General features: G+C 64.0%; 35 protein-coding genes (2 of these 35 running past the window's edge). 11 read left to right on the plus strand and 24 right to left on the minus strand.

Annotation, left to right across the window (positions count from 1 at the left end; genetic code table 11):
- Together ACR9Y2_RS08690 and ACR9Y2_RS08695 are read left to right on the plus strand one after the other, a co-directional pair.
- Positions 1 to 1,714, plus strand: partial view of a beta strand repeat-containing protein gene (locus tag ACR9Y2_RS08690; RefSeq protein WP_435040714.1) — the 3' portion only. It extends 1,259 nt beyond the left edge of the window; 1,714 of the gene's 2,973 nt are visible here — the last part of the coding sequence; the start codon falls outside the window, past its left edge; its stop codon occupies positions 1,712 to 1,714.
- Positions 1,715 to 1,773: 59 nt separating this feature from the next.
- A complete protein-coding gene (locus ACR9Y2_RS08695; protein ID WP_435040716.1) occupies positions 1,774 to 2,820 on the plus strand; it encodes a hypothetical protein in 1,047 nt (348 codons plus the stop codon).
- On the opposite strand, the gene ACR9Y2_RS08700 is transcribed toward ACR9Y2_RS08695, so the two are convergent.
- The 10 genes from ACR9Y2_RS08700 to ACR9Y2_RS08745 all read right to left on the minus strand — a co-directional run bounded on the left by ACR9Y2_RS08700 (position 2,807) and on the right by ACR9Y2_RS08745 (position 13,942).
- Positions 2,807 to 3,256: a DinB family protein gene (locus ACR9Y2_RS08700; RefSeq protein ID WP_435040717.1), complete on the minus strand. Its 450-nt coding sequence runs from the start codon at positions 3,254 to 3,256 to the stop codon at positions 2,807 to 2,809. The two genes, ACR9Y2_RS08695 and ACR9Y2_RS08700, sit on opposite strands and share 14 nt — an antisense overlap.
- Entirely contained in the window at positions 3,253 to 4,617 is a 1,365-nt protein-coding gene (locus tag ACR9Y2_RS08705) for a pyridoxal phosphate-dependent decarboxylase family protein (protein ID WP_435040718.1), read from the minus strand. Before ACR9Y2_RS08705 ends, ACR9Y2_RS08700 begins: the two co-directional genes overlap by 4 nt.
- Positions 4,618 to 4,686: 69 nt before the next feature.
- A complete protein-coding gene (trxA, locus tag ACR9Y2_RS08710; RefSeq protein ID WP_435040719.1) occupies positions 4,687 to 5,019 on the minus strand; it encodes a thioredoxin in 333 nt (110 codons plus the stop codon).
- A 52-nt stretch (positions 5,020 to 5,071) separates the two neighbouring features.
- Positions 5,072 to 6,496 (minus strand): glycogen synthase GlgA, encoded by a 1,425-nt coding sequence (gene glgA, locus ACR9Y2_RS08715; RefSeq protein WP_435040720.1) that lies wholly within the window; start codon positions 6,494 to 6,496, stop codon positions 5,072 to 5,074.
- Positions 6,497 to 6,610: 114 nt separating this feature from the next.
- On the minus strand, positions 6,611 to 7,867 hold the full coding sequence (locus ACR9Y2_RS08720; protein WP_435040722.1) for a DEAD/DEAH box helicase: 1,257 nt from the start codon (positions 7,865 to 7,867) through the stop codon (positions 6,611 to 6,613).
- Positions 7,868 to 8,167: 300 nt separating this feature from the next.
- Positions 8,168 to 9,385 carry a sensor histidine kinase gene (locus ACR9Y2_RS08725; protein WP_435040723.1) on the minus strand — a complete coding sequence of 406 codons (1,218 nt, stop codon included), beginning with the start codon at positions 9,383 to 9,385 and terminating at the stop codon, positions 8,168 to 8,170.
- Complete coding sequence (locus ACR9Y2_RS08730) at positions 9,382 to 10,080, minus strand: response regulator transcription factor (RefSeq protein ID WP_435040724.1); 699 nt, start codon at positions 10,078 to 10,080, stop codon at positions 9,382 to 9,384. Before ACR9Y2_RS08730 ends, ACR9Y2_RS08725 begins: the two co-directional genes overlap by 4 nt.
- Entirely contained in the window at positions 10,077 to 12,107 is a 2,031-nt protein-coding gene (locus tag ACR9Y2_RS08735) for a hypothetical protein (RefSeq protein WP_435040726.1), read from the minus strand. The genes ACR9Y2_RS08730 and ACR9Y2_RS08735 overlap by 4 nt, the downstream gene beginning before the upstream one ends.
- A gap of 48 nt (positions 12,108 to 12,155) precedes the next feature.
- Positions 12,156 to 13,142 carry a YncE family protein gene (locus ACR9Y2_RS08740; protein WP_435040727.1) on the minus strand — a complete coding sequence of 329 codons (987 nt, stop codon included), beginning with the start codon at positions 13,140 to 13,142 and terminating at the stop codon, positions 12,156 to 12,158.
- 134 nt (positions 13,143 to 13,276) lie between these two features.
- The gene (locus tag ACR9Y2_RS08745; RefSeq protein ID WP_435040729.1) at positions 13,277 to 13,942 is read right to left on the minus strand and encodes a hypothetical protein; all 666 of its coding nucleotides are present in this window, start codon (positions 13,940 to 13,942) and stop codon (positions 13,277 to 13,279) included.
- Here ACR9Y2_RS08745 and ACR9Y2_RS08750 point away from each other — a divergent pair.
- The 3 genes from ACR9Y2_RS08750 (at position 13,941) to ACR9Y2_RS08760 (ending at position 28,337) form a co-directional block, all read left to right on the plus strand.
- Positions 13,941 to 14,267: a hypothetical protein gene (locus ACR9Y2_RS08750; protein WP_435040730.1), complete on the plus strand. Its 327-nt coding sequence runs from the start codon at positions 13,941 to 13,943 to the stop codon at positions 14,265 to 14,267. The two genes, ACR9Y2_RS08745 and ACR9Y2_RS08750, sit on opposite strands and share 2 nt — an antisense overlap.
- Positions 14,268 to 14,332: 65 nt before the next feature.
- Positions 14,333 to 25,831 (plus strand): SBBP repeat-containing protein, encoded by an 11,499-nt coding sequence (locus ACR9Y2_RS08755; protein WP_435040731.1) that lies wholly within the window; start codon positions 14,333 to 14,335, stop codon positions 25,829 to 25,831.
- Between the two features lie 115 nt (positions 25,832 to 25,946).
- Positions 25,947 to 28,337, plus strand: a complete 2,391-nt coding sequence (locus ACR9Y2_RS08760; RefSeq protein ID WP_435040732.1) for a protein kinase domain-containing protein — start codon at positions 25,947 to 25,949, stop codon at positions 28,335 to 28,337.
- Here ACR9Y2_RS08760 and ACR9Y2_RS08765 read toward each other — a convergent pair.
- From ACR9Y2_RS08765 to ACR9Y2_RS08780, 4 genes are all read right to left on the minus strand, one after another.
- Positions 28,314 to 28,835, minus strand: a complete 522-nt coding sequence (locus ACR9Y2_RS08765; protein WP_435040733.1) for an ECF-type sigma factor — start codon at positions 28,833 to 28,835, stop codon at positions 28,314 to 28,316. The genes ACR9Y2_RS08760 and ACR9Y2_RS08765 overlap by 24 nt on opposite strands.
- Before the next feature lie 52 nt (positions 28,836 to 28,887).
- Positions 28,888 to 29,094: a hypothetical protein gene (locus tag ACR9Y2_RS08770; protein WP_435040734.1), complete on the minus strand. Its 207-nt coding sequence runs from the start codon at positions 29,092 to 29,094 to the stop codon at positions 28,888 to 28,890.
- A gap of 82 nt (positions 29,095 to 29,176) precedes the next feature.
- Positions 29,177 to 36,577, minus strand: a complete 7,401-nt coding sequence (locus ACR9Y2_RS08775; protein ID WP_435040735.1) for a putative Ig domain-containing protein — start codon at positions 36,575 to 36,577, stop codon at positions 29,177 to 29,179.
- A 20-nt stretch (positions 36,578 to 36,597) separates the two neighbouring features.
- On the minus strand, positions 36,598 to 37,356 hold the full coding sequence (locus ACR9Y2_RS08780; RefSeq protein WP_435040736.1) for a PEP-CTERM sorting domain-containing protein: 759 nt from the start codon (positions 37,354 to 37,356) through the stop codon (positions 36,598 to 36,600).
- Between the two features lie 144 nt (positions 37,357 to 37,500).
- On the opposite strand from ACR9Y2_RS08780, the gene ACR9Y2_RS08785 reads away from it, so the two are divergent.
- Complete coding sequence (locus tag ACR9Y2_RS08785; protein ID WP_435040737.1) at positions 37,501 to 38,721, plus strand: MFS transporter; 1,221 nt, start codon at positions 37,501 to 37,503, stop codon at positions 38,719 to 38,721.
- 31 nt (positions 38,722 to 38,752) lie between these two features.
- Here ACR9Y2_RS08785 and ACR9Y2_RS08790 read toward each other — a convergent pair whose 3' ends face one another.
- The 3 genes from ACR9Y2_RS08790 to rpsT form a co-directional block, all read right to left on the minus strand.
- Positions 38,753 to 38,953, minus strand: coding sequence for an FmdB family zinc ribbon protein (locus ACR9Y2_RS08790; RefSeq protein ID WP_435040738.1), 201 nt, complete (start codon positions 38,951 to 38,953; stop codon positions 38,753 to 38,755).
- A 49-nt stretch (positions 38,954 to 39,002) separates the two neighbouring features.
- Complete coding sequence (locus ACR9Y2_RS08795) at positions 39,003 to 40,277, minus strand: MFS transporter (protein ID WP_435040739.1); 1,275 nt, start codon at positions 40,275 to 40,277, stop codon at positions 39,003 to 39,005.
- A gap of 113 nt (positions 40,278 to 40,390) precedes the next feature.
- Positions 40,391 to 40,672 (minus strand): 30S ribosomal protein S20, encoded by a 282-nt coding sequence (gene rpsT / locus ACR9Y2_RS08800; RefSeq protein WP_435040740.1) that lies wholly within the window; start codon positions 40,670 to 40,672, stop codon positions 40,391 to 40,393.
- 495 nt (positions 40,673 to 41,167) lie between these two features.
- On the opposite strand from rpsT, the gene ACR9Y2_RS08805 reads away from it, so the two are divergent.
- Genes ACR9Y2_RS08805 through ACR9Y2_RS08815 form a run of 3 tightly spaced genes read left to right on the plus strand, consistent with a single transcriptional unit; the run spans position 41,168 to position 46,665 of the window.
- Positions 41,168 to 42,352: a TolC family protein gene (locus ACR9Y2_RS08805; protein WP_435040741.1), complete on the plus strand. Its 1,185-nt coding sequence runs from the start codon at positions 41,168 to 41,170 to the stop codon at positions 42,350 to 42,352.
- Positions 42,349 to 43,515, plus strand: a complete 1,167-nt coding sequence (locus tag ACR9Y2_RS08810; protein WP_435040742.1) for an efflux RND transporter periplasmic adaptor subunit — start codon at positions 42,349 to 42,351, stop codon at positions 43,513 to 43,515. The genes ACR9Y2_RS08805 and ACR9Y2_RS08810 overlap by 4 nt, the downstream gene beginning before the upstream one ends.
- Positions 43,516 to 43,521: 6 nt before the next feature.
- Positions 43,522 to 46,665, plus strand: a complete 3,144-nt coding sequence (locus ACR9Y2_RS08815) for an efflux RND transporter permease subunit (RefSeq protein WP_435040743.1) — start codon at positions 43,522 to 43,524, stop codon at positions 46,663 to 46,665.
- Between the two features lie 5 nt (positions 46,666 to 46,670).
- Here ACR9Y2_RS08815 and ACR9Y2_RS08820 read toward each other — a convergent pair whose 3' ends face one another.
- From ACR9Y2_RS08820 to ACR9Y2_RS08835, 4 genes are all read right to left on the minus strand, one after another.
- Positions 46,671 to 49,139 (minus strand): ABC transporter permease, encoded by a 2,469-nt coding sequence (locus ACR9Y2_RS08820; RefSeq protein ID WP_435040745.1) that lies wholly within the window; start codon positions 49,137 to 49,139, stop codon positions 46,671 to 46,673.
- A 190-nt stretch (positions 49,140 to 49,329) separates the two neighbouring features.
- Positions 49,330 to 51,219 (minus strand): molybdopterin cofactor-binding domain-containing protein, encoded by a 1,890-nt coding sequence (locus ACR9Y2_RS08825; RefSeq protein WP_435040746.1) that lies wholly within the window; start codon positions 51,217 to 51,219, stop codon positions 49,330 to 49,332.
- Entirely contained in the window at positions 51,212 to 51,688 is a 477-nt protein-coding gene (locus tag ACR9Y2_RS08830) for a (2Fe-2S)-binding protein (RefSeq protein ID WP_435040747.1), read from the minus strand. The genes ACR9Y2_RS08825 and ACR9Y2_RS08830 overlap by 8 nt, the downstream gene beginning before the upstream one ends.
- Before the next feature lie 33 nt (positions 51,689 to 51,721).
- Positions 51,722 to 53,041, minus strand: a complete 1,320-nt coding sequence (locus tag ACR9Y2_RS08835; protein WP_435040748.1) for an alkaline phosphatase family protein — start codon at positions 53,039 to 53,041, stop codon at positions 51,722 to 51,724.
- A gap of 142 nt (positions 53,042 to 53,183) precedes the next feature.
- Between ACR9Y2_RS08835 and ACR9Y2_RS08840 the strand changes: the two genes are divergently transcribed.
- Together ACR9Y2_RS08840 and ACR9Y2_RS08845 are read left to right on the plus strand one after the other, a co-directional pair.
- Positions 53,184 to 54,557: an efflux RND transporter periplasmic adaptor subunit gene (locus ACR9Y2_RS08840; RefSeq protein WP_435040749.1), complete on the plus strand. Its 1,374-nt coding sequence runs from the start codon at positions 53,184 to 53,186 to the stop codon at positions 54,555 to 54,557.
- A 30-nt stretch (positions 54,558 to 54,587) separates the two neighbouring features.
- Positions 54,588 to 55,823 carry an ABC transporter permease gene (locus ACR9Y2_RS08845; RefSeq protein WP_435040750.1) on the plus strand — a complete coding sequence of 412 codons (1,236 nt, stop codon included), beginning with the start codon at positions 54,588 to 54,590 and terminating at the stop codon, positions 55,821 to 55,823.
- A 3-nt stretch (positions 55,824 to 55,826) separates the two neighbouring features.
- On the opposite strand, the gene ACR9Y2_RS08850 is transcribed toward ACR9Y2_RS08845, so the two are convergent.
- The 3 genes from ACR9Y2_RS08850 to ACR9Y2_RS08860 form a co-directional block, all read right to left on the minus strand.
- Positions 55,827 to 56,300: an RrF2 family transcriptional regulator gene (locus ACR9Y2_RS08850; RefSeq protein ID WP_435040751.1), complete on the minus strand. Its 474-nt coding sequence runs from the start codon at positions 56,298 to 56,300 to the stop codon at positions 55,827 to 55,829.
- Positions 56,301 to 56,361: 61 nt separating this feature from the next.
- On the minus strand, positions 56,362 to 57,486 hold the full coding sequence (locus ACR9Y2_RS08855) for a putative sensor domain DACNV-containing protein (RefSeq protein ID WP_435040752.1): 1,125 nt from the start codon (positions 57,484 to 57,486) through the stop codon (positions 56,362 to 56,364).
- A 77-nt stretch (positions 57,487 to 57,563) separates the two neighbouring features.
- Positions 57,564 to 57,671 carry the end of a class D sortase gene (locus tag ACR9Y2_RS08860; protein ID WP_435040753.1) on the minus strand. Its footprint extends 525 nt past the window's final position, so 108 of the gene's 633 nt are visible here — the last part of the coding sequence; the start codon falls outside the window, past its right edge; it ends in the stop codon at positions 57,564 to 57,566.

Here is a 57,671-nt window from a genome sequence, read left to right on the forward strand (position 1 = left end):
GAATGGCGGGCTGCTGCTACCCAGGGGCAGCAGCGGGACGAGTTGCAGTTACGCCGTCTCCTCGGAGTCGAAGAGCTTCACTGCCGCCGGAGGCAGCGGGACGGCGAGTGTGACCACGACCGGCACCTGCACTTGGAGCGCTTCCTCCGATTCCTCCTGGTTGTCCGTCAATTCCGGGGCATCGGGCACGGGCAGCGGTACGGTGGCCTTCACCGTGGCCGCCAACACCACCAGCGCCTCGAGAACGGGCACACTCACCGTTGGCGGACAGACGATCGCCATCACGCAGGAGGCAGGAACCTCCGGCGGTTCGGGCTGTTCCGTGACGCCCGGTACGACTTCCGTTACGGTGGATGCCGGCGCGGCCACGCGCAGCATCGCCCTGACGGCCGTGGCCGGTTGCGGCTGGAGCGCGGCCAGCGACGCCTACTGGCTCACGCTTTCCAGCAGCAGCGGCGCCGGGGCTGGCGCGCTGACCTTCACCGCGGCCGAGAACACGACCGGGGCCAACCGCGTGGGCACACTGACAGTGGGCGGGTCCACCGTGACCGTCACCCAAAGCACTCTCGGTGTCGCACCGCTGGCGTTTGTGCCCATCTCGCCCTGCCGGTTGCTGGATACGAGGACCAACTCCAGTTTCGGCGGCACTCAGATGGCGGCCGGCGAGACACGCACTGTCAGCGTGCCGTCCGGCGACTGTGGGATTCCCGCCAATGCCGCGGCCTACTCGCTCAATGTCACCGTCCTGCCAGTGGAGGCCCTGGCGGCGGTCACCGCTTGGCCGGCGGGCCTGCCGCAGCCGTCCGCTTACACCGCCAGCGCTCCGGATGGCCGAGTCAAAGCGAATGCGGCCCTGGTGGCAGCCGGCACGGATGCGGCGGTCAGCCTGTATTCCACCGAGGCGACCGACCTGGTGCTGGATATCAACGGGTACTTCGTGCCCGCGTCGACGGCGCCCGCTTCCGCACTGGCTTTCTATCCCGTCACCCCCTGCCGCCTGGCGGATACGCGGCTGGCGGCGGGCGACCTGGGCGGCCCCAGCCTGACAGCCGGCGAGGCGCGCACGTTCCCGCTGGCTGGCCAGTGCGGCCTGCCTGCCATGGCGCAGGCGTACTCAGTCAATATCGCGGCCGTGCCGCATTCCACCCTGGGCTCGTTGCAGGCCTGGGCCACTGGTGCCGCCCAAACCGACCTGGCCACCTTGGTGGACGCCTCGGGTACAGTGGCGGCCAATGCGGCGATCGTGGCCGCCGGCACGGCCGGCTCCATCGACCTGCTCAGCAGCGCGGACGCGGATGTCGTCATCGATGTGAACGGCTACTTCGCTCCCGCCGCGAGCAGCGGGCTCTACTTCTACGCGGTCACGCCCTGCCGGGTGGCGGACACACGCAGCGCCGACGGCGAACTGGGTGGGCCGTTGCTCTCTGGCGGCGCAACGCGCGCGTTCCCGTTACGCTCGGCGGCCTGCACGGTTCCTACGTCGGCCCAGGCCTACTCGTTGAATGCGCTGGCCGCGCCCGTCTCGCTGCTGGGCTACCTCACCCTGTGGCCCGCCGATACGGCTCAGCCGCTGGTGGCAACCTTGAACGCCATCGATGGTGTCGCCACGACGAATGCGGCCATCGTGGCGGCCGGCACCCGGGGCGCGATCTCGGCGTTTGTCACCGAGGCGACACACCTGCTGCTGGACATTACGGGGTTCTTCGCGCCGTAGTGCTGCCAAATCTTCACCACCCGTGATTGATTTCTCCGCGGAACTCCGCTCATTCCGGCATGGGCGACCGCAGAATGAACTTCGCCGAGTGCACCGCGTGCACGAAGAGCAACCGGGAGGATGGTGTTCCACCTCCTTGCTTCCGGGCCGCGGAGGCCGCCGCCAGCCGCAACCGTCCGCAGATGGTGGCGGTGAAGGAGACCCGCATCGGCTCACCCTGCCCCATGAATGCCGACTGGGATGACCTGATTGGGATTCTGATGTCCGGCCGGGCCTATGATGTCAATCACGACGGCAAGTCGCGGCTATACACCATCAAGTCGCAACTGGACCGGTACCCGCGCGGCACGCACTTCACCAAGAGCGAGACGAACCGCAAGACCATTTCCGCCGCCGTCGGCTACATCCCGACAAAGGCCCGGGGCAGCGGGGATCTGTGGTTGTCCTACAGCCAGGACTACGGCACGCTGGGCTTCGTCCGCGGCTTGCCTTCCGATCACGTCTGGTCACAGGTGCTGGAGAACTACTATCGCGACGTCGGCATCGATCCGGCCCTGACCTATGTCGGCGGCGCGGTGAAGGTCGCCGCGACGCCGGGCATCTATCCGGAAGGAATGGACGGTGTGGCCGGCGTGGTGATGAACCTGAAGTCGATGAAGAAATTCGCCGTCTCGGCCACGGTGAAGAAAGTGGCGGGCGGCGGAGGCGTATCCACCGCGTTGCAGGTTGTTGTGGCGTCCAACGTGTCGGATCCGGCCAAGTTGAAAGGCATGAAGTTCCAGGGCGGTTTCGACATCAACGTCACCGTGGGCCTGAAGAACTGGGCCAAGGTGGCCGGAGCGGTCAAGGATGCCAAGAAGTTCGGCGTGCTGGTGAAGATCGCCAAGGCGCTCCACGATAGCAAGGGGATCGTGAAGATCGACAGCATGGGCGATGTGATGGCGGCCGTCAAAGCCCTGATCGCCGGCAATGGCGGGCTCACCACCTATCGGTCTGGAAAGCCGGATTTCATCGTGGCCGACTTGCCGCTGCTGCCCAGCGCCGGTTTCGAATTCAGCCTGACGTTCATGTCGGAAACGACCATCAACAGCATCAAGCCGCTGTAATGGTCGAGACGTGATGCTCCAGGTGGCGGATGTAATCGTCGATCCAGGCATCCAGGGGCATGGCAGAACTGCCGCCCAGGATGACGGGCGCGGAAAGACGGTTCTGCGGAATTCGGGCGATGAGGCGTCCCAGCATCCAGTTGCGCTCCTCCCAATGGCGGAGTAGATGAGCCCACGGCATGTCCGCGTAGCCATGCAGATCGACCCATTCGTTCTGGGCATAGGTGGGGCCTTCGTAGCGCCCCTCCAGCGCGGCTATGGCGATGCGCTGATGATTGTTCTGGGCGGAGTCGAGCAGGTGCCCGAGTTCCTGCTTCTTCAGCCAGCCGCCCGGGCGGGAAGCCTGGCTGGCCGTTTCCTCGGAGATCCCACGCAGCCGGCCGGCCGCTGTCTCAATGGCCGCGTGAAATCGAGCCGCTATCTCCTGGCTGTTCATGATTGCAGTGCTCCCTGGTCTCTAGTTTGACGCGCTACCCGGAGAATCGCTTCCAGCGACCGTGTAACGTCGCCCTCGGTGGTCGCCCAGGACGAGACGCTGATGCGCATAGCGGTACGGCCCTGCCATTGGGTGGAGCCGCACCAGCACGTGCCGTCCTCCTGGATGCCGGCGATCACCGCCTTTGTCTGTTCAGAGGAACCGAAGGAGACCAGCACCTGGTTCAGGACCACGTCATTGAGGACTTCGAACTCGCCCTGGGTCAGGCCTTCCGCAAAGCGGGTGGCGTGGCCGCAGCAGCGCTCGACTAGATCCGCTAAGCCTTGTTTTCCTAATGATTTGAGAGCTGCCCAGACGGGTACGCCGCGCGCCCGGCGTGACGATTCCGGTGTGTAGTGCATCGGTTGGCGCTGGGCGCCGTGGCTCAGGTAGGCGGCGGGCACGTCCAGGGCGTCGCGCAACGGAGCCGCGTCCTTCAGTAGCGCAATGCCGCAGTCGTAACCGGCATTGAGCCACTTATGGGCATCGGTGGTCCACGAATCAGCCTGGTCGTAACCGGCCATGAGATGCGCCCGGCCGGGTGCGGCGGCGGCCCACAGGCCGAAAGCTCCATCGATATGAACCCACGAACCGGTGGCCTTGGCCAGGGGGATGAGCTCGACGGCGGGATCGAACGCGCCCGTGTTGACGTTGCCGGCCTGCAGGCAGACGATCGCGGGCTGGTTCAGTGTAGGGAACGAGTCGGGGCGCATGCGGCCCTGCCCGTCGACGGGCACCTGGATCACACGATCCTTGCCGAGTCCGAGAAGGGAAAGCGCCTTGCGCATGGAGGCATGGACCTCTCCGCCCACCACCACGGGGATGGCCGGCGCCCCAAACAAGCCCTGCGACGAGACGTTCCATCCCTGGCGGGCTAGTAATGTTTCGCGAGCCGCAGCCAGGCCGGTGAAATTGGCCATGGTGGCTCCGGTGACCAGGGCTCCGCCGGTGGCGGGCAGGTGCAGCGCTGCCCCAATCCAGCGCAGGGCGATCTCTTCCAGTCGGGCGGCGATGGGCGACATGACATCCATGGCGGCATTCTGGCCCCAGGCCGCGGCCAGCCAGTCGGCGCCGAGCGCGGCGGGTAGCACACCGCCGGTGACGAAGCCGAAATAGCGCCCTCCAGTGGCGGCCATGGTGGCGGGGCTCCCGATTTCATCCAGTTCCGTGAAGATGCTGGCGGGCGTCGAGGGCCCTTCGGGGAACGGCTGCTCCAGCCGCTGCAAAGCAGCCACGGCGTCATACTCCGGCCGAACCAGACGACCGTCCAGGGAAGCCTGGTAGTGCGCCGCGCGCCTGGCCAAATCATCAAAATCGATCATGGATTGTCCCTTGAAATACAAAAAGGGCGGGCCATCCGGCCCGCCCTATGCTCCGCTTTGGGGAGCCGCTTATCCCAGATGCGGCTCCACCATCTTCACGAGCTCGGATTTGCCCACGGCGCCCACGCGTTGATCCACCACCTTGCCGCCCTTGAAGAGCAACAGGGCAGGAATGCCGCGAATCATGAAACGTGCCGCGGTGCCATTGTTGTAATCCACATTTACCTTGCCCACTTTCACCTTGCCGGCATATTCCTCGGCAAAGGCGTCGACGGTCGGCCCGATCATCTTACAGGGGCCGCACCACTCTGCCCAGAAGTCCACCAGGACGGGGACGTCGGCGTTGAGTACGTCCTGATCGAAACTCGCGTCGCTGAATTCCACTGTGTTCTTGCCAGCCATGATCAAAATTCCTTCTCCAGTCGGATCTGATGAGAGCCGGGGCGTTTTAGATTCAACCTCGCCCCAACAACCGTTGATACAAAGCAGAGTACTCGCGGGCAGAGGCTTTCCAGGAGTAGTCCTTCGCCATTCCGCGACGCATGCGGGCCGTCCACGAATCGCGATTCTCGAAAGCGCCTAACGCGGAACGCAACGTGTCGTACAGCGCGCCCACGGAGTACCAACTGAACTTAAAACCGGTATCTTCCTGAATGGTATCATCCAGCCCGCCGGTGGCGCGCACCACGGGGACGGTCCCATAGCGCAGGCTGTAGATCTGATTGAGGCCGCAGGGTTCGTAGAGGCTGGGCATCAGAAAGATGTCGGCGCCGGCCTCGATGCGGTGGGCGAGGCCGTTGTTGTAACCGGTCCACAACCCGACCCGGTGCGGCAGCCAGCGGCGCCAGTCCTGGAAAATCCGTTCGAACCGGGGCTCGCCGCTACCCAGGATCACCAGTTGGACGTCGCGTTCGGCCACCAGGTTGGCGATGCCGGCGATCAGGTCGAAGCCCTTTTGCTCGGCGAACCGGGAGACAATTCCGATGAGCGGGCGGTCCAGGTTGTCCGCGGGCAGGCCGAACTCCTCCAGCAGCGCGCGCTTGCAGATCCGTTTTCCGGAGAGATCCTCGCTGGAGTAGTTGGCGGGCAGGAGTTTGTCGGTTTCCGGGTTCCACTCGTCGTAATCGACGCCATTCAGGATGCCGGAGAGCGCCATGGAGCGGGAGCGGAGGACGCCATCGAGCCCGAAGCCGCCTTCCGGTTGCTGGATCTCGCGCGCATAGGTGGGGCTGACGGTGGTCACCCAATCTGAGGTCTGGATGCCTGCTTTCAACAGGTTGATGTCGCCGAAGTGCTCGAGTTTGTCAGAGGTGAACCAGCCCCAATTCAGGCCCAGGTCAGGGAAGGCCGCTTTGCCGAAGATACCCTGGTAGCCCATGTTGTGGATGGTCATCACGGTCTTGACGTTGGCAAATTGGGGGTTCGAATGCTGTTGATCGGCGAGGTAGACCGGCGTGAGCGCGGCTTGCCAGTCATGACAATGCAGGATGTCGCACTCGAAGACGGTCTGGGCGATCCCGAGGGCGGCTAGTGAAAGGATGGCGAAGCGTTTGTGGTTGTCGGCGTAGTCGCGATTGTTGACGTTATAGATGCCTTCGCGGTCGAAGAAGTAGGGTGCTTCCACGAAGAAGAAGCGCACACCGTTATGGACCTGGGTGCGGATATCCACCCGGTAGGGCGTGGATCCGGCGAAGACCACCATGTTGTCGTAGGCGCTTTCGGTCTCCAGATAAGGGATCTGGCGATAGCGCGGCATGACCACGGCTACTTCGTCGCCTGCCTCCTGCAGGGCGGCCGGCAGGGCGCCGGTGACGTCGGCGAGTCCTCCCGTCTTGGCGAAAGGGGTAGCTTCGGGGCTGACCATCAGGACGCGACTCATGCCAATCATCATGGCATGCCAACCGGCTGGAGTGAGCCGTCCGAAACGCAGAAACGCCGGCAGGCGGCCCGATGGGGCGTTCTGCCGGCGTTTTGAATCTAAACCGGAGCCGAACTAGGCGCGGCGACGGGCCGGAGGGCCGAAGCTTCTACGGCCGCGAGGAGCCGAGCTCTCGGGACGGGCTGATTGGTGATGATGATGGGCCACGGGGATCACAACCACGGGCGCCATCTTCATATTCTGCTCGAATTCGATCTCGGGCCCGACCGGACGGCGCGTGAGCGTGATCTTGATGGTGCGCTCAATGCGGCGGATGTCGGAGCGTTCGTTGCGGGTGCTGAAGGTGGAGGCGACGCCACGGGCACCAGCGCGGCCGGTGCGGCCGACGCGGTGGATGAAGTCCTCCGGCACCTGGGGCAGGTCGTAGTTGACGACGTGGGCGATGCCGTCGACGTGGATGCCGCGAGCGGCGACGTCGGTGGCGACCAGGACACGATAGTGACCCTGCTGGAAGCCCTTCAGCGCTTCATTGCGCTGATTCTGCGTGCGATCGCCGTGGATACGGGCGGTCTTCACGCCGAGGGCGCTGAGCTTGCGGGCCAGGCGGTCTGTACCGTGCTTGGTGCGGGCGAAAACGAGCACTGAGCCGGCTTCGGCTTTGAGCAGCGAGTGCAGCAGGCCGAGCTTGCGGTCCTGCTCCACTTCGTACACGTGGAGGTCCACCATTTCGGCCGGCTTGGTAGCGGAGCCGATGGCGATACGCACGGGGTTCTTCAGGTGCTCATTGATGAGATGCGCCACCGACTGTTCGATGGTGGCGGAGAAGAACAGGGTCTGGCGCTCGGCCGGCATCGCAGCAAGGATCATTTTGAGAGCAGGCATGAAGCCCATGTCCAGCATGCGATCGGCTTCGTCGAGCACGAGGTGCCGGACGGTGCCGAGACGGACGAGACGGCGATCGAGGAAATCACAGAGACGGCCGGGCGTGGCGATGATCACCTGTGCGCCGCGGCGAATATCATGCAGCTGACGCTGCTCGTTCAAGCCGCCAACGACGACGGCGGCGCGCAGGCCGGTGCCGGCGGCAACACGCTGAAACGATTCCTGGATCTGGATGGCGAGCTCGCGAGTGGGGCTCAGGATAAGAGCGCCCACGCCGGACTTAATAGGTGTCCGGAGCAGAGACTCAAGCACAGGCAGAATAAAGGCAAGGGTCTTTCCGGTGCCGGTCTGCGCCGTGGCGACTACATCGCGGCCCTCAAGGGCCGGCGGAATGGCTTCCGCCTGAACCGGAGTCGGTTCGACGAAGCAGTTTTTGACAAGGTTCTCCTTGAGGACAGGAGACAGAGAGAGTTCAGAAAAGTTGTTCATTCAGACTATGTGGGAAGGCAATCGGCAGGTTCCGGCTAGCGGAAAAGAACAGGGGGGTGCAGATTAACTTCTACTCGAGGTTAAGTATAGCACGAAGTTCAAGTATAATTCAGACGGCCAGAGCCGGGCACGGCGTGACAGGGGGTCCAGTCCGCACGGCGTCCTCCGGCCTGGCCAATCGAAACGAGCCAAGATGGCACTCACGATCATTGGTGAGAGGTCTTTTTTGTGGCCCGCATCTGTCTAGACGATACCTTGAGGGCCACGGTTACGCGCGTTAAGTATTGTGAAATCAACTAATCAAAGTGGAAACCGGATGGTTACTTCCAGCCCGGGGTTCGCATTGCGCGCGACGATGTCGCCATGATGAAGCCTGACGGCCCTTTGTGCGATGGCGAGGCCCAGTCCGACGCCGCCTGAATCGCGGGAACGGTGCACTTCCACTCGGAAGAAAGGCCGGAAGAGATCCTCGAGGGTGGTCTCAGGCACGCCGGGCCCGTAGTCGCGGATACGGACCACGGCATGACCGTTCTCCGTCGCGGCACTGAGCGTAGTCTTTTCCCCGGCCGGTGCATAGCGTTGAGCGTTCTGCAGGACGTTTTCCACTGCGCGCCGCAAGAGAGCGGGCCGCCCATGGCCGGTCATGCCTGGCTGGATATCCAAGTTGAGGTCGTAGCTGGCGGCGATCTCGATGAGGAGGTTCGAGAGATCGAAGGGTTCGCGGGCGTGAGCAGCGGGATCGCCTTCGGCGCGCGTCATTTCTGTCAGCTCTCCGATGAGTGCGGACATGCGCGCGATCTCCTGCTTGGACTGGTCGGGGCGTCCGAGCTGAACGGCCAACGAAAGCCGGGAGAGGGGAGTTCGCAGTTCATGCGACACATCCTGGAGCAGCCGGCGTTCCGCGGTGAGCAGGGTTTCGATGCGATCGGCCATGGCGTCGAAGTCGCGGGCGAGATCGCCGAGTTCATCGCGGCGGGTGGAGCGGGCGCGCATGGTGAGATCGCCGTCGCCGAAGTGCCTGACAGTCTCCCTTAGGGCGCGCAGCGGCTGGCCAAAGTGGCGGGCAAAGGCCCAGGCCATGAGCGCAACCAGGAGGGCGATCCAGAAGTAGTAAGGCAGGAACGACATGAGGTCGGGCCGCGGCATCAGGGCGGCCAGCATCGTGAAGTGCTTGTCGCTGGTGCTGTGCGCAATCATGCTCATGCCGGGGCCGGAATTGGCGACTTCCGCGGAAAGATCCCTGCCTGTGAGCAGGTCATGTCCAGTTTCATCCAGCAGGTAGTGCGAGCCGGGGAACAGGCTGTCCACGCGGTGCATGTAGCGGGCGAGCTCCGGTTTGCCGCCGCGCTGGTAGGCATCGACCGCGGACTCGAGCTGCAGGCGGTGGGTGGAGCGGAACATCCGTCCTGGTTCGAAGACACGCGGGGTGAAGTAACGGTTCGTGATGAAGAAGGCGAGCAGGGATAATGCCAGGGTGGCCAGGAACCAGAGCGTCAGTTTGGCGAAGATGGACCTCATTCGGCTGCCTCCCCGGCCTTGTCCAGGGCAAACAGATAGCCGGCTCCGCGAATGGTGCGAATCATGGCGCCACTCTCGCCGAGCTTGCGGCGGATGTGGCTGAGATGGACATCGATGGAGCGATCAAAAGGCGAGGCCTCGCGCTGGTACAGCCGCAGGGAGATCTCGTCGCGGGAGACGGGCCGGCCGGCGGCGCGCATGAGCTGTTCGAGGATCTCGTACTCGGCGGCGGTGAGGTCTACCGGATGGTCGTTGCTGGTGACGGCGCGGGCTGAAGGGTTCAGCCGGACACCGGCAATCTCGATAACGGGCGAGGATTCGCGGACGGTGACGCCGGTGACGCGGCGCAGGATGGCCTGGATGCGGGCCAGGAGTTCATCCGGATCGAAGGGTTTGGGTAGATAGTCGTCCGCGCCGAGGCGCAGGCCCGCGATGCGGTCGGCTGGTTCGCCGCGGGCGGTGAGCATGACCACCGGCGTATCGCTGAAGCGGCGCAGCTCCGCCAGGACGGCGAAACCATCCATGCCGGGCATCATGACGTCGAGGAGGATCAGGTCGTAGCGGCGGATGCCGGCCGCGCGCAGGCAGGCCGGGCCATCGTGGGCCATCTCGACAGCGAGGCCATTGCTGGTGAGAAAGTCGCTGATGAGAGAGCAGAGGTCCCGGTCGTCGTCGACCAAGAGCAGTTGGGTCATCGAACATCCTTCCAGCCGGGCAGAGAAACCGTCGTCCTATAGTTGGACTCATTGAAGTCGGGATTGCGTTTCGGCGCGTAGAGGCGCATGCCGGTGAAGGGACGGTCCTGGGTATAGATCCAGATGGAGGACTGGTCCCAGAGCAGGATCTCGTCGCGGGCGTCGCCAGTGAGATCGGCCACCATGGCGGCGAGGTCGGGGTGGCCGTCGTCGGGGAACATGACCGCGCGGCGGAGATGTCCATCGATGAGGCCGCCTTCGCGGACGTTGCCGGAGAGCAGGGCGAGTTCCTGGCCATCGCCGCGCCAGTTCACAGGCAGCAGCGGGCTGCCGGAGTGGATGGGCTCCTCCTGTGCCAGGATGTTGCCCTGGGCATCGAACAAGGTAATGATGCCGGGGTTGCGCCAGTAGTTGATCGTCATCAACTGGAGCCCGGGCACGTCGTCGCGGTATCTGGCGACGCTGGGGCTCTGGGCATGGCCAATGAGCAGGTGCTTGAGGATGCGGCCTTCGCGATCGAACAGGATGAAGCCTTCGTCGCTGCCGCACGCATACACCATGGGTTGGGCCTTGGGGTCTCCGGAGAAGTTACCCATGGCGATGCCGTCGGCGTGATCCTTCAACTCCGCGTCGCGGGACCACAGCTTGCGGCCGTCGTGCGACCAGAGGCTGTAGCCGAGCATGAACTCTTCCCTGCCGTCGCCATCCGTATCGTAGGCATAGGGATAGTGGCCGGTCTGGCCATCGCCGCTCCAGAGCAGTTTGAGCTCGTTGTCGTAGACCCAGAAGTGGGCGTAACGGTCCTTGACGAGGATCTCGCGGGGCTCCTTGTGCCCGGAGAGATTCAGGAAGGCGAGGGCGTCGCCGGAGTTGAGCTCATAGGGGCGCTCTTTCATGTCGTCGCCCATGCGCGGCATCCAGACGGAGCGCTTCTGCTGGCCAGTGCGGCCGTCGAGGATCTGGAGTTGGAAGTCGCGGACGAGGACGACTTCGTTGCGGCCGTCGCCATCGACGTCGTGGATCTGGAACGGAGTGTCATTGGTGAGCAGGCCGTTGCGCGCATCGGGCCGGCCCTGCTGCCACAGCACTTTGCCTTCGAGGGTGATGGCGGTGAGGCAGGAGAGGTGGTCGAAGGCGTCGCCGCGGACGCGCGGGATGTTCTGGCCGATCAGGATGTCGGTCTTGCCGTCACCATCGAGATCGCCGAGGCGGATGTTGCGCCCTGCTCCGTAGGCGGGGGTGGGGATCTTCTTCCACAGGACCGGCTTCGGGTTGGAGGCCTGGAGGGTGGCGAGTTCCTGGTTGCGTCTGCCGATCTGAGTGCGGATTGACTGGATCTGGGCATCGGCGGCGGTGACGGCGAAGTCTGTGAAGCGGGCCGGGCGATTGGCGGTGATGCCTGCCTTGCCGGAGAGGATCTCCGGGTCATCGGCTTCGAGCACCAGTTGACCGTCGATGTAAGCCCGCATGTGCGGACCCTGATTTTCAACTTTCAGGGTGTAGTAGCGGCGGGTGTCGTAGCTGAACTTGAAGGCGGCCAGGTCCCGCCAGGCGGCGGTGCGGAGCTTCTCATCCATAGGGAGACGGAGGCGGAGGACGGCCTTGTCGCCATCACGGAGACCGAAGACGTAATAGTGGCGGTTGGTGTGATAGCGGAAGACGACGCCGGCCACGTCACCGAAGGAGAGCGGCTTCACGCGGGCTTCGACGGTGTAGTTCTTCCATTCGGGCTCACCGGTGACGAGCATGGCGTTGAACCATGCGGGGCGATCGGTGAGACCCTGCTGCTCGACGTAGGACTTACCGTTCTCGTCGCTGGCGATCCAGGCGTCCTGATGGACGATGGGGTTGAACCACGGCTCCAGCGGCACGCCGCGGTGGGGCAGGTAGTGATACTCCTGGATGGCCGCGTTCAACTGTCCGACGGGCTGGGAGAGCCAGCCGGGCGGGAAGCGCGAGAAGTCGTCGCGAATGAGGTCGCCGGCCAGCAGGGGCAGGCAGAGCGCGAGCAAAGCAGGAGTGCGCATGCGCGCCCATTTTACAGGGCCGGGCGAGTGAGTTGTAGAGGCGGGCGGTTATTCGCCGCCGCTGACGGCGAGGCCGACGGGCACGAAGTAGACCTTCTGTGAAGCGGTGTCGAGCACCTGGGCGGGCTGTTCGCCGGCGATGCCGTTGCGCAGCAGGAACAGCGAGTTGGAGCCCATGCGGTCGAGGCCGCTGGGGACGAAGTCGAGGTCGAGGGCGCCCTTCAGTGAGTTGGAGCCGAGGTCGTAGGCGAGAATCTGGCGGGACTCGGCATTCGCCACATACAGCAGTTTGCCGTCCTGGGAGAGGGCGACGCCGACGGGGTCAGCCACCCCGCTGCCGGCTGAGGCCACACTGGCCAGATTGGGGTTTTGGGCCCAATTGGTAACGCGGGTGACGGTGCTGAGGCCGCGGTCGGCCACATAGAGAGCATTGCCGGTGAGGAGCAGCGCGCCTGCCTGGGTGAGCGGCATGAGCATGCGGGGTTCGGCGCCGGCGGTGAGGAGATAGAGCGTACCGGAGGATTCACCCTGCGTGGCGGCGAAGGCGAAAGCCGCGTTCTTATCCAGAGCGAGGGAGACGATGCGCTCGGTGATGCCGGACAGGCTGATGGAGCCGGCGAGTTTGGGCTCGGAGGCAAGGCCAGACCAGAGGTCCAGTTGGGTCGCATCCGCGTTGAGGAGCCCCGCGGACTCGGCGCCATCGCTCCAGACGACGCGTGAGGGGACGGCTGCGTCTTTGGCGAACTCACGCCAGACGGGTGCGCCGCCGTCGAGCCGCCGCACCAAATAAAGAGACTGATCCTTGGCAACCAAGGCATTGCGGCCATCGGGCGCGGTGGACGCGAAGTCGAACGAACGCACGAGGGGAGAGCCAGCGTAGGCGGAGCCGGGCATGCCGATGATGGGCCGCACGGAGCGGGATTGTTCATCGATCAACAGGCCGGAGACCGGACCGCTGAGGGCAGATTCCTGAGCCGCGGCGGAGCCTGCGGCCAGAGCCAAACAGAGAACAGCGCGTGTGGCTTTTTTCAACATAAATCGGCCTCCAGAATGTCCCAGTGATCTAACTCTTATAGCAGATTCGCCTTGCGGCAGAAAGGTTGCGCAATCCTTTAGGAAATCGGAGACGGGCCAGGCGGGGGCGATTGGGTTTGTTTCGGCGGCGGGGTTCAGCCGGCGAACTGGTCCAGGGGTTTGCCGGAGTCGGCGTGCTGGACAAAGCGGTTAGAGATGGCCTGGCTGTACTCAATAGCCGTGGGGATGCCGGATTCAAACCTCAGTTTGGCGAGGACCTGTTCGTACAAGGGACCCGAGAAGCGCCCGTTGACGAGCGGCTGGAGGCGGGTGACGTCGGTGAGGGGCGCATTCTCGGCGAAGGACTGGATGGCGGGGGCGCTTTGAAGGAGGAGGGCGGAGCGTTCGGTCTGGAGTTTGCGGAGTTCGTTCAGGGCGCGATAGAGAGAGCGTTCGAGGTCGCGGCGATAGCGGGCGTAGCGTTCGAGGTTGGCGGCTTCGGGCCCGGGTTCGGCCAATGGGTTCGTTTCGGCGAGGATGAGGGACTCGAACGTTTCGATGCGGCGGAGGTTCCAGGAGTGGGAGAGGATGCGGTGGAAGAGCTCTTCCTCGATGCAACCGGTGGGGCGAGTTTGGAGGCGCAATTCGGCTGCGAGGGTGTCGAACTCGATTCGCTCGTATTCGCCGATCTTCAGGGCGAGCGAGGTGAGGCCGTGTTTGCGGGCGTTCTGGGCGGACTGGGCTCTGCCTTCAGCGGAGGCGGGTCCGGTGGAAAGGCGAGCGTTGGCCTGGTTGGCGGTGACCTGAGCGGCGGAAGCCATGATGGAAGTCTCCTTAGAAATAGAAAAAGCCGGCGTGGTGGCCGGCTGCGATTCCACGATAGCTGGTGTGGTCAAGGGCGATTCGCTGTTTGTTCTATCAGGGCTATTGAAAATAAAGGACAAATATATCTCAAAACCCTGTGACGCCCGTTCAGAAGCCAGTGACCGGGAGATGGTAGGGGTGGAGAACGCGCTACCGACACCGTTGAGCAGCGGCAGGCTGGGGGTCATGCAGCCTGGCGGACTTAGGCTCATCCGGGGACTTGCAGGGGACCCTGAAAAACGAGAGACTGGCTCTTGTTTGATCTCGTTCAATATAGGGTAAAAATGTCCTTTTATCGTAATTTGCTCGTGTTTTCAGTGATCACTCTGCCCTGGCAGGAGGCGTCATTGGAAGCAGCGCCCCAGAAGGTTGGGGCGTCACCAATCAGTTTCGAGCAAAACGTGGGACAGATGAGCGGCCAGGCCCGCTTCGCCGTGCGAGGGGCATCCGAAGCGCTGTTCCTGGCGGCGGGCGAGGCAGTGTATGTGCGGGGGCCGCGCCTGACGACTGGACCGCCAGCGCGAAAGGCGATGGTGCCGGGAGGACGGCCGGACCTCACCGAAATCCTGGCCGCGGGCGTCCCGACCAAGCCCGGAGCAACCGCTGCCGCCGCGGATGTTTCCGATCCGGCTGTCGTGCGGATGCAGTTTGCCGGCGCACAGGCGGCGGTCATCGCGGGTCACGAGTCGCGACCAGCCACGGGCAACTGGTTTTATGGCAACGACCGGTCGCGGTGGCGAGCCAATATCCCGAGTTTCGGACGGGTACGCTACGAGGGGCTGTATCCGGGCATTGACCTGGAGTTTCGTGGAGACGACGACCGGCTGGAGTACGATTTCGTCCTCGGGCCGAATGCCGATCCCGACCGGATCCGGTTGCGCTTCCAGGGAGCGCGGTCCCAGCGAATCAATGCCGAAGGAGACCTGGTACTGGAGACGCACCAGGGGCCCCTGGTGCATCGCAAACCGGTGTTATACCAGACGACGGCCACGGGGCGGCGGCGGGTGGACGGCCAATTCGCTCTGCTCGCTTCCGGCGAGGTGGCTTTTCGGGTGGGCGATTACGACCGAAGCCGGGCGTTGGTGATCGATCCCGTGGTGTACAACACCCGGCTGGGCGGCGCCACAGCCGGGGTAAACGACGGCAAGAGCGCACCGTTGCATGTGACCTGGTATACGCCCCGCTACACAGCCGCTGACTCCTCCGGCAAGGTTTACGTCATCGGCTACACCACGGCCTGGGATTTTCCGGTCGTGAACGGGCCCCGCGTCACTCCCACGGGCGGGCTGTACCTGGCGAAATTCGACCCGGCGCTTTCTGGTTCTGCCTCGCTGCTGTACTCGGCCGTGTTGGGCCCTGTGTTGCCCGACTTTTTCACAGGGCGGCATCAGCCGTTTCTGGCAGTGGACGATACGGGCAATGCCTATGTCACCTTCGCGGCAAAATCGGGCTTTCCCATCGTGGGCGGCTTCGACACGAGCGCGGGCGGCATGGAGGCGGCGTTGGTGCGCGTGGACACGACCAAGAGCGGGCTGCAGTCACTCGCCTACTCGACCTACATCGGCGGATCGAGAGACGACACGGTGTGGGGCATGGATCTCGACACAACCGGAAACGTATATGTCGCCGGGCACACCTCCAGTTGGGACCTGTCCATCACGCAGAACGCCTACGACATGACTTGCGGCACGAATGGCACTTGCGATGTGGCATTGACGCCGACCAACACGGACGCGTTCTTCATGAAAATCAACACTCGGCTGAGCGGGCAAAGCAGCCTGGTGTACGGTAGCTTTTTCGGCGGGTCGCTGTTCGAAATCCAGCCGACCATCAAGGTGAGCCGGTCCGGCCTGGTGTACCTGGTGGGACACACGCAGTCGGCTGATCTGCCCACCCGAAATGCTTACGATACAAATTGCGGCGTCTCCAACTGCAACGGAGGCAAGTCCGGGGATATCTTCATCGCCAAGTTCGACCTCTCTGTGGCGGGCTCCAACGGGCTGCTTTATTCGACCTACTTCGGCGGCGATGGGACCATCGATGGGCATGATCCGTTTTCTTCCGGCCGGAGCTGGACTGGAGCGGAGTACGCGATCGATATCGAGGTGGACGAGACCGGCAATCTCTTCCTGTATGGGATCTCGTTCCCCGATTCGCTGGGCAACTTCCCCTTGAAGTTGCCTTTTAACGCCAAATCGCACTGGTCCGATTTCTTCTTCACTCGTATCGACACGACGCTCTCGGGCGAGTCCTCGCTAGTCTTCAGCACATATGTGATGGGACAAACGTTAACAGCCTTCGGTTTCGGCGAGATGGCGCGAGACGCCGAGGGCATGTTGTATCTGACCGGACTCTCCGACGACGCAGCCGCGCCCACCGCCAACGGGGCGCAGGGTGCGCCGCGAGGCGCAGGCGACGCGTTTCTGGTGAAGCTGGACCCCTACGCTACGGGAGCGGCGGCGTTGAAATACTCCAGTTACCTGGGTGGGAGTGGGTCTGAGTTGACATTCGGTGTGGAAGCGTTGGGCGCGGGCGTGGCCGTAGTTGCCGGGACGACGGATTCGGCCGATTTCCCGATGGTGAAGGCGTCGCAGTCCTTCGGCGGGAGCACTGACCTGTTCCTGGCACGCTTCGACACCACCAAGTCCGGAGCGGCATCCCTGCTCGAAGCCACCACCATTGGAGGGGAATCGGACGAAGGGGTTCAGCTTTGGGGTGGATCGTTCTCTGTCTCCTTGGCCACGGACGCCGCCGGGAACGCATACATCCATTCCTGGACCGACTCGTCGGCGTACCCTGCAACCTCAAATGCCTGGCAAACCGGCCAGAATCCCGATGCGGCGGGCCAGGACCAGTTCCAGGAGTACCTGGTGACGGCTGTGCTGGCAAAACTCGCTCCGCCCAATTCGAGCTGCGAATACAAAGTGAGTCCGGGATCCCGGCTGATCCCTTATGTGGGGGGCGGTATTACGTTCAGCGTCGAGACCTCGGCAGGGTGCCCGTGGACGGCGTCGACGAATGCCTCCTTTCTGAGCTTTCCCTCCACCAACGTATTTAACGGCCCCGGCACGGTGGAGGTGCAAGTGGCTCCTTACGCCCGCACCGATTACCCGCGACTGGGCTTCCTGACCATCGCCGGCAAGGTGGTCTCACTGGAGCAGAGTAACGCGCCATGCACCCCAGCGTTGTTGATTACGAACTACATGGAGTTTCCAGTGGGAGGAGGTGCCGCGCTCGTCCAGTGGAGTGGGGACTGTCCGGCTTCCCCGTCCCGAAGTGAATCCTGGATCGACAAAGACTACTCCGCCACCACGGCGAACAGCCAGAATTTCACGGTGGCCTCTAACGGCTACGGGCCGGCGGGATTTGTGCGGCAGGGGCGGATCAAGCTGAACGAACAGGATCTGGTGATCCGACAGGCCGGTCCGTCCTGCCCTAAGTATCTGGCCAATGGCCTGGTTTTGAAGGTGGGCGCGGCCGGCGTCGTCAATTTCCCCACACCTGGAAGCACGTCTGCGGCGTGCCCGATCACATTCTCCAGTTCCGCACCGTGGATCGGGCTGACTGCCGGGATCACCGTGGCCGGTGGGGGGAACCGAACGCTACTGACGGTGCAGCCCAACCCGAGCGCGACTACGAGAACGGGTCAGATCACTGTCTTCGATCAGGTGTATGACGTGGAACAGTCGGGCACGGGCTGCACCTACACGGTGACGCCTTCCCCGCTGGTGCTGAGTGCTACAGACACGGTGGGGACACTGACGGTGAATACGACGGTTGGGTGCCACTGGACTGCCACATCACTGGCTCCCTGGCTCCGAACCTCCGTTTACGGCGCAGCGGGTTCCGGACCGGGCACGTTCCAGGTCTATCCCAGCTACAACCAGACGCGGAACTTGAGAACCGGCTCCGTCTCGGTGGCTGGCACCGCAGTGACGGTGAGCCAAGCCGGGCTGAGCTGCGACTACACTGTCTCGCCGGCTGAGGTGACCATTCCCTATCGGATGAGCGCGAGTAACTATGCTCAGGCGGTGCCCATCACCGTCACCACAGCAGCAGGCTGCCTGTGGGCGGGAGAGTCCAGCGCGGAGTGGGCGCCATTCGGCGATGCGGCCACCAGCTACAGCACCACTGGTGTCAAGGGTGGTTCGGGTTCAGTGAGCCTGTGGATCGATCTGAATCCGGGGCCGCCGCGCCGGAGCGCCACGGTGACCGTAGCGGGCAAGACTGTGACGGTGACGCAGGAGGCCGATCCGAAGTGCACAGCTGTGCAGTTGCAGCAGCCGGCGATTACGATCGGCTCGGAGGTAACCGCCTGGGAGTCCAGCGCCAACGTCACAGGCGTGTGCACGCTATTGATCAGCACGGCGAGCCCATGGCTTTCCGTGGCTAACCGGTTCGTCTCAGCGAACAGCGGGTATGGCCCCGCCGCGGTGGGGCTTACAGCGGCTCGCAATCCCGGTGCGGCGCGCACGGCCACGGTACAAGTGTCCGACCAAGTGCTCACCGTGACGCAGGAGGCCGCTGGCGCCACCCCGTCGGTGACCTTCACCAGTTCAGTGGCGGGCCTGCCGTTCATGATCGACGGTGTACGGGTGGTGGCGCCGGCTGTGTTCAATTGGAGTCCCGGCACCTCCCACATTGCGGATCCGCCGGTCTTCTTTCAGGCCGACGCCTCGGCGCGTAGCCGCTACACCTTCGCCACCTGGAAGGAGGGCTCGCCGCGCGTGATGAATCTCACCGCGCCCTCCGCATCGCGCACCTTCACGGCCGTCTATTCAGCCGAGCATCTGCTAAAGGTGTCCTACAATCCGCCCGAGGCATGCAACCATGCCGCGCCGGCCGACATGTGGCGCGCGGCGGGCAGCGAGGCCTACGGTGGCTGCGACGACGTGGTGGCGCCCTATATGCTGCAGTCGGCGGTGGTGGATTCCGTGCCCGGCGGCAGCACACTGATGAACGGGCCGCACACCATTCAATACAACTATGTGAAGGGGGTCACCGTCACGGTGAATACTGCCCCGGCGGGCCTGCAGATCTACTTGTCCGACGACGAAGAGTCAATCTGGAGTACGCCGTTTGTCCACCGAATGCTGCCCGGGGCCACGCTGCCCATCGGCATCGCTGGGATGCAGCCGGGCCAGAAGGGCATGCGATACCGCTTCCTGTCGTGGAGCGACGGCGGAGCGATCAGCCATGTGTTGACGGTACCCGCGACGCCTGGTAGCTCGTTCCAAGTCACCGCGCAAATGGAGGCACAGGCGCAACTGGTGCTGACATCCTATCCGTCCACGGGCGGCACCTTGAAGGCCGAGCCTGCTTCGGCGGACGGCTACTACGTGGCCGGCACGTCGGTGAGCGTCACCGCCACGGCGACCGCAGGGCAGAAGCTCATGGGCTTTTCCGGCGGACTACAGGGATTGGCCAACCCACAGACTGTCATCGTGACTGTTCCAACTTATGTGGGAGCGACTTTCGGGAGCGGCTGCTGGACTACGGTTTCGCCCACCGCGGTGGATGCCGGGCCTCTTGGCGGCGGGCAGATGCTGCAGGTGGAAGCGCCGGCAGGGTGCCCGTGGGCTGTGCAGGCAGGCGCGACCTGGTTCGGCATCGCGGGAGTGACGTCGGGAATCGGCCCGATGACGCTGACGGCGACCGTGGCCGCCAACTCCGGTGGATCGCGTCAGGGCGTTTTAAAAATCGGCTCAGTCGATGTGCCGGTGCGGCAGCAAGCAGCCTACCAGATCAGCTCTCTGGCTGGGGGCGGACCCGCCCAACTGCCGAAACTGATGACAGCTTCGGGAGACACGCCCGTGGTTGCCCCCGACGGCTCGGTGTTCTTCTCGGAATCCACGCCTTACAAAGGCGCGCGAGTGCTCCGTGTCTCAGCGTCGGGCAAGGTGAGCGTGTACGGCGGCAATGGCACCGCGGCCGATAGCGGTGACGGCGGACCGGCCCTGCTGGCTGGAATTCGTTCGATTAAGAGCATGGCGATGGACCGCGCCGGCAATCTCTATTTGAGCGATTGGTCTTCATACAAAATCAGGAGGATCGCCGCTGGCACCGGCATCATCACCACAGTGGCGGGCGCTGGCATACAGAGCAGCCTCTCTGCAGATGGAATACCGGCCATCTCGGCGGCTATCGACCCGCGGGCCCTGGCTGTGGACGCTCAAGGGGTTGTGCACTTCGTGGATGGAGCCAATCGCGTCCGTAAGATCGAGCCGGCGGGAGGCACGTTGGTGACGGTGGCCGGCAGCGCGCAATCCGGATTTGGCGGAGACCAAGGCCCGGCCGCGGCGGCGCTGTTCAGCTATATCTACGGCTTGGCGTTCGCGCCTAATGGAGATCTATATCTCAGCGATTCGGGCAACCATCGGGTGCGCAGGATACGGGCCGTCGACGGCACGGTGCAGACGGTTGCCGGGTCGGGGATTGTGGGTGCCTTTTCCGGAGAGAACGGGCCGGCAATCACCGCCATCCTGAAGTTGCCTTTCTGCGTCATCCTCGATGCGAACGGGAACCTGTTCTTTACTGATAGAGACGCTAATCGCATTCTGCGCGTGGATGCCGTCAGTGGCACGCTGACGAGGGTAGCCGGCACCGGCGCGACCGGCGTGACCACCAATGGTGGGCAGGCGACCCAAACGCCCTTCTCGAGCCCGTACCGGATTGCCCTCCTGGGCAACAGCCTGATTGTGGACGGCTATCCCCAGACCCATTCCGTCGACCTCGGCACAGGCCTGGTGAGCGGCTTCGCCGGGCAGACAACGGCCTCCTTCACCGCCACCAGCGAGGCCACCCGCGCCGATCTGGCGGTTGGCCCCATGGCTTACGATGCGGCCGCCGGTGCGCTATACCTGCTCTCCGGCTATCAGGTGCTGCGGCTGAATCTGGGAACCGGAGTTCTGGAGCCTTACGCCGGCACGGGCGTGAGTAATTACAGCAAGGTGGAGGGACCGGCGTTGTCGCTGCCGCTGTACCAACCGGTAAGCCTGGCCGTGGACGGATCAGGAAACCTCTACATCGCCGATGGCAACCAGGTGAGGAAGGTGGACGGTGCTACCCGGTTGATTTCGAGCTTTGCCGGCGCCTCGGGGCTGTATTGCGGCGGGGCTTCTCCACAACTTCTCACCGCGGGCGACGGCGGACCGGCGGCCAGCGCCGGCTTCTGCGCCGTCAGTTCACTGGCCTACGATGGAGCCGGAAGCCTGTATATCTCGGACCTCTACAGGATCAGAAAGGTGGACCTGAACACCGGCATCATCACAGCGTTCGCGGGAGCCGGATATGTCTCCGGCGCCTGGAACGTGCTGCGCACGGACATCTACTTCCAGGGGATACCGAGACCGATTGCCGCGGATAGCACCGGCGGGGTCTATTTCCTGGACCGGACCTGGAAGTCTTCCTGCCAGGCCGGCGTCTACCGGATCGACCCGGCCAGCAGCAAGAGCAGTTGCTTCGTCAGCGCGTTGAAATCCGTACCTGCGGCACCGACCACTTTTGCGCTGGGCACTGATGGCTCCATCGCCCTATTCGGCAGCAATGCGGTGTTGCGCGCCAGCGGCCCGCAGGCCGATGTAGCCGGTATCGCGGGCCAGGAGAACTCGCCCGGCTTGGGGGCGCAGAGCGGATCGGCGTCAGCGGCCCGTTTCGGCGGCACCGCCACGCTATCACCCGGTCCTGGCGGCTCCTTCTTCGTCGCCGACACCGACAATGGGCGCATCCGGCAATTGTCGCCGGTCACGGACGGCATGAAGGTCCATCAGGTGGAAACGGCTCCGGCGGGGCTGTGGATCACGGTGGATGGAGCTACTTACGCGGGCAGCCAGTCGTTCATCTGGCAGGATGGCAGCACCCACACACTTACGGTGGCAGCAGCGCAGGACGGATCCTCCACTGCCTATGCATTCAACAACTGGAGTGACGGAGGGGGCAGTTCTCACTCGATCACTGCTCCGAGTGCCGCCACGACCTATACGGCCTCGTACAAGACTCGCTACCGGGTGGAGGGGAGCGCCACACCAGTGGCAGCCGGAACCGTGACACTGACCCCCGCCTCCCTCGATGGTTATTACGATTCCGGGTCGAACGTGAGGTTCCAGGCCAATCCCGCCAATGCCCAATCCACGTTTCTGAGCTGGGGCGGATCCCTGAGCGGTACAGCAAATCCGTTGTTGGCGACAGTCGTCGCTCCGTTGGGCGGAGTGGCGAGTTTCACCTCCTCGACCACCGGCTACACGATCAGTGGGAATGCCGGCGTGGCCGGGGCGTCCATCACGCTGACCGGCAGCAAAAGCGCCACCACACTGGCTGACGCGGCCGGGCGGTTCGCATTCCAAAATCTGCCAGCAGGGGGGAGCTACACGGTCACTCCTTCCGTTGCCAAGTACACCTTCACTCCGTCAATTTCGTCGAGGACCAATCTCCAGAGCAATCAGATCGTTAACTTCACGGCTTTCTCGTCCGGAAGCCCGGTGCAGGCCTCGGTCATGGCCCGCTTGAATTGGAGCCTGAAGCTGAATGTGGATGGCACGTTATGGTCCTGGGGGGCCAATCTCGAGGGTGAACTGGGCGACGGGACACTGCGGTCGCGCAGCCTACCCGCGCAGGTGAGCGGGCTGACTTCGGTCGTGACAGCGGCGACGGGGTCGAACCACGGTTTAGCTGCCAGGAGCGATGGGACGGTATGGGCATGGGGCCTGAACAGCAGTGGTCAGCTAGGGGACGGCAGCGTTCAACTCCGTCCCAGCCCGGTGCAGGTTACCGGCATCACCGGCGTCATCGGGTTGAGCGGGGGCGCCCGGCACAGTCTTGCGGTCAAGTCCGATGGCACGGTATGGGCCTGGGGCAGCAACACCTATGGGCAGTTGGGCGATGGCGGAACTACAACCCGCACGACTGCAGTCAAGGTTTTAGGATTGTCGGGTGTTGTGGCCGTTGCGGCGGGAGACTACTTCAGCCTGGCGCTCAAGAGCGACGGCACAGTCTGGTCCTGGGGCTACAACAATAACGGGCAGTTGGGCGACGGCACGACAACGACGCACCTGGCGCCAGTGCAGGTTCCCGGGCTATCGGAGATCCTGGCGCTGCGTGGAGGGAGTTCGTCCGCATATGCCCTGAGATCCGATGGCAGCGTTTGGGCTTGGGGCGACAACAACTACGCCCAATTGGGGGACGCGAGCGGAACCCAGAGGAGTTCGCCGGCGAAGGTGAGCGGGGTCTCCAATGTTGTGGGCATCGGGGCCGGCAGCTACTTCTGTTTGGCGGTGAAGAGTGACGGAACTGTCTGGGCCTGGGGCATGAATGACTACGGTCAGTTGGGGATTGCGCCGACGAGCAATAGCCCAGTGCCGTTGCAGGTTGCCGGCGTCAGCAGTGCCGTCGCCGTGGCCGCCGGACTCGCTCACGGGCTGGCCCTGAGGTCTGACGGCTCCGTGATGGCTTGGGGTTATGGCGGTTACGGCGAGTTGGGCAATGGCGCCGCGATCCTGCAAGCCGTGCCCTTCGTATCGCCGCTGATCTCCAATGTGGCGCGCGTTGCCCTTGGCAGCAGTCATGCAGCGGCGGCCAGGACGGACGGCACTGTATGGACCTGGGGTGGAAATGAGTATGGTCAGCTGGGCGATGGTACGGTATTGCCCCATGCCGCCCCGGCGGCCGTTAGCGGCAGCAGCGGGTTCAGCCACGTTGCCTCGGGCAATGCACACGTACTTGCGCTGAAGAGTGACGGGACGGTTTGGGCGTGGGGTTATGGAGGCATGGGCGCGCTGGGCAACGGAGCCACGGCGAATGGCACTGCTCCCATTCAGGTGCACGGAATCACAGGGGCGATTGCGATTGCCGCCGGGAATCACTTCAGTCTTGCGCTGAAGAGTGACGGGACGGTGTGGGCCTGGGGCTCGAATGGGGTGGGCCAACTCGGCGATGGCAGCACGACAGATAGAAACACGCCCATCCAAGTGAGCGGACTTTCCGGAATTGTGAGTATCGCCGCCGGCCTGTACCATGGGCTCGCCGCGAAGAGCGATGGAACGGTCTGGGCGTGGGGCAGCAATGATTCCGCACAGCTTGGTGATGGCTCCACCACCGGCCGGAAGCTGCCTGTGCAAGTTATGGGGCTGACAGGAATCAGCCGTGTCGGTTCGAGCTATGCCGCCAACTCATCGTACGCCGTGAAAAGTGACGGCACGGTGTGGGCTTGGGGTGACAACGCGCTTGGCCAGTTGGGGCACGGGGCCCCTGGCGCTGGAGTGTCGACACCCGTCCAGGTATCCGGCCTGGCGGGCATCTCGGCCGTGGCGGCGGGCTCGTCTCATGTATTGGCGCTTAAGAGTGATGGAGCCGTGTGGGCATGGGGATACAACGCCCACGGCCAACTGGGTGACGGCACCACAGCCGACAGGACCACGCCTGCGCAGATTGGCGGGCTCTCCGGGATTGTGTCGGTTGCTGCTGGATCTGACCAGAGTATGGCCGTGAAAGCGGATGGGACGCTGTGGGGCTGGGGGGCGACTGGCTATGGTCAACTCGGCACCGGAGTCTCGATGTTGAGGCCGACCCCCGGGCCGCTGGCCGCGCCTCTCCCGATGGACCTGGCCATCGCAGTGTCAGCCGGCGGGATGTTCAGTGTGGGGAGCCAGGTTACGTTCAGCCTAGCCGTTACGAACGTCGGGGGCCTCCCTTCGACCGGAGCTGTGACGGTAACGGACCAGTTGCCGGTGGGGCTCACCTACGTTTCGGCTACAGGGGCAGGATGGGTCTGTGGGGCAGTGGGCCAAACGGTGACCTGCACGAGCTCGAATCCCATCTTCGCGTCGATGACCAGCACAATCGTCGTTACTGTCAATGTGACCGGGGCGACGAATCCTTCCGCTTCCAATACGGCGAGCGTGGCGGTGACGGGCGACGCGAACGCGGCGAACAACTCAGCCACGGTGGTGTTGACGGCGCCAATTACGGCGGCAGTCGGCGTCACGCCATCCGCCGGAACGGGTGCGCAGCAGATGTTCAAAGCGACCTTCACCGGCGCCAAGGGCTATCAAAGCCTGAAGTGGGTGCAGGTACTGTTCGCAACGGCTCCGAACGGGGGCGGCCAGCCCTTCTGTTTCCTGCACTACGATGTGACCGGGAACGGATTCTGGCTGTACTCCGACGTGCTGGGGTTCTTCGTGGGGCCGATCGCCCCCGGCGTAACCTCAGCGGTGCTGCAAGGCGCGCACTGCGCACTCAACACCGCTGGATCCTCAGCCTCTGGGAACGGCGCGACCCTGGAACTCAACCTCGCCGTTGTCTTCAAGGCGGCAGCGAACCGCAGTATTTACTTGAGGGCCTTCGACGCCGACAACTTCGACACCAACGCGGTTCAGCGCGGGACGTGGACCCAGGCCGCAGCGCCGCTGGTCGTGCCGGTGGTGACACCCGGAAGTGGAACCGGGTCCAATCCAACATTCAATCTACGGTTCCCTGACCCGCAGGGGTTCGAGGGAGCCGCGCTGGGCTGGGAGGAATTCCTGGTCGCCGCGGCGACAGACGGAGGCGGACAGCCGTTCTGCTTTGTGCACTACGACCGTGCCGGCAACGGGCTCTGGATGTACTCCTCCGACGTGGGATTCTTCGCCGGACCGGTTACGCCCGGGGTGGCGTCGAGTGTATTGAGCAGTTCGGCCTGCTCAGTGAACACAGCAGGTACAACGGTACAGAACTCGGCCGGAAACCTCGAGCTCAACGTGCCGGTGACGCTGAAACCACCGATGAGCGGGGCGAAGTTCACCTATATGAGAACGCAGGACGCACTGAACAGAGACACGGGCTGGCTCCAGAAGGGGACCTGGACCATTCCATAGGCCATTGGTCCTGGGGCGATCCGGCTGTTTATCCGCAGCATCGAACCCAACGCGCGGCGGGGCGATGCAAAAGCGCCAGAATTGGGGGAAAGTTGTAGCCCCAAGGCTGGGGTGTATGGATAATTACATAATCACCATGAATCGCGAATCCTCCTGGGATGAAGTAGAGGCGATCTTCGCTGCCGCATTGGAACGACCGGACACCGAGCGTGAGGCTTTTGTGACCGCGCGCTGTGGCTCGGATACCGATACAGCATCGGAGGTGCGGAAGTTGCTGGAGGCGCGGGGCCGGATGGGCGACTTCCTGCAGGCGCCGATGCTGGACTTTCGCGGCCAGGCGTTTGGAGCTTACCGGGCGATTGAGGAGATTGGCCGCGGCGGGATGAGCGTCGTGTACCGGGGCGAGCGGGCGGACGGGCATTTTGAAAAGCCGACGGCGATCAAGGTGCTGCTGATTCAGGCAACGTCCGCGCCCGAGACGAGAATCCTGGCTTCGCTGGAGCATCCGCACATCGCAAGGCTGCTGGATGCCGGCATCACGGCAATGGGGTTCCGCTACCTGGTGATGGAGTTGGTGCAAGGGGTGCCGCTGACCGAGTATCAGGGTGCGGCCACTGTGCCCGAGAAGCTGCGGCTATTCCTGCAGGCGTGCAGCGGGGTGCAGGCAGCCCACCAGGCGCTGATCGTGCACAGAGACCTGAAGCCCGCCAACATCCTGGTGACGCCGGAGGGCGTGGTGAAGCTGCTGGACTTCGGCATCGGCAAGGTGCTGCAGCCGGCGGCGGCGGAGCAGACTACGGGACCGCGCGCGTACACGATCGACTATGCGAGTCCGGAGCAGATTCTGGGCTATCCGGTTTCGACCTCCAATGATGTGTATTCGCTGGGCCTGCTGTTGTGTGAGTTGATTGCGGGGCGGCTGCCGCGGCAGTTGTCGGACCTGCCGTTGGACGAGGCTTTGCGGCGGCTGAAGGAAGATGAGCCGGTGTTGCCGCTGACGGGGGACCTGGCGCAAATTGCGCGCAAGGCGATGCGGGCGGAGCCGGCGGAGCGCTATGAATCGGCCGGAGCGCTGGCGCACGATGTGGACCGGTACCTGGCCGGACAGCCGGTGGAGGCGCGGCCGGCGACCTGGGGGTATAGGGCGGGCAAGTTCATCCGGCGGCACGTCTATGCGGTGGCTGGAGCGAGTTTAGCGGTAGGGGCATTGGGTGTAAGTACGGCGTATGCGCTGCGCCAGGCGCGGCTGGCGGAGACGAGGTTTGAGCAGGTAAGGAGTCTCTCGCGATCCGTGCTGTTTGACCTGCACGATGCCGTGAACCCGCTGCCTGGCTCTCTGGCGGCGCGGAAGCAGATTGTGGACAGCAGTTTGAAGTATCTGGACGCGCTGGCCAGCGACAGCAATGCCAAGGAGGAAGTGCAGCTGGATGTAGCGCGCGGCTACCTGCGGCTTTCGGATATCGAGGGCAAGGATTTGGGCGGGTTCAGCCTGGGACGGTCAGCGGAAGCGCTGCTGCATGCGCAGAAGGCGGTGGAGATCGCACGGCGGGCGGTGGCGCAGTATGGAGCCAGCAATCAGGCTCGTGCGGTGCTGGTGGATGCCCTCGACTTTTCGACGACGGCGCTGCTGTTGCGGGGGGAAGCGGAGAAGGCTGTTGGGCCGGCGGAGGAGGGCGTGCGGCAAGCGGAGCAGTTGCTGGCCGCGGCGCCGCAGTGGGTGGAGGCGCAATTGCGGCTGGCTACAGCGACGAAGCAGTTGGCCCACACGTACCAGCGAGCGGGTAAGAAAGATCAGGCAGCGGCCCTGTTCCGCCGTTCCATCGAGATGCGGAAGAAGCTGTTGGACGAGGCGCCGAGTGACCTGTCGCGGATGCAACGCTATGCGGAGGCGAACAACTGGCTGGCCGCCGCGCTGTTCGAAAGCAAGGACTATGCAGGGGCCGAAGTGGCTGTCCGGGAAGGGATGAGGGTGAGCGAGCAGCTCGCTTTGAAGGACCGCCGGAAGTATGGCGCGAATCTGGCGAGCGATGCGTTGTTGTTGTCGAGTTTGTATATGCGGGGTAAGCGGTATGCCGAGGCGGTGGAGATGATGAAGCAAGTGCTGGTGATCCGGCAGGAGGTCGCGGCGGAGGAACCCAATAGCGTACTGGCTGCGATGCGGGTGGCGTCGGCCTTCGACCGTCTACAGAACGCCTACAGGAAAGGGGGCCGTCTGCCTGAGGCGTTGGAGGCCGGGGAGACGGCGCTGAGCCAAGTGAGGAAGATTCGCCAGATGGATCCCGGCAACGCCGTGGCCAGCCAGGAACTGGTGTATGCGATGGTGGACCTGGCGTTGACACGGAAGGCGGCGGGCCAGGAGCGGAAGGCGTGTGAACTGGCGCGGGAGACGCTGCTCTTCATGAAGAAACCGCCCAAGGGCATGAGCCCATCTGTAGGCGCCAGCGTGAAGGAGGCGGAGAAGATCGCGGAGAATTGCGGCGGATCACTCCCCCGCGGACGGAGTTGAGGAGAGCCGGGCGAAGAGCCAGGTGCGGGCGAACTCCCAATCGCGTTTGACGGTGGCTAGTGAGATCTCCAGGACGTCGGCGATCTCCTGTAGTTCCAGGCCGCCGAAGAAGCGCATTTCGACGACTTTGGCTTTGCGTTCGTCGTGGAGCGTGAGTTCCTGGAGGGCGCGATCGATGTCGATGACGCGATTGAGGGCCATGGAACCATCGGGCCCGGTGAACTCCTCATCGCCATTGAGTGAGAGTTGATCGCCGCCTCCGCGGCGTTCGGCCATGCGGGCGCGGACGGCGTCGATGAGCAGCATACGCATGGTGCGGGAGGCAAGGGCGAGGAAGTGGGTTCGGCTCTTCCACTCTTTGCTGGAGAGGCGCAGCCAGGCCTCGTGCACGAGTTGGGTGGCCTGGAGGCTGGGCCGGCGGACAGAACGGCTGAGGTGGACGACGGCGATCTGGCGCAGTTCGGAGTAAACCACGTCAATGTCGGACTGCTCGGACATCCTCCTATTATGCGCAGGGCGAACGACGGGCCAAAGGTTCCTCCGCCCAGGGCTACCGGCCGCGCCTGATCATCCGCAATGGCGCTTCGAGGAAGACGCCCATGCGCTGATGTGCGTCCAGCATGCGGAGCAATTCCTGGAGCACCTCTGGCTCCTGTGAGCTGAGTTCGGCCACAAAGGATGGCCGGGTTTCCTGGGGTTGCTGCAGCGCCTGGGCGAAGAGCGTTTCGATACGATGCCAGGTTTCGTCAGAGTGCATGGCCGGGTCCTTCAGGGAATCTCCCCGCCGGAGACGGCCTCCGAGGTCCGTCTCCGGCGGCTCCTCCGGAGTCGAAGATGGTTTACGGCGCGTTCGCCGAGATCCAACTGTTGGCGAGAGACTGGCCGCAGGCGAGGCCGCCCAACTGGAAGCCGAGGACCGCGGGGGCTTTCGGCTGGATGCTGAAGCCATTGGGACCGACAGTGGGCTGGATTCCGGTGCCGCCCACGCCGTTGAGTTGGGGTGAGTTGCCGAAGCCCGGCGGCATGAAGCTGGGTGCACCCGGCGCAGTAACGCCGCAGCCAGCCGGGCTGCCGCCCTGGATGCCATTCAGGAAGCCATCCGCAAAAGGCAGCGTATCGGTGTCCAGATAGTCGGCGATTTTGGCGACGGCTTCTCCGTAGTTGGATGCCGCTTTGGCCGACTGGCTCCACGCGGTAGCCAAATCGAATCCGGACGGACTGACCTTCCCAAGGAAGTCGCCCAGGAAGTAGAGGATGTTGCCGCTGAAGCCAAGGCCCGTGCCGGCGACGGCGCCGGAGGCCTTGACCAGGTTGTTCTCCTTGATCAACAGCATGTATTCGGTGGCCGCGACGCGCCCGCTGGGATCGGAGTAGCTGAGCGGGTTGTTCAAGGCGTAGGCGTAAGGATGCTGTGACTTCGGATCGTAGAACGAGCCCAGCACGGGGTCCTTCTGCAGGAAGCGGCCGAGGGTGGGATCGTAGTCGCGGGCCAGCATGTGGTAGGTGCCTGTTTCGATATCCAGGTGGGCACCAGTGTAGGTGAACGGATTGTAGCGGACGGCGGAGAAGAGGAAGCTGCCACTGTTCTGCAGCATCTCGCCCCAGGCGTCGTAAGCGTAGTTGTGGACGACGGCGCCGGTGGCATCGGTGATGGCCCAGATGGAGCGCATCAACCCAGGTATGTAGAAGAAGGCGTTGGCGCCCTGCGTCAGGAAGAGCGGTTCGCCGGTATCCGGATGCAAGGTGAAGCGTTCGAACACGGTGCCGAAGCTGTACATCTGGACCAAGTTGAGTCCTTCGTAGATGTAGTCGAAGTCGGCTGAGCGTTTGATGCGGCGGCCGAACATGTCGTTGTTCGCGTAGATGTTGGCGCCAGTGAGCATCTGGTTCATGACGTCGAAGGTGAAGTTGGTGGCTCCGCGGGCGGTCTGATTGCCCGAGGCGTCGTATGTGAAGGCATTGGCCGCATTCTGCGCCAGGCGGTGATCGGTGCCAAAGACGGCGCCGGAATCCAGGCGATTGCCCACGGCGTCGTACGACCAGGTGCGGCTGCGATTGCCTAGGCCCGTGGAGGTGATGGTCTCGCCGGTGAGGCGGTTGAGTGAATCGTAGGTCCAGGCAATGGTGCCGTCGTTCATAACCGCGCCGGTCTTGCGGCCGACGGCATCGTAGCTGATCAGCCACGAACGGATGACGCCGCCGGAGCCATTCCGCAGGATCAGGCTGGTCAACTGGCCGCGGCCATTGTAGGCATAGGCGACGGAAGACCCGTTGCTGTGCGACATCAGGGTGCGGCGTCCGTTGCCATCGTAAGTGAAGCTGGTGGAGTTCACGCCGGTGGCCACCAGCGACAGGCGGCCGTCGGAGTCATAGGAGTAATTGGTGATGCTGCCGTCGGGGGCGGTGAGTGAGGTGCGGCGGCCGGACAGGTCGTAGGCGAGGCTCACGGTGCGGCCGCCGGTCTGGGTGGTGGTGACCAGTCGGTTAGCTGCATTCCAGGTCATGGCCGTCTGCAGCGTGGACAGCCCTTGTATCTCGGTGCCCTGCAGCAGGCGGGAGAGGGTGTCGAAGGCGTAGGTGATGTTGCGGTCCGGCCGGGTCTCGGTGGCGATGCGGCCGTACCCGTCATAGCTCGTCTGGATGGAGCCGCCGGTGGGGCGCGTGAGGGACGCGAGCATGGAGTCGGGCGACCAGACGGAGGACGTCGAGCCGCCGCCCGGTGTCGTGTGCGAAGTCTCGCGGCCTGCTCCGTCGTAGAGGAACGAGGTCTGGCGGCTGAGCATGTCGATGCTGGCCGACACCTGGCTGCGAGGGGTGCGGGCGTACTGGTGGGTGTGCCCCTGGGCGTTAGTGACGGAAACCAGTTCAGCCGCGCAGTTGTAGCCGTAGGTGGTTGTCTGGTTCAGCCCATCGGTGACGGAAACGAGTTTGCCGAACTCGTTCCAACTGTATTTCGCGAAGGCGACGCCATTCTGCTTCACGGCGGTGACCTTGTTGTAGTTGTCGAACTCCATCTGGGTCTGAACGCCGTTGGCGTCGAACCAGCTCACCAGATTGCCGGCCGAGTCGTAGGAGTAATTCCAGGTGGCGCCGCTCGGCCAGCGTTCGGAGATCATATCCGACGTTGCGTTGTAGGCAAACGTCTTCGTCACGCCGCCGGACGTGCGGGTAATGCGCCGCGCCTGGGCATCCCAGGTGGACGATTCCGACTCCACCAGGACGTTGGCGGCATTGCGGACTTCGCGGGTGAGCAGGTTCCCGGTGGCATCGTAGATGTGCCGCACGGTGTCGCCATTTGGCTTGGTGATGGTATCGATGAGGTTCTGGGCTGTGTACTGGTAGCTGGTGACGAGGGGGTTGCCCACCAGCGGAGTATTGGCCTCGGTGAGCAGGTTGCCGGCGGCGTCATAAGTGAAGACCGCGCGGCGGCCGGAGGGCAATTGGATGCTGGTGAGGTGGTTGCCGGCATCGTAGGTGTAAGTGGTGGTGCGGCCGGTGCCGTCGTTGCGCGACAGCAGGTTGCCCTGGGCGTCGTAGGTTTCCGTCACTATGGTGCCGCCGGGCAGGGTCACGGTGCGGGTGCGGCCCGTCACATCGTAGGCGATGGAGGTCTTCTGGCCGGCGGCATCGGTGGAGGAGATGACGCGACCGGAGACGTCGTACTCCTGCCGGATCCCAGTGCAGTTGTTGGGCGAGTGGATTTCCGTCAGATAGTGCGTCGAGCCGAGGTAAACGAAGGTGGTGACTTTCCCGAGTTGATCGGTGACGCTGAGCAGGCGGCCCAGCGAGTCGTAGGTGTAGCGCAGGCGGGCGCCGCGCGTATCGGCCATTTCGGTGATGCGGCCCGAGCCGTCGCGGGTGATGACGACACTACGTCCAGTCCACGAAGTGACGCCATTGGGAGCGACCTGGGTCCTGTTGCCAGCGCGGTCCTGGATCTCGGTGACGAGGCCGTTGGACAGCAGGAACGTGAGTCCTTCGCGTGTCTTCAGCCGGAAGTTGCGGGGATTGTAAGGCTGGAACGCCGAGTTGCCGCCGAGACAGACCATGCCCTGGGCGCCGCCGAAGAACTGCGGGCAGTCGAGATTGACGAGCTCGTCTCCAGAGCCGGCCGGAGCGACGTAATTGTTGTCCAGAGTCGGGAATAGCGGATTGCTCTGGATGGGGGCGAAGGCGAATTTGGCGCGGCGGCCGCTGGGCAGGGTGACGAAGACGTTGAAGGAGGCGTCGGCGCGGAGGTCGAACTCGCCATAGCCCAGAGACCAGCCGCGGCCGAAGTCGTTGGCATAGGGCTTGGTGGAGTTGTAGATGCGCCGCATGACGATGGGCAGGCCGGCCGTGGCCACGGTCATGTCATCGAAGGTGACCGAGAAGGCGCCTGGTTTGTATTCGCCGGAGCTGACTATGAGTTCCTGGAATGCCGTGGCCACCTGGGTCTGGTCCCGGCCGACCAGCCGGATGAGGTAGGGATTGTCGGTGAGTAACGAGCCTGGTAGAACGGCCAGCGCCGCATTGGTCACATTGGTTGTGCCCTCCGCGAGGCGGGTCCACGAGGAATCGCCCTTCACCTGGTATTCGAGTTCCCAGGACTTGAGATTGGCGTCGCTGACGGAGCCGCGCACGGTGACGTCACCGGAGACTGTGGTGCTGGGCGCCGGCGAGAGAATGGTGACGGTGGGAGGCGTGGTGTCCGCGCCGCTGACGGTGACGACGAAGCTCTGCGTCACACCGTTGCCGAAGGTGTCGCCCACACGCACTGTGACGTTATTGGCGCCGGCCTGGTAGGCCGCCGGGGTCCACTGGATTTTCCCCAGGTTTGAGACGGTCATGCCGGCGGGGGCGGTGAGCAGGTTGTACAGCAGCCCGTCGTTCTCCGGGTCTGTGGCGGTGACCTGGTAAGTGTAGAGTCCATTCACCTGCGATTGTGTGGGCGCGACGGAGGTGATGACTGGCGGGCCGTTGACGACGGCGGACACCGTAACGTTCCAGGTTTGGGTCGCGATGGCGCCGATGATGTCGCGTACTTCCAGCGTGACCGGGTTGCTCCCGATTTGCGCGACGGCCGGATTCCAGAGCAGGACGCCGGTGAGCGGGTTAATGGTCATGCCATTTGGCGCGGTCCGGAGGGACCACGTCAGCACATCGCCGGCATCGGCGTCGGTGGCCTTGGGGGCATAGCTGTAGGTTTGGCCCACGCGACCGGTGGGCGGCGGGGTGGTGGTGATGACCGGGCCGCGGTTCTGGTTCACCACCAGCAGCGACCAGGACTGATTGGCTGTGGCGCCTGCTATGTCCCTGACACGGACGGATACCGGAAATGCTCCGGCGGAGGACGGAGTCCACTGCAGCAGGCCGGTGGAGGGGTTGACGGTCATGCCGCCGGGCCCGCTGACCAGGGCGAAGGCGAGCACCTCGCCGGCATCGGGGTCGGTGGCTTTCAGCGTATAGGCATACACGCGGCCCACGTTGCCGCTGGTGGGCGGACGGGAGCTGAAGAGGGGTGCATTGTTGATGACCTGGGTTTCAACAAACAGGTTGAAGGCCTGCAGGGCTTCGCGGCCCTTCGAATCGCGGACCCGCAGTTGAATGCGACAGGTGCCGCCCTGTCCCGCGCCGGGTGTCCAATCGAGGCGGCCAGTAGAGGAGTTGATGGTCATGCCCTGGGGCGGCGCGGTGAGCAGCCAGGTGAGCACTTCGCCGGCGTCGGGGTCGGCTGCCACTGGCAGGTATTGGTAGGCAACACCGGTGCGGGCCCGCGTAATGGGGCTGCTGGTGATGGTGGGGGGCGTATCGCCGCGCTGGGTTCGAGGGATGGGGGTGGCGGAGGACTCGGTGCCGAGGGGCGACTCCAGGCCCTTCGCGTCGACCCAGCGAACGTTGTAGAAGTAGGTCGTGCCGTTGGTGAGGCCCTGATCCGAGTAGGAGCCCAGGCTGGTCACCAGCCCGTTCCGGATGGAGGCGGCTCCGGCGGCTCCACTGCGCCTGTAGATGTTGTAGGAAGCGGCACCAGGGACGGGTGTCCACTTGAGATCGGCGCCTGAGTCTTTAAACCGGGAGATCAGGTCGTCGACCGTGGTGGTGGGTCCAAGTCCGATCAGGAGTTGTGCGGCGGCGACGTTATTGGTCTCGTCGCCTTCCGTCACCGCGGCGGCCGTATCGGCGGTGACGACGAGGTTCAGCGCACCGGCGGGCGGATTCAGCCAGGCCACCTGGACGTCTTCGAACTCGCCCGGCGCCAGCGGGTGCGAGGTGTTCACCGCGCCCAGCAAGGGCCCTCCGGATCCATTGCGGAACTCCACACGGTTTACGCCGGCTGGGCTCGAGCCGCCGTTGCCGATGCGGGCCAGCAGCAGCGTCTGGGCCGGGAAGTTGGTGTCGATGCGCCGCAGCAGCGACGGGACGAGATCCGGCGCGGAGTTGGGCGCCGTCAACGAAGTGGGCAACAGTCCGTTCACGCGGAAGTTGTTCAGGCCGGGTGTCAGCCAGTTGGGGGTGACGACGCGGGGCACTGTCAGGTCGTCGTTGATGTTGGTGATGGAGTAGGCGTGCTGATTCCACAGTTTGCGCGAGTTGGCCCAATTGCCGTTTGCGCCGGAATAGACGCGTACACCGAGTTGGGGTGTGGCGCCGCCCGGTACGGCCGGGACCACGATGTCAGCGTGACCGTCGCCATCGACATCGGCCACGACGGGCATTTCCAGGGCGGTGCTGGACGAGCGTGGGAACTGATTCAGGATCGCGCCGTCAGTGCCGCGGAAGATGTAGAAGAACTGTTCATCGGCGAACACGACCTCGGCGCTACCGTCGCTGTTGAAGTCGAAGACAGAGGCGGAGGTGACGCCGGAGCTGGCATCGAGGATGGGGACGCTCCATTTCACGCTGCCGCCGGTCTCGTAGACGATGAAGTGCGCGTTGTCGGCGACGCCGATCTCGGGCTGGCCGTCGTTGTCGAAATCGGCGATCACCGGGGGGCCGCCGCGCGCGGAGGCGCCAGGCGCGTCGGAGAACCACTTGAGCGATCCGTCATGCTCCAGCAGGTAGAGGCTGAAGCTGAGGTTGGGACGGACGACGACCTCCGGGTAGGGGTCGGCGTCGAAGTTGCCGACGGCCACAAAACCGTCAAACAGACCCCAACCGCCGTAGGCTGCGCCGGTTTTGTCCCAGTAAATGCTGCCGTCGGCGCGGTAGGCGGTGGGGCCGGCGATGACTTCCAGCTTGCCGTCCAGGTCGAGATCGGCCACGACGGAGGCGCGAGCCGTGGCGCCGAAACCGCCGGTGCTGCCGGCCCCCGTCCAAAGGAGGGTGCCGTTGGCGTTGAATACCATGTTGCCGACCACCAGGTTGATGGTGCCGTTGGCGTTCAGGTCGGCGGCCGAGATGCCCACCCAGCAGTTCGTCTGCGCCAGGGGGCCGGCCAGTTGCTGGGTGCCGCGCCACTTCAAACCGCCATCGTGCTCAAAGGCGATCAGGCGGCATGATTCGTCCGCCGTGATGATCTCCGGGCGGCCATCGCCATCGATGTCGGCCAGTGTCACACCAGCGCCGGGATGCACGCGGAGCGCGGGGTCGGTGATCGACAGCAGGGGGGAGCCGGTATCGCCGGAAACCACGCGCAGCACGCCGTTCCGGAATTCGCCGGTGATGAGTTCGAAGGTCGTGAACACGACATCCGGTACGCCGTCGCCATTCACGTCTCCAACGGCGGGCGTGTTGGTGACGGCGCGGCTGGCGGGGACGTCGAGGAAGGTATCGCGCAGCCACTTCACCTGCGGATTCAGGGCTGTGGAGGCAGGCGGAGTGAACTTACTGTTCTGGCCCGTATGGCGCACGTTGTTCTCTTCGTTCTGCTCAGCGATCGCAGAAGCGGAGTCGGCCAGGACGTAGAGGATACTGCCCTTGAACTGAAGAGTTCCGCCCAGGGTGATGCTGACGGGCGTGCTGGCATTGACGGCCAGGGCCGAGTTCACCGTAGCCGTGCCCAGGGACTGGTCTGTGCCGTTGTCGTATTTCGCATTGCCATTGCGGTCCTCAAACGCGCGCACCTGGAACGAACCGGCCGTTGCGGCCGCGCCCTGGTTCTTCACCGTGGCGCTGAGGGTGCCGGTGGTGACCAGGGTCTGTGAGTCGGTTGTGACGGAGCCGGTGATGGCGGTGACGACGAGGTCCGGCGTGGCCTGGGACCAGAGCCACCCGGCGGCGGCCAGCGGAAACGCAAAGAGAGCTAGAGTGCGAGCGTTCATGATTTCCTCCGGGCAACGGCCTACTGGCGGCCGGAACGGACCGAGGTCCAAATGCGGCGGGACAGGCAGAGCGCCAGGCCCGAGACGAACAGCACCGCGGTGCCTGGTTCCGGGACGCCCGAAGGCGGTGGAGGGGGCGGGCCGGTGTAGGGGCCGAGTTGCGCGTAGGCGTTGAAATACAGGGCGACGTTGGAGTCGGGGTCGACGAGCTGCAATCCGGCGGCGTCTGTCAGGCTGAGCGTGCCGAAGACGTACAGCGACTGGCCCTGGTGCAGCGTTTGAATCAGAAACTGGAGGGCCGCTGATACGTCATCGGGTGCGCTGGAGGGGACGCCGATAGTCTCGTCGAGTGCTCCGGTGAGGGTGTGTGTGTAGATGTTGCCGAAAACATATTCGGGTTCATCGATCTCCCAACTGGAGAACGGCAGCGCGCCTACAGGCGCCAGGACGGGCAGCGCATTGGAGAGGTAGTCGCCGTATTCATTGAAGAAGGAGTTGTTGTCGCGGTCGATGTCCGGGTCCAGGAAGAGCGTGAAACGCAGATTCGAGATATCCGAGCCTGTGAGATTTGTCCAGGTGAAGCTGAAGCTGCCCAGATTCTCGGCATCGAGCGCGGAGGTGTACTCCGGCGATGCGCTGGTGAAGCTGGCCTTTGGGACGGAGCTGCCGCCGTAGTGGATGTAGGCTTCCAGGCTTTGGAGCTGGATAATGGCGGCCGCGGAAGCGATGCTTTGGCAGGCGAGCAGTCCCAGGACGACGCCCAGTCGAGAAATGAACATTTGCAGATCCCCTCGCCTTTAACCCGCAACCGGAGAGCGGGAAGGCTCATGGGAGGAAGGATTATTTTGGCTAGTGGGCTTTGCCTGGTGAATGGAGTTGCGGTGCGAGTGGCGGGGCCATTAAGGCTATACTGACCCCTAACCGTGCGGTTTTTCGAAGGTGTCTTTTCCACGCCCCGCTGGCTGGCATTGTGGGCCGCTCAACTGGGTTTCATGCTCGACGCGATGGACGTGCTGTTGTACGTCTTCGCCCTGACGACCCTGAAAACGGAGTTCGGCTGGACGAATGCGCAGGCCGGCCTGGTCTCCTCGGTGACGCTGATTGCCTCAGCGGCCGGGGGCATCGTTGCGGGCGCCGTTTCCGACAGGATCGGGCGGCGGCGGACCCTGATTTACACCATCCTGCTGTACTCCCTGGCGTCGGCCGGCACAGCCACCTCGCGCGGCATTGTGGACCTGGTCTTCTGGCGCGCATTGGTCGGGTTGGGGTTGGGCGGAGAATGGTCGGCCGGGGCGACGCTGGTGGCGGAGTCGTGGCCGGCGGAGCACCGGGCGAAGGCAGTCAGTTTCATGCAGTCGGGCTGGGCGCTGGGGTATATGGCGGCGGCGGGGCTATCGGCGTGGATCCTGCCAGCATACGGCTGGAGGGCCCTGTTTCTGGCCGGAGTCTTCCCGGCGCTGGTGACGGTGTTTATCCGGCGCAAGGTGGAGGAGCCTGAGATCTGGTTGAAGTCGACTGAAAAGGCGAGCTTCCTGGGTATTTTCCGGCCGCCAGTCGGGCGCCGGACCCTGTTCGCGACGATCCTGGCGACAAGCGTACTTTTCGCCTACTGGGGCTTATTCACATGGCTGCCCGGCTTCCTGTCATCGCCCATTGCCCAGGGCGGAGCCGGGATGAGCATTCTGAAGACGAGCGGGTTCGTGTTTGCAGTGCAGATGGGCGCGTTCTACGGCTATCTGTGCTTTGGCGTCCTGGCGGACCGTTGGGGACGGCGCCCTGCCTTTGCGTTCTACGTCGGTGTGGCCGCCTTGCTGACGCCGTTGTATGGTTTTGCTCCGCGAGTGTCGCCGATGCTGTTGCTGCTGCTGGGGCCGTGCATCGGGTTCTTTGGTACAGGCTTTTTCTCGCTGTTCGGAACGATGCTGGCGGAGTTGTATCCTACCGCCATGCGCGGGGCGGGGCAGGGCTTTGTGTACAACTTTGGACGAGGCTTGAGCGCCTTGGCTCCGTATGCAGTGGGCTCGCTGGCCGACCGTTTCGGCTTAGGTGCGGCGCTGGGCCTGAACTCCGCATTCTTCCTCGCGGCTTCGCTGCTGGTATTCCTGTTGCCGGAGACCAAACAAACCAAACTTGAGACTGTTTAGACGGCCACCCGGGCCGCCAGGGTCAGCGGGCTCAGGTGAAGCGTCCGCTGGGGATGCAGCCGCCGCCCTTGCTGCCGGAGGAAGAGCCGCCGACCGAGCAGGCCGAGATGCGGCGTTCCACCTGCTGCGAGGCGCAACGCGGGCAGACCAGTTGTTTATCCGCCTCGGACATGCGGCGGAGCTGTTCATAGAGGTGGCCGCATTCGGTGCAACGGTATTCGTACATCGGCATAGCTACTCCCAATGATGCCAGATGCCGGAGATGGTGACAGCGGCCGAGGTCACCGTGCAGCCGGGACTGGATGCTGGCCGAGCTTGGTGATGTTCCCCATGAAGTAATGGAGGCACAGCCAGGCAATGATGTGGAAGCCGCCCATCATGACAAACATAGGGAAGTAGCCGAAGTGAGTGACTACGTAGCCCGGAAGCAGGGCGGTGAAGAGGACGCCGCCCAGGCCGCCGAGGAAGCCTCCGATGCCGGTGACCGAGGCCACTGCGCTCTTGGGGAAGACGTCGCTGACGGTGGTGTATAAGTTGGCTGACCAGCCCTGATGAGCCGCCGTGGCCAGCGAGATGAGGGCGACAGCCATCCAGGTTTCCGGAACAGAGACGGCGGTTGCGGCGATGGGCATACAAAGGGCAAAGATGCCCATTGTTGTTTTGCGGGCCTTGCCGTTGGGCCAACCGCGACGCATGAGGAACCCGCTGACCCAACCGCCGCCGACGCTGCCGAAGTCGGCCATCAGGTAGATGACGGGGAGAGCCCAGCCGATCTGCTCGAGGCTCAGGCCGCGGGCTTCCTTGAAGTAGAGGGTGAGCCAGGTGAGATAGAACCACCAGACCGGGTCGCTGAGAAACTTGGCGAGGGCGAAGCCGTAAGTCTCGCGGTAGCCGAGGGCCTGGGTCCAACTCATGCGGGCGGAACCGCGCTCCTCCACATCTGCCTCAATGAGAGCCACTTCCGCCTCATTCGCCATCTTATGTTCGCGGGGAAGACGGTAGAAAGCGAGCCACAGTATGAGGCAGATAACGCCTGAGGTGGCTGTGATGAAGAAGCAGGAGCGCCAGCCGAAGTGGCTGTTCATCCAGACGAAGAGGGGCGGACCGATCATAGTGGCCACATTGGTGCCGGCGTTGAAGATGCCGGTGGCGAACGCGCGGTCTTTCTTTGGGAACCATTCAGAGGTTGCCTTGATGGCCGCGGGGAAGTTGCCGCTTTCGCCCAAACCGAGGAGGGCGCGCCAGAACCCGAGATCGATGAAGGTGCGGGAGAGGGAGTGGAAGCCGGCCGCGAGACTCCACAAGGTGATGGCGGCTGCGTAGCCCTTTCTGGTGCCCGATCGATCAACGACCCAACCCATGAGGAGGAAGCCGATGGCGTAGGCGCCCTGGAAGGCGGCATTGACGTAGCCGTACTCCAATTTGGTGAAGTGCAGGTCCTCCAGAATGACTGGACTGAGGATACCGAGGACGATGCGGTCCAGATAGTTATTGGTGGTGATGAGAAAGAGTAGGGCCAGGATCAACCAGCGCGTCTTCGTGGGTCTGGGATTCACGTGTCCGATTATACTGAAATGTCAATCGGAAGTGAGGAAGGGATAGGCGGGGGCAAAAGAAAAGCGGCGCACCGAGTGCGCCGCGGTTGAAATTGAGGCTGGTTGGACTTCTACTACGCCGCGGCCGGAGTGCTGGTGAGCGACTTCAGGCGGTTGTGGAGGCGGGACTTATACCGGGAAGCGGTGTTGTCCTTGATGATGCCCCACTTGGCGGCGCGATCGACAAGAGAGAAGGTCTGCGGCAGGAGCGCCGTGGCAGCAGCCACGTCTTTCTTTTCGACAGCCCGGCGCATGGCGCGAATGGCATGGCGCAGGCGGCTCTTCCGCATCCGGTTAACTTCCGTGCGACGCTCAGTGATGCGCACACGCTTCAGCGATGAAAAATGGTTCGCCATTGATTCTACTTACAGACCCTTACCCAAAGTTGTACATGTTCAGGATAGCGCACGGGGGGGCCAGGCGTCAAAGCAGGCTGGCGGGCGAATGCGCCGTAAAACACCCAGGTGTAAATCTTTCGGATTTTTAGACTATCCAACGATAACTCTTGTGCGACAATGAAACTAGATCGTCTGGCCTGGCGCGCCGTTCTGACACGATCCATGCCCTTGGATGAACTGTGATGTAGCTCCCTGGAGTGCCGGCACAACTGGAAATGCCGGTCGAGCTTCCTGCGCGGCAACGACCGTACGCAGGACGTGTTCTTTCACCAAATCATGCACTTATTGACCGGTCTAGCCGTCCGCAGCCACTCTACGCTTTGGAGAGCCCTCGCCGCCGGGCTATTGCTGCCTGTGTACTCCTGGCCTCAAACTATTCAATTTATTGAGGTTAGAGCGAGTGGAATTCGTACAGAAAACCAGGCAGTCCGCCCGACGGTCACGCCAGGTGCGGTGGAGACAGCGAAACCCCTGACCCTGGACGAAGCCTTGTCCTTGGCGGAGGAGCACAGCCCGCAACTCAAGGCGGCCGCGGCCATGGCGCGCGGCGCGCAGGCATCCATTACGACTGCTTCGGCCTATCCAAACCCGGAATTCACAACATTTGCTGGGCGGCAATACCGGCGCTTGCCGGGTGCGGAGCCCGGGCTATTGCAGCACTACAGCGTGGAGCAGCAACTGGAATTGCCGTCGGTCCGGAAGTCCAGGATCCTGACGGCGGAACTCGGCCGGCAAAGCAGCCGCTTCGGATTGGATGAGGCACGGTTGGGTGTGCGGGCTGGGGTGAAGCGTGCATTCTACCTGGTGTTGCGGCGGCGGGCCGAGTTGGAGCTGGCGCGCGAGAATCTCCGTTTGGTGGAGGATCTGCGCCGTAGGATCCAGATTCAGGTGGAAGTGGGTGAAGCAGCGAAGCTCGAACTGGTGCGTTCTGATGCGGAAACGGCTACGGCGAAGGTACTGGCCAACAGCGCTCAATTGCGGCTGTTGAACGCAACGACCTCGTTGCGGACGGCGATTGGTGCCCCGATGCAGACGGAGATAGCGCCGCAGGGCTCGCTGACGCCGCAGATCACGCTGCCTCCGTGGCAGACGTTGCTGGGGGCGGCGCTGAGCGGGCATCCGCTGATGGCCCAGGCGCGGTCGGAGATCGAGCGTGCCAAGGCGAGGCTGTCCCATGAGATGGCCTTACGGAAGCCGCAGCCGGCGCTGCGAGCGGAGTATGAAAACCAGCCGGATCTTGGTTTCTTCCGGTTTGGGGTCACGCTGCCGGTGCCGGTATGGAACAAACGGGAGGGGCCGATTGCCGAGGCGGAGGCTGCGCTGGAGCATCTGCGGGCCACGGCCGAGATGAGGCGGCTGGAGCTGACGGCTGAATTGGAGCGAGCTTACGGCCAATACGAGGTGGCGAGCCAGCAGGTGGCTTCGTTTGAGCTGGGGGTATTGAAGGAGGCGACCGCGGCGGTGGACGCGGCCGAAGCGGCATTCCGTTTCGGGGAGCGAGGGATTATCGAGGTCCTGGACGCCCAGCGCGTATTGAGGACCGTGAGGCAGGATTTCCTGACGGCGCAGTATGACGTGCAGGATGCGCTGATCAACCTGGAACAACTGCGTGCGATTGCCCCGGAGAACCATCCATGAAACTTGTCCATAGAATCCTATTTCCAGCCTGCGCTTTGGGGGCGCTGGTGTTGACCGGGTGCACGGGCTCCCCTTCCGTCAGCGAGGCGAAGACGAAGGAAGCGAAGCCACGGGACCCGATGTCCATCCGGGTGACGAAGGACATGCAGAAGCATATCCGCGTGGGGCAACCGAAGATGTCTCCAGTGGCTGCGATTCTGGACGTCGCCGGCCGTGTGGAGGCGGACGAGAACCGGATTGCCCGTGTGAACTCACCGGTGTCGGGCCGGATTGTGGACCTGGAAGTGGTGGAAGGGCAGACGGTGAAGCGTGGCCAGGTGGTGGCCGTGATCCGCAGTACGGAATTGACGAACGCGCAGACGGATTTCCTGAAGGCGCACTCGCAGCGGCGGTTGGCCGAGAAGGCGGTGGACCGGGCGAAGCGGCTGCTGGATGCGGGCGTGATTGGAGAGGCGGAACTGCAGCGGCGCGAGGCGGAACTGGTGCAGGCGACGGCGGAGGTGTCGTCGTCGCGCGACCAACTGGCGGTGCTGGGGATGACGGAGGAGGCGCTGGATAAACTGCAGACGGGCCGGACGATCAATTCGCTGTTCCAGGTGCAGGCCACCATCGACGGGACGGTGCTGGAGCGCAAGGCGACCATCGGGCAGGTGGTCCAGAACGCCGAGGTGGTTTGTGTCCTGTCGGATCTGTCGAAGGTGTGGCTGGTGGCGGATCTGCCGGAGCAGTCGGCCGGCACGATTGATGTGGGGAAGAGTGTGGAGGCGCAGATTCCGGCCCTGCCCGGGCAGGAATTCCAAGGGAAGCTGACCTTTGTCAGTGCGACAGTGAACCCTGAGACGCGCACGGTGCGCATCCGCATGGACGTTCCGAACCCGAGAGGCAAACTGAAGCCGGCGATGTTGGCCTCGATGCTTCTGAAGGACGACTCGCAGAAGCAGATGCTGGTGCCTTCGACGGCGGTGGTGCGGGAAGGGAATCAGGATCACGTGTATGTGGAGGCCGCCCAGGGCGTATTCACAATGCGGCCGGTGCAGCTGGCGGGGGAATTTGAAAAGGCTCGCGTAGTGATGGGCGGATTGACCGGAGATGAAACGATCGTCCTGGATGGGGCGTTCCACCTGAACAACGAGCGCAAGCGGCTTGCGCTGCTAGGGGAATAGCGGCCGATGCTGGACACTCTGGTTCAACACGCGCTGAAGCAGCGTGTGGTGGTGGCGGTGGCAGCGCTGGCTCTGCTGGGCTTCGGGCTGGATGCGACGCGGCGTCTCTCGGTGGACGCGTTTCCGGATGTCACGAATGTGCAGGTGCAGATCGCCACCGAGGCGCGCGGGCGTTCGCCGGAAGAGGTGGAGCGTTTCGTGACGGTGCCGGTGGAAATTGCGATGACGGGACTGCCGGGCCTGGAGGAGATGCGTTCGCTGAACAAGCCGGGCCTGTCGATTGTGACGCTGGTGTTCACCGATGAGACGAACGTCTATTTCGCGCGGCAACTGGTGATGGAGCGGCTGGTGGAGGCGCGGGAGAAGTTCCCCGAGGGGGTGATGCCCGTGCTGGGGCCGGTGTCCTCGGCGCTGGGCGAGGTGTATCAGTACACATTGGAAAACCCCAACGACGGCGACAAGGTCCTGACGAAGGAAGAACTGGTGGAGCGGCGCATCGTCCAGGACTGGGTGGCGCGCCCACTGCTGCGGTCGATTCCCGGGGTAGCCGAGATCAACTCGACGGGCGGGTATGTGCGTCAGTACCAGGTGCTGGTGGATCCGGCCAAGCTGCGCTATTACGGGGTCTCCATCCAGGATGTGGTGCAGGCGCTGGCGCGGAACAACGCGAATTCGGGCGGCGGGATTCTGCCGCAGAACTCCGAGCAGTACCTGATCCGAGGGGTAGGACTGATCCAGTCGCTGGACGACATCCGGTCGATTGTATTGAAAGAAGTGGGCTCGACGCCGGTGTATGTGCGGGAAGTGGCGGAGGTGCGATTCGGGGAAGAGGTCCGCTATGGCGCCATGATCAAGGGCGGCTATACGGAGGCGGTGGGCGGCATCGTGATGATGATCGCGGGCGGGAACGCGAAGCAGATCGTCAGTCAGGTGAAGCAGCGGGTGGAAGAGATCAACGGCAGGAACATGCTGCCGGGCGGGCTCCGGATCGTGCCCTACTACGACCGGTCGCAACTGGTGGATGCCGCGATTCACACGGTGGTGAAGGTCCTGATTGAGGGCATCGTACTGGTGGTGATCATCCTGTTCCTGTTCCTGGGCGACCTGCGGTCGAGCCTGGTCGTGATTGCGACCCTGGTCCTGACGCCGCTGCTGACCTTCCTGGTAATGAACAAGATCCACCTGTCGGCGAACCTGATGTCGCTGGGCGGGTTGGCGATCGCGATCGGCCTGATGGTGGACGCCTCGGTGGTGGTGGTGGAGAACATCTTCGCCAAGCTGAGCCACGACAAGCATGCGGACCGTACGACGACGATGGTGGAGGCGGTGCGCGAGGTGAGCACGCCGGTCATCTTCGGAATCTGCGTGATCATCCTGGTGTTCCTGCCGCTGATGACGCTAGAGGGCATGGAAGGCAAGATGTTCGCGCCGCTGGCGTATACGATTGCCATCGCCCTGGCCATCTCGCTGGTAATCTCGTTGACGCTGTCTCCGGTGCTGTCGTTCTTTCTGCTGAAGAGCAGCAACGAGCACGATACGATTCTGGTGCGCGTGCTGAAGCGGATGTACGGGGCGGTGCTGCAGCACAGCCTGAAGCATGAGCTGCGGACGATTGCGGTGACGCTGGCCATGCTGGTGGGGGCGGTCCTGCTGTTCCCGTACCTGGGGACATCGTTCATCCCGGAGATGAAGGAAGGGTCGATCTCGCCCAATATCGACAGGGTGCCGAACATCTCGCTGGACGAGTCGATCGCGATGGAGAAAGAGGCGCTGCGCATGGTGCGCGAGGTGCCGGGCGTGGAGCGTGTGGTGTCGCGTCTCGGCCGCGGTGAATCGCCTGCCGACGCCGCGGGTCCGAACGAAGCGGACGTCATCACCACCCTGAAGCCGCGCGATCAATGGCCCAAGGGCTGGACGCAGGACACGATTGCCGAGCAGATTTCGAAGAAGATCCAGACGCTGCCGGGCATCAATTTCGTGATGGCGCAGCCGATCTCTGATCGAGTGGACGAGATGGTGACCGGCGTGCGCGCCGATGTGGCCGTGAAGGTGTTCGGCGACGACCTGGAGCAGTTGGTCGCGAAGGCGAACGAGATTTCGAAGGTGGCGGCGACGATTCGCGGCCTGCGAGACAGCCGCATCGATCGAGTGGGCGGCCAGCAGTACCTGAACATCACGATCGACCGGCAGGCGATTGCGCGCTTCGGCCTGAACGCATCAGACATTCACGACATGATTGAGACCGCCATCGGCGGCAAGGCGGCGACCGAAATCTATGAAGGCGAGCGGCGCTTCCAGGCCGTGGTGCGGTATCCGGAGAAGCTGCGGCACAACGTCGAGGAGATCCGGCGAATCGTGATCCACACGCCGGACAACGGCAAGGTGCTGCTGGAGAACCTGGCGAAGATCGACGTGGTGGAAGGGCCGGCGCAGATCAACAGGGATACGGCGAAGCGGCGGATTGTGGTGGGCTTGAACGTGCAGGATCGCGACCTGGGCGGGTTTGTCGCGGAGCTGAAAGAGAAGGTGGGGCAGCAGGTGCAGCTGCCGGCCGGCTACTTCATTGTGTGGGGCGGTCAGTTCCAGAACATGGAGCGGGCGTTGGAGCATCTGAAACTGATCGTGCCCATCACGATTGGAGCGATCTTCTTCCTGTTGTTCCTGCTGTTCGGATCGCTGCGGTTCGCGGCGTTGATCATCACGGTGCTGCCGTTTGCGTCGATTGGCGGTGTGGTGGCGCTGTTCGCCACTGGTGAATACCTGTCGGTGCCGGCCTCGGTCGGGTTCATCGCGCTGTGGGGCATTGCCGTCCTGAACGGCGTGGTGCTCGTGTCGTACATCCGCAAGCTGCGCGAATCGGGGCTGGAGCAGAAGGAAGCAATTGCGCAAGGAGCGATGCTGCGCTTCCGGCCGGTGATGATGACAGCTACCGTGGCTGCACTGGGGCTGGTGCCGTTCCTGTTCGCCACGGGACCGGGGTCTGAAGTGCAACGGCCGCTGGCGATTGTGCTGATTGGCGGTCTCTTCACTTCGACGCCGCTGACGCTGGTGGTGGTGCCGGTGTTGTACCGGTTCTTCGAGGCGCGCGATCCGCAGCCGCCGGACGCGGCTCCGGTCGTCGAACAGGAACCGGAACCGCAGCACGTGTAGCCGCGCTACTCCGCACGAAGCGAGGTGATGGGATCGATACGGGCCGCGCGGCGGGCCGGCAGGTAGATGGCCAGCAGGGCGATGGCGGAGAGCAGGGCCGCGATGGAGCCGAAGGTTGCGGCGTCGGTGGCTTGCACACCGTAGAGCAGGCTGCTCATGACGCGCGTGAGCGCGAGGGCGGCTAGTAGACCCGCGCCGATGCCACAGGCCGCGACGAGCATGCCTCGTGACAGAACGAAGCCGATGATGGAGTTGGGTGTAGCCCCGAGGGCCATGCGAATGCCCAGCTCGCGGGTACCCTGATCGACCAGATACGACATCACGCCATAGACCCCGATCGCGGCCAGGGCCAGTGCGAGGGAGGCGAAGAGCGTCAGCAGGGTCATGGCGAAGCGGCGGCGGGCCATGGATTCCTCGACGCGCTGCGGCATGGTGCGGATGCGATAGACGGGCAGGTCGGGATCCAGTTCACGGATCTCTTTGCGGACCGCGGAGACGAGCGAACCGGGGTCGGAGGCCGTGTGGAGCGCGACGTACAAGGCTCGGGTCGGGTACTGCGTTTGGGGCAGGTAGAAGGCGATGCGGGAGCTGGCATCGAGGCCATACTGCTTCACCTGCCGGACAACCCCGATCACCGTGAGCCAGGGCGCATCGGATTTGAGCCCGCCGGTGCGGATGCGTTTTCCGATGGGATCCTGATTCGGCCAGAGTTCCTGAGCCATGTACTCATCAATGACGATCACGCGCGGCGCTTCCAACTTGTCCCGCTGCTGGAATAGCCGGCCACGCAGCAGCGGGATCCTCAGAGTTTCGAAGTAGCGGCCGCCGGCAATTCGCTGATCGGCATTGATGAACTCCTCACCAGGTTGCGGCGTGCGCCCCTCCACGGTGATGGGCCCCCAGGAGAAGTAGTTGGACAGGGGCAGGGCGCTCACGCCGCCGGAGGACGTCACGCCGGGCAGGCGGTCCAGACGCTGCCAGAGATCGCGATAGGCGCTGAGGACCGCTTCAGACTTCGCGTATTTCCGTCCGCTCATAGTCAGTTCGAGGGTCAGTACACCCTGGGGCTGGAAGCCCGGCGGTACATTCTGAAGCCGGGCAAAGCTGCGAATCAGCAGGCCGGCGCCGACCAGCAGCACTACGCAGAGGGCGAGTTCGGAGACGACCAGCAGGCGGCGCAAATGATTGCCGCGGCCCCAGATGCTGTTGGCGCCGGCGGCGCCGCGGCCTTCCTCCTTGAGAGGCCCGGCGGGGTTGGTGCCGGCCATACGGAAGGCGGGGGCGAGGCCGAAGAGGAGGCCGGAGAGCAGGCTGATGGCGAAGGTGAACAGCAGCACTTCACCAGTGACGGAGATGCTGGAGAGGCGCGGGATGTTGCGCGGCTGCAGGGCGTGGATCCAGTCGATGCCGGCCATGGCGAGGATCACCCCCAAGGCGCCGCCGCCCAGTGAAAGCAGGATGCTCTCCGTCAGCAGTTGGCGCAGGATCTGGCCGCGCCCGGCGCCCAGGGCGACACGGATGGCAATCTCTTTCTGGCGGCTCAATGCACGGGCGAGCAGGAGGTTGGCCACGTTGGCGCAGGCGATGAATAGGACGAAGGCGACCGCGCCCAACAGGATGAGCAAAGGACGGCGCACATCGCCCACGACCTGTTCCTGCAGGGGCACCACGCTGAAGGTGAGGCCCGAGTTGGGCGGATAGTAGTCCGGGAACGAGCGGATGAGACGGGCGGTGATGCCACTCATCTCCGCCTGGGCCTGAGTGACGGTCACGCCGGATTTCAGGCGCCCGATGATGTTGTAGTCTTCCCTGGTCCGGGTGGAGGCGGCTTCGGCGTTGAGCGGGAGCGGCAGAAAGATCTCGCCATCCTCCGCGACGCCGAGCGTGGGCAACACTTCGCGCGGAAGCGAGAACTGCTCCGGCAGGATGCCGACGACCTGATAGCTTTGTCCATTGAGCGTGATGGAACGGCCGACGACGCGCGGATCACTGCCGTAGCGGCGGATCCACGTGGCGTGACTGAGGATGGCGGTGCCGCCGCGTCCGGGGTGATCCTCTTCGCTGAGAAAGAGGCGGCCCAATGCGGCTTTGGCGCCGAGCATGGGCAGCAGGTTGGAGGACACGCGGATAGTGCCGATGCGCTCAGGCTCGCCGTCGCCTGTGAGGTTGTAGTTTGCGCCAATGGCGATGGCCAATTCCTCAAAGCCGCTGTGGCCATTGCGGATATCGAAGTATTGCGCCGTGGAGAACCAATCTTCGGCGATATTGAGGCCGGGCGACCGATTCCAGAGGATGACGAGGCGGTCAGCGTTGCGATAGGGCAGCGGCTGCAGGAGCAGCGCGTTCGCGACGCTGAAGATGGCGGAGTTGGCGCCGATGCCGATGGCCAGGGAGAGGATGGCCGCGAGTGTGAATGCCGGGCTTCCGGCAAAGCCGCGCAGCGCGAAGCGGAGATCCTGAAGCAGCGTACTCATTCGAAATTGTAGGCATCCTACCATGAGCCTGCCGTGCCGCAGATGGGCTGGCGCGTAAACTCACGCCGGCGCCGGCGGGCAAACATAACAAATTTGATGTAAACCACTAGATTCGAGGCATCGTCTGGAAGAGCATCCTGGGCCTGAGCTTCGGCCCGCAGGCATTCACTTCGATTCCGGTTGCCAACGGTTAAATGGTGAGCGGCAGGGCGTGGGGACGAACGCCCGTTGCCGCGAATAACGCGTTGGCCAGTGCGGGAGCGGGCAGGGTTATGGACGACTCGCCCGCTCCGGCGGCCGGAATCTCGCGGCGGTCGATGATCTCGACGCGCAGGTCCGGCACATCCTGGAAGCGGGGGACGCGATATTGCGAGAGCCGCCGGGTCAACTGGCGGCTGTTGTCGAAGAGCAACTGCTCCCACAGCGCTCCACCCAGCCCCTGTATGATGGCGCCCTGCATCTGGTTCTTCAGATTGTCGGGATTGAGGGCCGCGCCGAAGTCCCCGACGGCGACCATGCGCACGACTCGCAGTTGCTTCGCCGCCCCTTCGGTCTCCACAAAGATCGCCAGTCGAGCGAGTTTCTCCAGATTGCAGGCGAGCCCGAAGCCGCGGCCGTTGCCGGGTTTGCGGCGGCCCCAGCCGAAGAGCGCGGCACCCTTCTCCAGAGCTTCCTTCAGGCGTGGGTCGTCCAGATTGGCGAGCCGGAACTCCAGCGGATCCTGCTTCAGCTCGTGAGCCCATTCGTCGACGTGCGATTCGCGGGCGAAGTTGTTGGCGGTGGCGGCGAGAGCTCGGTAGGAGCCCTGGCGTAGCGGCGACTCAGACCGCCAGAACTCATTGGACATGTCTGCAATGACGTAGGGCGGTTTGATGCCCGGTGCTCCGGCGTTGTAGTTGCGGAAGCGCCAGGCGGAGAGCCGGCCGGCTGCATTGACGCCGCTCTCGACATCGACCAGGGCGGCCGGTCGCGAGTAGGCGACCCAGAATTCCTCCTCGCGGGTCCAGGCCAGGCGGAGCGGCGCCTGCGCGGCCTTGGCCAGACGCGCCGCCTCGAGTTCGCATTCGCCGCGCTGTTTGCCGCCAAAGCCGCCACCGGGCATGGTGACGATGATCCGCACCTTGGACTCCGGCACGCCAAAGGCCTTGGCCAGCTCGGCGCGGACGAGGAAAGGGGCCTGTTTCCCGCAACGCACGATCAGGGTCCCGTCGCGCCACTCCGCAATGGCGGCGCGGGGTTCAAGGGCCACGTGGGCGATGGGTGGCAGCCAGTAGGTGGAATGGAGACGGCGGTCAGACTTGGACAAAGCGGCTTCGGTGTCGCCCTGTCGAATCAGGGGCGGATACCGCGTGTCCTTCACCTCCACGGGCGCGATGCTCTTCGTGCGGAAGGTCTCGCGCATTGCATCGAGGGAGGGCAGCGGTTCAGCCTTCCACTTTGCCTGCACGAGGCGGGCGGCCTCGATGGCTGTCTGACGGTCTGGCGCAACGACTCCCAGCAGATCGCCATCGCGGACAACCTGCACGCCGGGCAGGGCCCGGGCGGCTGAATCGTCGAAGGACTCGAGGCGGGCCCGGTAAGCGTCCGGACGCACGATGCAGCCATGACGCAGGTTGTCGATGCGCAGGTCCCCGCAATATTGCAGCGAGCCCGTGACGGCCGCGCGCCCGTGAAGCGGGGGTACCGATTGACCCAGGACCTTCCAGTCCTTCGGTTCCGTCAAGGGGTGACCCGCGAAGGCGGCAGCGTCCTTGCGCACGGCCGGTACGGTCTCCGGTGAGGTGAGCGAGGCCCAGGTGCCGCCGTCATCGGGGACGACGTCGGTGTCGGCCATGGTTAGGCGGATGCGCTCGACGGGCAGGCGCAGCTCTTCGGCGATGGCCTGGACCAGCAGGGTTCGCGCACCCTGGCCCATCTCGATCTTGCCCGTGAAGGCATCCACCATCCCGTCGGCAGCCATGCGCAGGCGGACGGGTGACTCGGCGCCCTGCATGGGGAGGGTGAGGAGGCTGCCGGAGCCCAGAATCCGAAGGAAGTCGCGGCGCTTGTATTCGGCCAGGAGGAGGTCTGTTTCAGCCACGGCGATCCTCCTTGCGCAGCGAGGCGACTGCACGGACGGCGGCCACGATGCGAGGATAAGTCCCGCAACGGCAGATGTGGCTTTGCAGGCCGGCGCGAATCTCAGCCTCGGAAGGGTTCGTGTGTTGGGCGAGGAACGCGACGGCCCCGGTGATCATGCCGGGCGTACAGAAGCCGCACTGAAACGCTGAGTGGTCGAGGAACGCCTGCTGGACCGGATGGAGTTTGCCGTCCACGGCCAGGCCTTCAATGGTGGTGACTTCCCGGCCCTGGGCCGAGGCAGCGGGCAGGATGCACGACTTCACGGCGCGCCCATCCAGCAGGACTGTGCAGGCCCCGCACTGGCCTTCACCGCAGCCATACTTGGTGCCCGTCAACCCGGCATGGTCGCGGATCGCGTCGAGAAGTGTCAGTTTGGGTGGGACCTGCAAGGTCCGTTCCGCACCGTTCAGCCGGAATTTTAGTTCCATGGGCGTGTCTGTCAGATTCTACGCCCAATTCACCTACTGTTTGAGGAGGTCCTGCCCCTTGGACTCCGGCAGGGAAACGCCCAGCAGGACGCCGGTCGTGGTGGCGACGTCGGCCAGATTGCCGTGCGGCAGTGGGCGGGCGGTGATGCCCGGTCCGTAAACGAGGAAGGTGCAGTCGAGTTCGGTGGGGCCGGGCAGGAAGCCGTGCATGCCGCGGGTGGCTCCGGAAGAGGTGACCCAGGCGCCGTTACGATTGCTGCCGGCGGTGAAGCCGCGGCGCATGCTGATGGCGGCGAAGGCGTGCGAGTAGGACTTGCGCTCCGCGAGTTGGGCCTTGTCCAGGATGTGCTCCACGCCCCAGCGTTCATTGGCCTGTAGGGTGGCCAGCGCCTTCATGACGATCTGCTGGGCTTCCTTGTCGTTCGGGTCTTTGGCGACGAAGGCGACGGAGCCTCCGTTGACGTGAGCCGCGACGCGCCAGTCGGAGGGCTTGTCTTCCGGTGCGGCCAGGCCCAGGCTCGACAGGAACGCCTGAGGCTGGAAGGCCTGGGAGACGGGCCAGAAGCCGTGATCACTCAGGATGACCCAGCGAGTGGAATTCTCGACACCGGCTTCCCGGACCGCGGCGCGGATCGTGCCGATGGCCTTGTCGATCTCTTCCAAAGCATGGTTGGCTTCCGGACTGCCGGGGCCGAAGCCGTGCTCCTCGTGATCGAGATCGATCAGGTGAATCAGCGTGAGGTGCGGCTTACGGGTGCGCAGGATGTAGGCTGCCTGCGCCGCGCGCAGGGCATCCGTCTGGGGTCCATCCCATGTATTCTTACCCAGCACCTTTTCCATCTCTTCATAGAGCCCCGGGGTGCTGATGGAACGCTGCAGCGGCAGGGAGTCCTCGCCGTGGAAGACGGCGTATTCCGGGATGTTGTAATCGATACGCGCGCCGACGGTCACCGGCCAGGCAATGGCCCCGACGGTCTTGCCGGCTGCCTTGGCGGCGTCCCAGAGTGTGGGCTTTCTGATGAGTTCGGAGAACCAGTACCAGGCGCCGCGAGTGCGGCCTTCGGGGTCGAACAGGTTGTTGCCCAGGATCCCGTGCTCGGATGGCTGGACCCCGGTCATCATCGTGGTGTGGCTGGGATAAGTGACCGTCGGGAAGACTCCGGTGAGCCCCGCCGATACTGCGCCTTTGTCCCGCATTTCCGTCAGGTTGGGGATCTTCAGTCCGAGTTTTGCGGAGTCCCGCAGGGTCTCTGCTTTCAGTCCGTCGACCGAGATCACAATGACGCGGCGGTCCGCCGTCTGGGCGACCAGCGCCGTGGATAACAGGGCGGCGGCCAGGAGGTTTTTCCACATAAGCTACGACTTTATCAGGACAAGATTGCATCGTTGTGACTGGCGACTAGCCCGGGAGGGCCATGCGCTTTACACTTCTTCAGGCGTAAGCCGGTCATCTCCCAGGCCCCGGCAGCGTCTGTATGAGTGGAAGGGCAACACAATGAGTCGCACAAAATCGACAGGTTGGGCCACGGTGGCGGCTGCCCTGGTGATCGCCGCCGCGGCAGGATCCTATTCGCTGATGCGGGGCCGCAACACCGAGCACTATCGGACGACGGCTATTGCGCGCGGCGACCTGCTGCAGACCGTGTCTGCCACAGGCAACCCTAACGCCGTGGTGACCGTGCAGGTGGGCACGCAGGTCTCCGGCAACATTCAGTCGTTGTACGCCGACTTCAACAGCAAGGTGACCAAGGGTGAGTTGATCGCCCGGATCGACCCCACGCTGTTCGAAGCCAGGGTACAGCAGGCACAGGCGACTCTCGACGCCTCCAAAGTGGCCGTCGTGAATGCCCAGGCGCAGATCCAGGCCCGGCAGGCGGACATCCTCACGGCCAAGGCAAATCTTGCGGCCGCCGCGGCCAACGTCTTGAAGGCCCAGGCAGCAGTGATCGACTCCAGGAGCAAGTATGAGCGCAGGCACGCCATGGAGGACGACAAGCTCTTCTCCAAGGAGGAGATCGAGACAGCCAAGGCTACGTACGACACGGCCGTTGGCAGTTTGACGGCGGCCAAGGCGCAGGAGGACGCGGCCCGGCAGGGGATTGCCTCCGCGGAATCTCAGTTGGCCGTTGCCAGGGCTGGACTCGACTCGGCCACGGCGCAGGTGCGGCAGAGTGTAGCCAATCTGGCGCAGAGCCAGGTTGATCTCGACCACACGTATATTCGCGCGCCGGTGAACGGCACAGTTGTCGCCCGGCAGGTGGATGTCGGGCAGACCGTGGCGGCCAGCCTGCAGGCGCCCATCATCTTTTTGATCGCCGAGGATCTGACAAAGATGCAGGTGGACACCAACGTCTCGGAAGCCGATATCGGCAAGGTCCAGGTCGGACAGGAGTCCACCTTCAGTGTGGACGCGTATCCGGGCCGGACCTTCCACGGCGCCGTGCGTGAGATCCGCAAGGCGCCCATCAATGTGCAGAACGTCATTACCTACGACGTGGTGATCGGCGTGAACAACGAGGATCTGAAGCTGTTCCCCGGCATGACGGCGACGGTCAAGATCGTTACGGGCCGCCGGGAAGGCGTGCTGAGAGTCCCGAATGCCGCACTGCGATTCCGCCCGGACAGCGCAGCGCCGGCAGTGGCGTCGAGACGCGGGCCCAACGCTACCGCGGTCTGGACATTGGGTGCGGAAGGAAAACCGCAGCGTGAGGCGGTGGCGACCGGCGTCACGGATGGCACGTTCACGGAAGTGACAGGTAAAGACCTAGCGGAAGGGATGCGGGTGATTGTCGCCGCCACGGGCAGCGCCGGATCCGCCTCGAAGACCTCAGCCCCGTTCGGCGGCGGCAATCGGGGGCCCAGAATCTGAACGGTTGTCCCAACCAGGGAGGGCACAGTCATGAAGAATCTACTGGAGAGCGCGCGGATGGCGCTGGCCGCCCTATCGGCCAACCGGATGCGGTCGTTGTTGACGATGCTGGGCATCATCATCGGGGTGGCCGCGGTGATCGCCATGGTCTCGGTGGGCTCCGGCGCGACGGAGAGGATCAGTGAGCAGATCGCCAGCATGGGCAGCAATCTGATCATCGTGATGCCCGGCAGCCTGACCAGCGGTGGAATGCGGATGGGCAGCGGAGCATCCCTCACGCTGACCGAGGAAGATGCGACGGCGATCGCCGCCGAGTGTCCCTCTGTATCTGTGGCGGCGCCGATGGTTCGCAGCGCCGCGCAGGTGATCTACGGCAACAATAACTGGGCAACCTCAGTGATCGGAACCGTGCCGTCCTACATGGAGGTCCGCGACCTGACCCTGGACCGCGGCGACCCCTTCACCACCCAGGACATCGACTCGTCGGCACGCGTGGCCCTGTTGGGGCAGACAGTGGTCCAGAACCTGTTTGGCGGGGCCGATCCCATAGGCCAGACATTCCGCATCAAGAACGTCCCGTTCACGGTCACGGGTGTCCTGACGCCCAAGGGGCAGAATCCGATGGGGCAGGACCAGGATGACGTGATCCTGATCCCGATCTCGACCGCGAAGAAACGGGTGCTGGGCACCAGCCAGGCGAACTCCCACTCCATCGGCAACGTTCTGGTGGAGGCGATCGGTCCGGCCCAGATGGACTCTGCCATCGAGCAGATGACACAGCTTCTGCGGCAGCGGCATCACATCCAGCCTGCGGCGGACGACGATTTTTCCGTTCGAAACCTATCCGAGGTGTTCTCGGCCCAGGAGGAATCGGCCAACGTGATGGCGATTCTATTGGGCGCGATCGCCTCGGTTTCGTTGATCGTGGGCGGCATCGGGATCATGAACATCATGCTGGTTTCAGTGACTGAGCGTACGAAGGAGATCGGCATCCGCAAGGCGATCGGTGCCCGCATGGGTGACATCCTCTCTCAATTCCTGGTGGAGGCCGTGACGCTCTCACTGGTTGGCGGAATGGCTGGGATTGTATTGGGCCTGGGCGGATCGTGGGCGATCAGCGCGATTGCGCACTGGTCCACGCAGATCAGTATCTCGGCGATCGCCCTGGCCTTTGTCTTCTCGGCGCTGGTGGGTGTCTTTTTCGGCTACTACCCGGCGCGGCAGGCGGCCCGCCTGGACCCGATTCTCGCGCTGCGCTTCGAGTAGCGGCTAGATGTAGTACATCAGTGCTTCGGCTTCGCCGGCCTGTTCGCGGGCGCCTTCCACCCGCCGGATCACGTCGGCGATGGTGGTATTGTCCAGGATGCCGGCGATGGCGTCGCGCACCTGGCGCATCACCATGCGTGTGCCGCAGGTGGCGATGTCGACGCATTCGTCGCACTTGCGGAAGGCGGTCTCACTGGCGCAGGGTAAGGGCGCGAGCGGTCCTTCGATGCTGCGGATGACTGCTCCGACGGTGATCTCCTCGGGGGATCGGGCCAGCAGATAGCCGCCGCGACGCCCTTTCCTGCTCTCCAGAAAGCCCGCGTTTTTCAGGTCGAGCAGCAGCTTCTCCAGGAACTCCAGGGGGATCACCTCCTCCTGCGCGATCTTTGCGATCAAAACCGGTCCGTTGCCGTAGTGGCGGCCCAGGGCGTACAAAGCGCGCAAGCTGTATTGGGTCTTCTTCGAGAGGTTCCGCATGTGCTGCCCGGATGCTACAACTTCAGTGTCCCACACGGGTTTCCGGGCTGGCGGAGCGAGGCTAGAGCAGGACCGATTCCACGCGCCGGGCGTGCACCATGCCGTCGCATTCAGACCACCAGAAGACCGTGAACCGGCCGTCCTGCGAGGCGACCATGGCCACGGCATCCTGTTGGTCCTGGATGAATTGCGCGGCCGAAAGGTGTCGAGTGCCGCCGAGCTGGGAGGGTTCGATCACCGAAGCGGGTGAGCCCTCGATGGGCTCGCTCAGGGTGACCTGCGCCACTGGGGAGGCGCCGCGGCGACGCATGATCTTGGCGCCAAAGGCCAGCAACTCGAAGCGGTCGTTGAGAATCGTAGCGCCGTCCACGGCTGTGAGGCCGGCAACGCTCTCGATCTTCCGCCGCAGTTCCTCAATCGGCGCGGACCCCGGGATGCTGGGCTCACCAGAGAGCACTGCCGAATAGGCTGGTGAAACCACATAGCCCGGAGGCGACAGGATGGATTCCTGCCAGGATTCCGATACGGCCGGGACCAATAGCAGCGCACCCCCGCGTTGATGAGCCCGCATGGACACGGCGAATTGGAGAAGTATGCCTGGCGCGTCCTGGGACCGGAATTGCATCTCGATGCCCAGCAGGGGCGTGAGGCGCGAAGGGCATTCCGGCAGGCTGGTCGAATTAGGATCGATCATCTTGAGCTGATCGCCCTCGATTACGGCGATGTTCACGAATTTGCCGGTCTCTTCGCCGCGCGTATATTTGATCACCATCAGGCCGGGCGCCACGACATCGAGAACCGTGGTGAGAGGCGGCAGATGGTGGGTGGCCCCCCAGGCCGTCAGGACGCCGTCTTCCTGCCAGACTCCAACATGGAGACCGGGACGGTCGACCGCGGGCGCCACCCGGGTGAGCGATTGGGGTGTGAGGATGAGGGGGGGCGCCAACAGAAGGGGGCTTGTCGTGGAGTCGGGCCGCAGGAAGGCCAGGGACACATGCGGCGCGTAACCTTCTTCCCGGCGCAGGCTCGCCCAAAAGGCGACATCAATGGCGGCCTCAAGGGTGGCGAGGTCCAAGTAGGCAGCCCGCTGTGCCGCGGGCAATTCTGAGGCTGCGAACAAGCGCTGAAACCGCTCGTGGATCCGCAGGGCAGCGGCTTTCGCCATGGGGTAAGCCGATTCAGGCATCCATCCCAGTGTCCAATAGTTGACGGGGTTGTTGTGAATAGCTCAAAACGAGCCGTCCGCCGCGGGTGATGGGTGCCCTACAGCACTCTTTCGGCCCGCACAATGAACCTGCCGGGCGCGGGACCGACGTAGTAGAACGGGTAACAGGTGACCAGGGTGAGACTCTCGCCTTCACCGGGGTCCAG

Source organism: Paludibaculum fermentans (genome assembly GCF_051172195.1).
Taxonomy (GTDB): domain Bacteria; phylum Acidobacteriota; class Terriglobia; order Bryobacterales; family Bryobacteraceae; genus Paludibaculum; species Paludibaculum fermentans_A.

Coding starts and splice junctions, on each gene's coding strand:
- ACR9Y2_RS08695 (WP_435040716.1), top strand. CDS start 1,774: ATGGGCGACCGCAGAATGAACTTCGCCGAGTGCACCGCGTGCACGAAG.
- ACR9Y2_RS08700 (WP_435040717.1), bottom strand. CDS start 3,256: ATGAACAGCCAGGAGATAGCGGCTCGATTTCACGCGGCCATTGAGACA.
- ACR9Y2_RS08705 (WP_435040718.1), bottom strand. CDS start 4,617: ATGATCGATTTTGATGATTTGGCCAGGCGCGCGGCGCACTACCAGGCT.
- trxA (WP_435040719.1), bottom strand. CDS start 5,019: ATGGCTGGCAAGAACACAGTGGAATTCAGCGACGCGAGTTTCGATCAG.
- glgA (WP_435040720.1), bottom strand. CDS start 6,496: ATGAGTCGCGTCCTGATGGTCAGCCCCGAAGCTACCCCTTTCGCCAAG.
- ACR9Y2_RS08720 (WP_435040722.1), bottom strand. CDS start 7,867: ATGAACAACTTTTCTGAACTCTCTCTGTCTCCTGTCCTCAAGGAGAAC.
- ACR9Y2_RS08725 (WP_435040723.1), bottom strand. CDS start 9,385: ATGAGGTCCATCTTCGCCAAACTGACGCTCTGGTTCCTGGCCACCCTG.
- ACR9Y2_RS08730 (WP_435040724.1), bottom strand. CDS start 10,080: ATGACCCAACTGCTCTTGGTCGACGACGACCGGGACCTCTGCTCTCTC.
- ACR9Y2_RS08735 (WP_435040726.1), bottom strand. CDS start 12,107: ATGCGCACTCCTGCTTTGCTCGCGCTCTGCCTGCCCCTGCTGGCCGGC.
- ACR9Y2_RS08740 (WP_435040727.1), bottom strand. CDS start 13,142: ATGTTGAAAAAAGCCACACGCGCTGTTCTCTGTTTGGCTCTGGCCGCA.
- ACR9Y2_RS08750 (WP_435040730.1), top strand. CDS start 13,941: ATGATGGAAGTCTCCTTAGAAATAGAAAAAGCCGGCGTGGTGGCCGGC.
- ACR9Y2_RS08745 (WP_435040729.1), bottom strand. CDS start 13,942: ATGGCTTCCGCCGCTCAGGTCACCGCCAACCAGGCCAACGCTCGCCTT.
- ACR9Y2_RS08760 (WP_435040732.1), top strand. CDS start 25,947: ATGGATAATTACATAATCACCATGAATCGCGAATCCTCCTGGGATGAA.
- ACR9Y2_RS08765 (WP_435040733.1), bottom strand. CDS start 28,835: ATGTCCGAGCAGTCCGACATTGACGTGGTTTACTCCGAACTGCGCCAG.
- ACR9Y2_RS08770 (WP_435040734.1), bottom strand. CDS start 29,094: ATGCACTCTGACGAAACCTGGCATCGTATCGAAACGCTCTTCGCCCAG.
- ACR9Y2_RS08775 (WP_435040735.1), bottom strand. CDS start 36,577: ATGAACGCTCGCACTCTAGCTCTCTTTGCGTTTCCGCTGGCCGCCGCC.
- ACR9Y2_RS08780 (WP_435040736.1), bottom strand. CDS start 37,356: ATGTTCATTTCTCGACTGGGCGTCGTCCTGGGACTGCTCGCCTGCCAA.
- ACR9Y2_RS08790 (WP_435040738.1), bottom strand. CDS start 38,953: ATGCCGATGTACGAATACCGTTGCACCGAATGCGGCCACCTCTATGAA.
- rpsT (WP_435040740.1), bottom strand. CDS start 40,672: ATGGCGAACCATTTTTCATCGCTGAAGCGTGTGCGCATCACTGAGCGT.
- ACR9Y2_RS08810 (WP_435040742.1), top strand. CDS start 42,349: ATGAAACTTGTCCATAGAATCCTATTTCCAGCCTGCGCTTTGGGGGCG.
- ACR9Y2_RS08815 (WP_435040743.1), top strand. CDS start 43,522: ATGCTGGACACTCTGGTTCAACACGCGCTGAAGCAGCGTGTGGTGGTG.
- ACR9Y2_RS08820 (WP_435040745.1), bottom strand. CDS start 49,139: ATGAGTACGCTGCTTCAGGATCTCCGCTTCGCGCTGCGCGGCTTTGCC.
- ACR9Y2_RS08830 (WP_435040747.1), bottom strand. CDS start 51,688: ATGGAACTAAAATTCCGGCTGAACGGTGCGGAACGGACCTTGCAGGTC.
- ACR9Y2_RS08835 (WP_435040748.1), bottom strand. CDS start 53,041: ATGTGGAAAAACCTCCTGGCCGCCGCCCTGTTATCCACGGCGCTGGTC.
- ACR9Y2_RS08840 (WP_435040749.1), top strand. CDS start 53,184: ATGAGTCGCACAAAATCGACAGGTTGGGCCACGGTGGCGGCTGCCCTG.
- ACR9Y2_RS08845 (WP_435040750.1), top strand. CDS start 54,588: ATGAAGAATCTACTGGAGAGCGCGCGGATGGCGCTGGCCGCCCTATCG.
- ACR9Y2_RS08850 (WP_435040751.1), bottom strand. CDS start 56,300: ATGCGGAACCTCTCGAAGAAGACCCAATACAGCTTGCGCGCTTTGTAC.
- ACR9Y2_RS08855 (WP_435040752.1), bottom strand. CDS start 57,486: ATGCCTGAATCGGCTTACCCCATGGCGAAAGCCGCTGCCCTGCGGATC.